Source organism: Flavobacterium sp. RHBU_24, assembly GCF_046613695.1.
In the GTDB taxonomy this organism is placed as follows: domain Bacteria; phylum Bacteroidota; class Bacteroidia; order Flavobacteriales; family Flavobacteriaceae; genus Flavobacterium.
Genome location: NZ_JBKJHD010000002.1, coordinates 1 through 57,671, shown reverse-complemented (window position 1 = coordinate 57,671; position 57,671 = coordinate 1). Strand labels below are relative to the sequence as shown.

Here is a 57,671-nt window from a genome sequence, read left to right as displayed (position 1 = left end):
CCCGATGCCGATGAAAGATTTATTGCAGGAGAAATAATCCAGTCATTTTCTGTATCAGCATTTGGGTAATAGTCCCCTGATAAAGGAAACGTGGTGTATCTAAGAACCTGCTCTGTGCCTGCTTCTCCATTTCGCCAATTGGCTCCCTGTACCCAGTTGTTGCCATTGTTGTTTAAATCGTGGAAAGTCCATCCCTCAAGATCTGCTGCCGAATCAAAACTATTTACCCAAACAGGATACTGTGCGTTGCTTACGCCGGAAACTAATATAATTAAAAGTAAAATAATTTTTTTCATGATAGTAAAATATAAAAGAAACCAGGTGGTAGCTTGCTGCCACCTGGTTTCAGGTTAAAATTAATTGTACGTTAGAAAGAGTAATTGGTCCAGGTCCCTTTGAAATCACCACAGTTTCTTGGAGTAACATTCCACGGTGTAGACGTTACATTAAAGAACGGCTGTGTCATACCCCACGCAGTTGCAGGAGAAGTAGTAGAAGTAGCGGTTACACCCGAAATAGTAAGGGCCGCTGTAGTACTGCCAATTTTTGAAGCAGTGGCAAACGTAAATCCATGCGCGCTTACATTTGTAAAGCTAAGGTCGGCAGGATTAACGGCGGCACCACTTACGGTTTCATTCAATATACCAACAGTATATCCTGTAGTTATCGCATCGTTTAGCGTTAGTTTTCCATTTCTCCTTACATGGATTGCATTTTCATACAAAGCACCTTGAGCACTGTTTCTGGCTCCTACAATAGTCAGGTTATTAATTACAGGGTTTGTTATAGGTGTAACCGTAGATCCTGTTGAATTGTTGTCCAGTTCAATTCCGTTAGAATCAGGGTTTCCACCGCTTTGGCTGTGTGTAGAGTTAAAATCTGCCAAGGCCAGGGCACAGGTAATGGTACCAACATAACCATTATCGAAGTCAAAATTATCGTCATCTGCTGCAAACGACACTAAATTGCTTGCATTTACTGTACCACCGAAGAATTCGAAAGAATCGTCTTTGCCGTAAGACACCTGGATGTGGTTTAACACAGTACCAGAGCCTACGCCACCGAGTGTTAGTCCATTAATTTCATTACCTGAATTAGGAGCCAAAAGGTCATACCCTGCAAACTCGATACGCACATAGGTAAGCGACCCTCCATTGTGTGCAGCATTCGCACCTCCATAGGTGTAGAGAGCACCCGAAAGGCCTTCTATGGTAGTGGTAGTAGGCTGATTGGTAGGAGCGTCTCCTAAAATAACAATACCTCCAAAATCTCCGGGAGCAGCTGTAGTAGCAGCATTACAGTCTAAAAGCTTATAGCTGGTAAATACTACCGGAGCCGTAGCTGTTCCGTTGGCATTCAGCGTGCCCCCTTTTTGTACTACCAATACCCCGGTAGCTGTGTTGTCAGTTCTTGGTTTGGCTTTAATATAGGTTCCTGCATCAATAGTAAGCGTGATGCCGCTTTGTACGTTTACAATACCATCAATTTCCCAAATTGTACCTGCTGTCCAATGGTTATTAGTTGCATTAATGTTCCCGGAAACCGTTTGCACGGGTTTAGAACACTGACTTGCATAGTCAGCAGAAGCTGATTGCATACTAAACGAAGACACATTAGAGTCAGTCTCATTCTCACTACAGGCCGTAAGCGATAGTGCTGCCAAAGCCACAAAAATTAAATTTTTCATAATGAACTTATTTAGAATTATAATCCGGCAATGATATGTTTATACCGGATCGTTTTAGTATTTAAAGGATATCCGCCTCAATATCCCGTGATTTTGTTATGTTTTTTACACTTAGCATTGCCGGAGGCACGGCCCTGCAAAGCGACTCAACCTCTCCCGTTACCAGCCTGAGTCTCTCTGGTAAGGTTTCCGTTTTTTATACTGTGTCCGTGGTATTATCAATGGTGCACTTCATCAATAAACTCTGGATTCACAGCCTTTCAGGATGCGGCAAAACCTGTATAATGTTACAATTACACCCTTAATAAAAACCTGCGCTTTAGTATAGAACTTCGCTGCCTTTTGTTTACTCGTTATTCCTTACGAACACGCTATATTTTACACGCATCTAAAAACTATAAATCATATTCAAACTAAATGTTCTGCCGCTATAGGCACGAAATAATATCTTATCTATACTTTTATCATATTTATCTGTGGCTCCGGGCATAAGGCTTAAATTTTCTCTTATTGTCTCAAATTCATTGCCTGCTCCTCTGAAAACCGAATACGAGTTATAGTTGTTATAATATTCCTTTACCCTGTCAAACAGATTTCTTGCATTGAGCTTTATTTCGAAATTTTTGTTTTTCAAAAATTTACAAGACAGCTGCATATCTGCCACCGCATATGGGCGCTGAATCTCTTCACCATTATAGTCATAGCCCACTGTAATGTATTGATCGCCTTTGGCATTGTATAAAAAATTAGCCCCAAAACGATTTCCGTCATACATTAATCCTAAGTTATATGCCCAGGGCGTTTGCCCATACAGCGGCCGCTCTACATTGTAGGTTTCGGCATTTGCTCCGGTGTTGTAGAGATTTTTAAAAGAAATTACTTTGGTGTCGTTAAACGTAAAATTTCCGCTTATAAACAAGTGCTCTAAAAAAGAGTCTTTTATAATGAACCCGAAATTTTTCCTTATCTCTACTTCAAAACCTGTAAGTTTTGCATTTTTAGAATTTCCATTGTAGAGAAACAAATTTCCTTCGTTAGAAAGATGTCCCTCCCTCTCTATCGGTCGGTCAATATCTTTATAATACAATCCCGCAGAAATAATTTCGCCAGGGCCCGAAAACCATTCAAATTTGAAATCGTAATTATTAATTACCGAAGAAGTCATTTCTGTATTATAAATAAGCCCATTGGCTATTGGGTCAAAATAGGGCAAGCCGGTCCTTTCATTAAACTGGGGGCGAATTACTGTCCTGCCATATGCCAGCCTTATGTTAGTGTTGCTGGTGGGGCTATAAGTAAAGTTGGCAGATGGCATAAATTGCCAAGGCTTATCATCTATAGCCTCCCTGTTAACATTTCTCGGATCGGCAAGGTCTATCTGCTGGGAAATAAGGTCGTATTTAAAATATTCTGCCCGAATGCCCCAAACCAGCCTTAGTTTATCATTCCAGCGGTTATCAAACATTAGGTACGGGGCGTGCTGGGTAACCCTGCCTTCGTATTTTTCATTTTTATAAAGGGCATTAGTTTGCCAGCCAATACCCCCGGGCACATAATGAGAACCATCGAACCAACTGGAAAGGGCACCCTCCATTATCAGGAAATTCCTTTCATTACTGGGTACATCCCTGTTTTCATCTACGCGGAGGAAAAATTTTTGCTGCTGGTTGGTATTGTTTTTTATTGCACCGGCATAGCCCAGCTTGATGCTGTTTTTAAAATTTCCTGCATCCATGCCCCATTTAAACGAAGTACCGTAGTTGTAATCAGTTTCCCTGTTTTCGATATAGCCTCTTGAAAAGTTATTCCCTGAATTATATACCTGGTGGTATGCCAAAATTTCGTTACCAATAAAATTATAAAAGGTTTGATGCTGTGTATAATCTTTGGTGTCTGCCGCTATGCCCGTTCTTGCTGCAAACCAGTTGAATTCTGTAGTTCCTATTTTATGATTCCCTTCCACTTTGTTTTGTAATAAAATTTGGTAAATAGGATAATCAGTATTGTCCGTATAGGGTTTATCTAAAGATTGCAATTGGGCAGGGTCGTTATTAGGAATAATCCCGTAGTAAAAATAGTTATAAGAGCTCTCTGCTCCGCTGGGCTGCCCGGTTATGTACTCGTTCCAACCGGTAACCCTTGTAAGGGTATTGTCATAAATGTGGGTATAAGAGTTACGCAGGGAAATCCTGTTTCTACCTAATTGTAAACCAAAATTTAGCATCCCTGCCATGGTAGCATTATAGGTGTAGGACGCCCCCTTGTTCTTGAAATTAAAAAAATCAACCGGAGCGAGCCCTTGTTGCTGTTCTTCTGAGATTTGTCCTGTAGTATCGAGCCAGTTGCCTCTGCCTGTATGATCTATATCCAGTTTGGTTTGTTCGTTTCTCGAAGTTATTGCCCCTACAAAGCCCCATTTATTATTGTTTTTAAGTTCGAATTTTTTTCCAAAAGCCAACTGAAAACTCGAACCCGGGTTTGCCTTAGTGCTGTAAGTGGTAAAATTATCGTTAGTAAACTGTTTAGATTGTTCAAAAAACAAAGGGTTATTCCAATCCATCGATTCCAGTCCTTTCGGAAAATCTCTTGTACCGTCATCAAACCCAAAATAGTCGTTCTTACCTCTTTGCCGCGTCAGGAATTGTTTAGAAGTAGACAGGTCGTTATAAGATGACCCCCAATTGAAAGAAAAAAATTCTTTTTCAGGAATATCCTTTGTCCTTATTTCTACATAACCTCCGGCAAAACTCGCATTCATATCTGGTGTAACTGTTTTGCTTACAATTACACTTTCTACCATTGCCGTAGGAATAATGTCAAAAGAAAAATTATTATTATAGGCTTCTGTACTTGGCAGGTTGATTCCATCCATCACTGCCTGGTTCCATCGTTCACCCATTGAACGTACCACTACATATTTATTGTCTACTGTTGTAATACCTGTTATTCTTTTTAGAGTTGCCCCTACATCGCTATCCGGTGTTTTGGCAATTTGCTCGGCAGAGATACCATCGCTCATTTGTGCTGCTTTTTTTTGCTGTTGCAATAATCCATCTGCCGTAGATGTTGCCTTTTTGTAGGACTGGGTAATTACCACTTCTTCCAAGGCGTTAACATCTTCTTTAAGGACAATGTTTAATATAGTTTCCTCCACGGCGTTTACGACCACCCCCGTTATTTTTTTTGTCTGGAAGGATATTAAGATGGCTTCAGTAGTATAGCTTCCGGGATCTATGCTGAGAGAATAGTTACCATAATTGTCAGCAACGGTTGTTGTACCTGTTTCAACAACCCTGATTGTGGCACCGGGTAAGGAAAGGCCGCTCTCATCAATTACCTTTCCTGTTATCTTTCCCGGCTTTTTAGTATTTTGTTTTTTGTTTACCGCAATATTATTTTCTGTCCTCCGGAAATCTAAGTTGGTTTGCGACCTTAGCACTTTTAAGACTTCATCTATAGAAACATTTTCTTTTTTTATGGTAATAGCAGGGCCACTGAGGTCTAAGCCTTCAGGATACACAAAACGATAAGGCGTGCGCGACTCAAGGTTTTTAATAATCTCAGCGGGCGAAGCATTTTTAAAGTCTACCGATACAGTACCGGATTGTGCAAATAGACCGCCAATAGTAAAGAAGAAAAGCAAAGCCCATAGTGTCTTGGGAAATCGCCTTAAATGGACATGGTTCATAATTGAATATTTGTATCTGTTATTTTTATTTGCTCTTGTAATTATTTGTAAATTTGATAATTATGATTTTTTTTTATTTATTCAAAAGGTAATAAACCCCCATCTCACGTCTTTAGGACGAAAGTCATACATTATATTAATTTGATTATTTACCTGCTTATTGTAAAGGAGTTTCCATCGGTGCTGGTTATATTCAACCCAAGGGCAAAAGCAACAGTCTGCATCATCTCTGTAACACCCTGGCGCGTATCCAGTGTTCCTTTTATCTTTAGGTGCCTCAGTTCTTCTTTAGTATACACCACTTTCATGTTATGTTCTGTTTGTATCTTGTTAATTACTGCCTCCAGCGTTAACCCATCAATATCAATCAGTGCTTTTTTCCATTCGGGCTCTGTTGCAATGCCAACCGTTTTTTGTAGTTTCCGGTTATCCATCGGTACTATTGCTGCATCACCTTTTTTTAGCATAACTGTATTGCCCGAAGCCTGTACTTTTACCAGGCCACTACGCACGCTTACCTCAATGGCTTTACCGGCATAGGCATCAATGTTAAATGATGTCCCCAATACAGTTGTCCTGACTGCACCCGATGTTATAATGAACGGTTTATCAGGATCTTTAGCTACCTCAAAGAAAGCTTCACCTGATAAAGTTACTTCACGCGTGTCGCCGGCAAATTCACTGGGATAGGAAATCTCTGTATTTTGGTTTACCCATATACGGCTACCGTCAGGCAGTCGCAAAAGACGGATGTCATGCGGATAGGTATTGGTTACAATCGCCTTTGCCGCCGCAACGGGCTGCATTAAAAATAAGTAGCCCCCAAAGAGTAACAGTATGGCAACTGATGCTGCAACAATCCAGCGGTAGCTACGTCTACGGCGCTTTTGGAGCGTTGCCATCTGGATGTTTTCCCACATCCTGTCTTTTGCACCCTGAGGCAGTATCCCTTTTTCAGGTATTGCGTTCCACTCGTCCTGAACATCGTTTAAATTCATAGCGTATCGTTTTATAGATGGGAGCCATTACTTCACAGTTGTTTGTGTCCTCCGTATACATATAGCTTCGCAGAAAGAAAAAAATCCCTGCCGAAAACGAGTATTAATGATTTCTTAACGGGAATAAAGGATGGAATAAAGGGTGCTTTAGAAATATACCCAGTATTTACAGGTAGTATTGCCAGACGAATGATTTTAAAAAGAACTACATATTTTTGTCCTTTTTAAAAAATGTTAATTTAATGTAAAACAGGTAGCTGATTTGCTCTATTTTATAGACTTAATATATTGTAAATCATTTGTCTACAAATTTAACAATGATTGCAAACCACATAAGGCAGTGTTGCTCCGCAACATTTTCCTTTAAAAACTGTAATGTTTTTGATATTTGTTTGGCAACTGCACTTTGGGTCATGTTCATCTCATCAGCTATTTCTTTATAGCTGTGTTGTTCGAACTTGTGGAGGGTAAAAATCTTGCGCCGCCTTTCGGGAATCTGTTCAAGAAGTGTATTAATACGTTCCAGCTTCAGTGCGATTTCCTCGTCCCATTGCTCTGCAATAACATCTTGATCTTCCCTGAGCTCCCCGTCAGGTAGCAACGGAAAGCCATCCTGAGCTTTATACCAATTGAAAATTTCCTGCCTCGAGCTTTTAAACAGTACCGCATCAAGCGGTGTTTCGGGATGGATTGTGTGCCGGAACTTCCAAAGGTGTATAAAAACATTTTGTACTATATCTTCTGTGTCTGCGGGCTGCTTTGCATAGCTGTTTACAAAAACGTAAACTTTAAAGTGATACTTCTCATAGATTTCTCTGAAACACGAATCCTCTCCATCGCGTAATCTACTTATTAAATTAGTGTCCATACTGCAATTTTAAATTGGTGAAAGGCTTGGTAAAAGTAGTCAAAATGGACTCCGCCCATTTTTGATGTGTGTGATTTAATGATTTTTTAATATTATTATTTTAAAATACTTATTAGTTTATTGTATTTTATATTATAATATAAATATCATACACGCTAAAAGTTAATAAAAATGAGAAATATTTTATTTTTAGCTTTTCTTTTAAGCTAATGCCTAAAAGTCATTGATTAAAGAAATTCAAACACTTTAATTGTAAGTGTGCAATTCTTACTAAATTATATCCCGTCTCTTTCAGTGCAGCATTCAAGAAGAAGGTTATTCCGAAACTGCTCTCTAACATAAATTCAACGTTTTAAAAATTGATAAATATCGAATTATAGCGCTTTAAAAATCAAGTCGTTAAGCATATTTACCACTTGATAATCAAAAACTTAAATCTATTTTTGCGGATTTTTTTTTGAATTTAAAATTGCCACAGATTTGCCACAAAAAACTTTGTGGATTTTTGAAAATTTTGATGGTGCGGGGGTGAAAATAAAAAAACCTGCAACTTCTTAAAGTACAGGTTTTCTGTGATTTAAGTAACTTTATCCGTAAATAAAGCCTTGTAGTGGTGGGCTGCCAGGGGTCACAGTCGAACACATTGTGCATATTTGACTTTTTTTAATAGTAATTAAAATTTATAAATAAATGATTTATAATGATTTAATACAACTTCAATTGTGATTTTATTTTTATCAGGGAGATGTTTCAATTAGATTAATATTACTATTTTTTGTAATTACCCTTAAAAACTTATCGAAAACTATCGTTAAATGAAGGTGTCAGGGATGTGTCGAACACTTTTAAAATTGTTATCTCTTAAATTATTCAAATGTCATAGCCCTTAGTTTATTTCTGTATTCTTCAGGGTATCAGATTTTGAAATAAACCATGGTATTTACCATCCTTTAGAACGGGTAGATACGCCTTTGCGCTTTATTCAAATTTAAACATGACCTTTACATACTATCATATTGTTGACCGATTTCTGATAGCAGGCTCATCAGGTCTCTACCTGAGAATTATGATTACTAAATATAAGTTCCCTTGCATCGTTAAAATAAATGGTAGAATTTTTTATAAACTTTAAAACTGTAATTATGAAGACCATTAAATTCACACCTACACAGATTGCCAGGATTCTGAAAGAATTTGACTAAGCCATCGCCGCATAAAATACTACGCAAAATATAAGCTATTTCGGCGCAATTAATAGCAATTGCTGCATTGTTACAAACAAACTACCGGTAATGCAAAGCTATCTGTCCTATTTGCCCTAAAATTTTAAATGAATCTTTAAATGAAAGTTTAGATCCGTCTACATGTACCCAGCGGTTTAACGGTTTTTCACAAAGCATGGCCTGCGCTTCTTTATTACCGTATGTTTTTTTCATCCTCATAAATATCTCTACGTCAAACAACCACCTTGTAATAAATTTTTTATGGAATGTTTGTATAACCACATCTTTGGTCATAATTTTTGCGCCACATTGTGTATCCCTAAATTCCATACCCAATGTTTTTCTAATATATAGATTAATACCTTTGCTGATAATTTTTCGTGCACCATCTTTAGCAATATCAGCCCCCATGCGTACAATGCGCGAACCACTCACTACTTTATAATTTGAATGTGATATGGTTGTAACAAGGTCTGTAAAATCATCAAAATTTGTGGAGAGATCAGCATCTAAAAATCCTATATAATCAAATTGTGCCTGTTTAGCCAAATGTAACATACCAAGCCTAACGGCCTCAGCTTTACCTCCATTTTTTTCACAATTGTATATACTTATGTGCTCTTCATTTCCTTTACTAAGTTCCTGTAACACGCCAAGTGTATTATCTTTACTTCCATCGTTAACAAAACAAAGATGATAGCCAAGATTAGTATGTACAAAACTTTTAAATTCATCACTCAGCAGGCGCGACTCTTCATTATAACAAGGTATAACAATTCCTACACAGGTTTTTTCAAATACCCAAAGAAACGTCAATACTACTAACCTTCAGTCATTTTTCCCTACAACGGGTATGTACGGTACCGAAACGGCTTATGAGTCGAGCCCGGCCGACCTCATAGGTATTACAAATGCAGAGCAGGTATTTTCGGTAGATTATTATGAAGGTACAACCCGTATTGCTGCGGGACTGGCAACCGTTACCACCGGAAGCGTGTATGACCACAGCAAAATGATTTGCGACAGGCTTAATGGTTCATCTCTTGAAGATGTGCGCACAGTGACCCTGCAAGGCCACGAAATTATAATGGTAAAACTTAAAAGGGCTAATGGCATTACAGAGTATGCACTTACTTTTAGTGTAGAACAAACCGAAACGTCAAATTTACTACATAGTTACTGGAATATAGCACAATATCCTGTAGGAAACTATGTTAACTTTCAGGTGTGGGGTGCTACAATGGGCCAGGTGAGCAGCGTTGTAAACTATACACTAGACCGGTTGAACCAGCAAGCAAGTGTAACCAGCGATGTTATAGAAAACAGGATACCATCGGTATTTGTGAGGAAAGGATCGTACAAAAACGGAGAACTATTGTTGCAAATGATTAATAAATCTTCATCTACAACATTAAACTTTGACGGAAATAAAAGACAAACAGAACTTAGCGAAACAGAAAACCTCGTACAAACGGTAAGCCTTGATGGTAACTACAACCAGGACTTAACTGTAGATACAAACGGTATATTTGATATTGGGTTCTCTGTTGTGGCAAATAATTCTCCAAGAGTAGATGGCCTTTACCTTGCAGATGGCCCGTGGGGTGTAGATTATAATGCTGATGAGACAACCATAAATAATTTTAATATAGAAGCATATACTCCTCAGGCGGCAGTAACCGGCGTATACCCTATAGAGAGAAATGCGGCACTTACAGGAGAAGTAAAAGGCACAGTAAACCTTTTCAGGAACTTGTTGCCTGGTGAACTTACCCTTGACGTTTCTGGATATGAAGCACTTAACTTTGACCTTGTGAGCAGCCATCCTGTAGAAGTAGTAATGATAACGGAAGGCCTTACCGAATGGGCCAACCGCCTTAAATTTGAACTGCCCGCACAGCAAAGCCCCGATGCAAAAAGTATATCGCTTAATGATTTTGTAAACGCTAACGGTGAGAGCTTTAATGGCCAGCTTATAAAAGGTTTTGTATTCTCAATTATTGGTAACTACAGCACTTTTGAGCCATTTAGCATTAATGTTTCTAACATGAAACTAGGCAACTATAGTTTAGGTGTTAAAGATGTAACAACTACCACTTCAGGTAAATTTTATAACTATCCAAATCCGTTTTACAACAGTACTACACTTTTATTACCAGCACCTTCAGATAAAATTAGTGTACAGGTACTGGACCTTACGGGAAGAAAGATTATTAGCAGAGAAGTAAACACCGAAAATGGAATTGAAGTAAAACTTGATAACCTAAACCTTCCCTCTGGTACCTACATAATAAGAGCCGTTACTAATGATAATAAAATATATCAATCTAAATGTATTGTTAAGTAACAACAGACGTTTTACAATCTTTGATAGCTACTAAGCCGTTATCTTCCAGAATCAAACACACAATCTAAATTCAAATAGTTTTATGGTTGTAAGTAGTGATTAAAGCAAGTTATTATGTAATATAAATAGGATTCGATAGTCTTATATTCATTTATAATTCAGAAGATCTTAAATAGGCACAATGCGTTTAACTGCGATACCTGAGTGGATAAATTAATTGCATTGACCCCGCTCCACCAATTTTAATGACACTGCTAATTATTTGTAGACCAATAGAAATGGTGATCAATTCTAAATCGGCGAAAAGGGTTAATCAAGTTGGATAGACCGGGCATAATGAGCAACCTGCAACGGGTAAAAAGTAAGCCGTGTAAATCAAGTGTTTACAATCGGGTCATTCTTGGTGTAAAAGTTACTGTTTATTTCCTTTTTTTCTCATCGATTCACCTTGTATATTAATCCGATGTGCAGTGTGTACTAATCGGTTCGGTGCAGGAGGATAAAAATAAAAAAACCTGTAACTTCTTAAAGTGCAGGTTTTCATTGTTTTAATGTACTTTATAATGATATAAAGCTGAATTGTGGTGGGCGATGAGGGGTTCGAACTATGTGCTCAAAACCCGTGTAAACGCTGTTTTCTTTCTTTTTAAAATCAAAACTGCCACTATTCTGCACCAGTTTTGATTTTTTTGGTACCGCTCTGCCTTTTGAGACAAATTTGGTATCCAGTGGAGCCGGAGGGATTTTCACTTTTTGCGATTCTGGCGTTTTAAGCGTGTTTTTTGCAAGTTTTTCAAAATACTGCCACTATTCTGCCACAAATATCCCTGTATATTTAAAAGCTTCCTGCTGGAAGCATCTTAACTTAAGAACGGTGTAATCCGGTTGATTACTATTGCAAAAGTAATAAAAATGTAAATCCATAAATGCAAAACGTTTTATTATATCATGAAGAATTAGCATTAGTGTCTTACATGGATATCTTATTTAATAATCTCGGTTTCCATAAATGAAAGATTTTCTCCTAATTTAGAATCAAGTAAGATATCGAGGTGCGATTTTTTAAGCACTAATATACAAATTTTTACCAAAAAAATTTTATAATGAAATAAAGATTATATTTGGTATACAAACCAGGTATTGCAAGTTGGACCACCATTGGAATTCCAATATGCTTTATCAATTTATCACATTTTAAACTTATCGTCATGTCAAAAATTAAAATTGTTGACATTAGCCAACAAACTATCCCAACATTTAAAGTTGAAAAAGACGAGTACATCGTTTTTCGAAATTTAGACAATCTGATCCATCAGATCAATTCTGTTGAAGGCGAATTCTTTTTCGACATCGGGCTCTTACATCCAGGTGAAGTTTCCAGCCCTATATTATTTTATAAAGAAAGCGGCCCAGATGGCTTTTCTTATGGATGTGGTTTACATCCGGATATGGAAGGCAAAATTTATGTTGGAGCTCCGATTCCCGCACCTCCAATCCCACACCCACATGACCCCGGACATGCTGGTCATCATCCTGGCCATCCCGAACCAGGTCATGAGCAACTAAAACATTTTCATGGATTTGTGACCGGGGGAAGTACAGGAGAACAGATATTTATGACCCATACACCGATTTTTGCTGATGAACGTCATCATTTTCAAATTATTCTGCAAGGGAGATTTGCAGAGAAAACACATATAGACGCATACAATCAGGTTAGGCTGGAATACGGACAAGGCTTATTTCAAACCTTTTTTGATCATCTTGCATTGATAGATATTAGAGATGGCAAGTTAACGGAATTGACCACGGACGTTAACCGAGGAGCAAGAAAGTATCCTGGCGGTAAACCAGTTAATATCCAGGAACTGAATAATGCTAAGATAATAATAACCAAAGTTTTGCATTTCCGCACATTTGACCCCGATATGGATTATCCGGAGCACCTTCGTTATCTCATGTATGGCAATGAAAAAGATGTATTTATCGACCATTTCATTTCCCGTGCACCTAATTTTCATTCGGTAGCAAGATTAGCTACCACACCATCTATATGGAAAAAAGAATATTACGAATCCGTGCTGCCTTTTGAGATAACTTCAAAACGGATGATCGATGTTTCTCCAAAGCAGATCAAAAGGGCAGCATTTGTCGACAATAGATTTCACTTGCTTTGGGGAGCACCCAGCAACTCTGCCACCCCTTCAGATCCGCTTGGGCCGTTAAATGAGGGTGCCACGAAAACGTTCCCTATAAAATTAGATTCCGGAGAGGCCGCTGAGATCGAAATAAGTCACCTGCTGCACTTTGATGCTATCCGGCTACTGAACGAAGGTTTAGGCTATTAATTTCTACTACGATGATTGAGAGACAAAAAACTATGCGTTCGCTCGAAGACCAAGTGAACGAAATATTTCAACGACTGGCAAAAAAAGGATGGGAAGAACTTATGGCATGTCACGGAATCGTAATGTTAGGTGATGACATGAGGTCGGAACTGTTGCGAGAGGCTAATATAGATTGGTCACAACCTGGTTTTGAAGATTTTTCGCGCGATGGAAAGCGAGCTATAGAACCTTGCAGACCAGCTCAAAGTGCACTCTTTCACGCCGTAGCTTCACCTCAGGTGACTTCTTATCGAAATAAGAATGGCATAGAGGTTAAGTTATCTGCCTTTCCGACGTTTGAAGAAATTTGTGTCATTGAAAATTATGTTTATGGTATTGATCCTCCTTCGTTGCAAGAATTACGGGTCAAGGCAAAAAATTTTCCATTGGCAGTAACTGTTTTTGCTTCGGAATATCGTCCGGCGCTTACAACAGTTCATCAAAAACATGCTGATAAATGTTTTTCGAGGGTCGGGATCAGCAGGGTCGGCAATTCTCAAGCTCATTATTTAGATGAAGCCAGAGGATATCTGCCATTCGATGACGATGATATTTATAAAACCCGTGTTTTGCCGACCTATTATTCCGCCTATATAGCGGTAAAAGTTCTTGGCGATGCTAGTAATTTTGGTCCGATGCGGATTAAGGAAAAGACAGATAAGGAAAAGGGCGACAACAATAGAGAATTTTGGGTTCCCTTGCATAAATTGTTTTCGGGTAAAGAGTGTATCAGGCACGTCGATCTCCAAGTGAAACTTTCCGCGACGCATATAAATGAAAAGATCCGCAAGGCGCATCTTGCCTTGGCAGGACTTGGCTATGATACAGGTTGGCACGAACCACACATTAGTGATGAACCTTTTGTAATAAAAAAGGGGATCGCAGAACTTGAATTATTCGAGAATGGAGGTGAAGGTTTGTTAATGCCTGTCGTTCATCAAAGTTTAGTTGAGGAAGCGATTTATGACAACAAGATCCTTACTTATATAACGCCAGCGGGCAAAAAACCTTTTCGCTCGTCCGTTAACATTGAGCCGAAATCGACTGGTGCGCGGTACGCACCAGAATATGTTCATGCAAGGCATCAATTGATTGATAGTAAAATTATTGATCTGAACGATGCTCCCAAGGTTGCAGAACGAGTTCAACAGGGTAATTACAAGGCTGTACATTATGTGGATTATACGGGTGACGGCTGTATTGAAGTAGAATGCCCGGCGTTGGCATTTTATTTGCCTGAAGTCAAACCTGGTTATTCGATGGTCTCCGCAGTCGATTTTTTTCCGTTGGTTAAGCAATATGATCTCGTTAATTGGTGGACGCAAGCTGTGCCCCAAAAGCTCATCGATAATATATGGCCTGAGAATCCCGGATTGCCCTTATCTCTTGCTGATTCCAGGTATCCTGCCAATCTTTCGCTTACAACCACTAAACTGGATATTACCGATGAAAATTCGCCAAAGAAGATCTTTGACTTGAGTGACGACACGATAAGCACAGTTATAGGCTCTTTTAACTCCTGCGCAGGTGAATTGACCAAGATCGAGCCTTTAAAAACTATACGAATGTCGACTTTGCCTGATGGTGCTTCAGGAATTTATGCTCCAGGTTGGGATGTTAGTATCGACAGAACAGAAGAAATCGATAAGAATGATGATGGTGTGAACTTTAGCTCCGGGACCACCTATTTTAATAATTACGGTCTTGGTAGTCCGTTTCCGGAGGATGCTATGCTATGTGCTGCGTTAAGTTCTTTCTGGCCTGCAGCCGCACCTGACATAACACGCAGTTTCGCTCCCGGAAATTATGCTTCAGCCACCCCACTACCGGATGATATTTTAGGAATGGAAGGAGGTAATTCGTGGAATGGTATTCCTGCCCCGAAAATTATTGGAGAAGGTACCGCAGAATTTTTGAATATTGAATATGGCGACTTCATCGGCCCGGCAAAAGAGAATAAATTCGACTATTCAAAGATTACTAGAATCACTCTCGAAGAATACACCGCATCGACTTTAGTGATGGCTAGAGTTTACGGCGCATTAGATGCACTTACCACAGCACAGAAAAAGATCTGGACCGTGTTTTCGTTTAAACGCAGCAAATTGTCCGACACGGAAAGGCAGAGTGCTGAATTGTCGGCAGGTATTTCTTTAAGTTCGGATTATACTTACCGATTTGAGATGTTCAAACATACAGGTGTTATTCAAAATCCCAATAATTTTAGGACAAAGCTAGTCCACTTTGATAAAATTGAGGTTCTTTACGCCGATCCGCAAACTGTTTTAAGAAAGTCAGAAAGTGGCTGGAAACCATATCGATACTGATGTTGTAATTGTTGGAGCGGGGCCTTCCGGATCTGCCGCTGCGATATGGTGCCTTCGTCAGGGGCTATCGGTAGTAGTATTGGAAAAAACCCCTTTCCCACGCGATAGACCAGGTGAAACTTTACATCCTGGGATCGAGGTCGTTTTTCGAACTTTGGGCGTATTTGACGATATTGTGAAATTAACAGAAACTCGACATGAAGGTATAAACATCAGAGCGGGTAATAAATTTCTTTTTGTTCCATACGGAAGCGACCAAAGAGGTACTTGGCTTGGCTTCCAGGTGAAGCGAAGTGACCTTGATAACTGCCTTTTGTCAAAGGCGGTTGAATTAGGAGCAGTACTTCGTCAACCAGCAAAAAGCCAAAATGTAATATGCATTGACGGCAAGGTATCTGGCGTCGTCACTGATAATGGTATAATAAAATCAAAATTTATTATCGACGCGACCGGGAATTCTCAATGGTTGCGAAAACAATTGGGTCTTACAGTAAATCAATGCTCTCAGAAACTATTAGCCAGATACGGTTATACTAGCGAACCTGTGTATGGAGAAGACGTACCTGTTTTATCTTTTAATGAAAACGGTTGGCGATGGGATGCCAAAATTTCCGAAAAACTGTTCCAATGGACTCAATTGGAAGTTGATCATAAGCCTTTCGCTAAATACGAGGATAAATTCAAGGGAGCTGATGTTACTTGGCGTATTGTAAGAGAATGTGCAGGAGCAGGATATTTTCTGACAGGCGAAGCTGCTGCAATTCTTGACCCCGGTGGTTCAAAAGGTGTTTTACGCGCCATCTATTCGGGAGTAATGGCTGCTGACAGCATTGCTAAGATTGTATTATCAGGTCAAAACGAAAAAGGCCTTTGTCTCGGTTATCAAAACTGGATGAGAGATTGGTTTTTCAGGGATTGTGATGAGTTAAATAAACTTTATTTAGAAAATGGACACAACGTATCCTATGAAAAGCTATAATCAAAACTCAGTGTTGTAATTAACAACTAAAATAATTTCTAAGAAATATGATTCAGCTTAAAAACAAATCATGAGAACGCTTACAACTGTTTGTTTTAATGCGCGTCTCATAGTAGGAGATTCTGATCAAAGAAAATCACATGATTCGCCGAGATTTAATCCTTTTGAAATTTTCTCATTACTTTCTCTAATAATTCATCATTAGTATCGTTTGAAGTAATGAATATGTCATACAACTTTCTAAGTGACTCTATTTCTTGTTCAACTATGTGATTATCTATTTGCAAAAATTCATTGAAAGAAACTTTATCGTCTATTTCTTTTGTGCGATCTATATATCGCTTATACCTCAAATTTACGTTCTCATCGACATACATGAAAATTGCCTTAGAACTTATATCTTTTAGTATATTGTAAATTACTTGATGTCGAATACCTTCAATTATAATCACGTCGTTTATATTGCCAGCGTGAACGAGAACGTTATCTACAAAGTTCTCAGGATCATTTTTGACCAGCTGCTCTCCCAAATCTTGAAGAGAATTTCGATCTGTTGGTAATTCATTAGCAGTGCTATAACTAAATAAATAGCTACCAAACGATACAATTTGTATATCGTAATCTTTGGCTAGTTTCTTTGCCAGAAATGATTTACCGGAACAAATCCGGCCAGAGAGTCCAATAAGATTATTTATTTTTTTCATCAAATAGCGTATTTTGTAATCCTCTTCTAATAACCACCCAACCTGTACGGTCAGATTTATTTATCTTAAACTCTTCAAATATTTTAAGGTTGTCAATGGTGATTAGTGAAAGAAATTTTGATTGCGATTTAAGATTCAAGAATTCGGGATCAGAGTTCCAACAGAGTTTTTTACCAAATTCTGAGTTAACCATTTCATAAGTTTTTTGCTTAAGATTCGTAAAGTAATGTACAGCTCCTACCTCAAAAATAGCACATAACCCAGCAGAAGACTTTTTTACAAACACTATATCCCCTGGTAACACTCTTCTGAAAGGAGCCACATTGTTAATTGACAATCGAGATTCAATTGTTTTAATCCCTGTCAAAACAAAGTTTAAAAATGGTTCATTGAAAATCGCCAGATGTAAGTTAACTTCTTGGCATTGAATTTTATGCAAATACACTTTGAACTCGTTCTTTTGTGAACCATCAACTATTTCTTCAAAATCTTTAATTAACTTGTCTTTCCATCTCATAATATATCCAGTCCAAATATTCTTGAAACTCATTTTGCTCTAAATCCACAATCATTTCTATAAATTTGAAAACGAGTTCTTGATTGTCTGTAAGAGGCTCCCCGCTCTTTAATCGATCAATAGTTGTAATTATTTCGTTATTTCCTGTACATTTAAAAATTCTATTTCCTGAGGTCCATAAATTTGCTTCTTTTCTAATAGGATCTCTAGAACTTACAGTAGGCAAAATATCACCTTTTACTAATGTAGTGAAGGAAAAATTTTCACTCTTCGCTTCTTCTTTTAGAATACGGAATCTTGTTCCTTTATACTCTCGTTCAATCCACAATGATTCTTCTCTCTTGTCCTGTGGCCTCATAGATTTTACATGCTCTGTTTTTCTGAAAATTGCTAAGTCACCCTTTCTCCAAAATGGTAAAATGTCGGTAATCCCAGCAGTCCTTAGCGCATTATATTCAAAAAAAGGCATTGTATATTGCAAATGTTGAGGGTCGAGTGATTCTATACAAAGTCCTAGATCTTTACAATAAGAAAACCACTGTAATCGCTCTTCTGTGATGTTTGGTCTAGTATTGATCGGCGGTAAACTTATAGCGACTATTCCACCAAGTTCAACGGCATTCGCCGCAACCCACATAAAACTAAAAAAATGCGGAGTATACCATGGAGGATCCATTACAACGCAAAAGTGTCCAGATACTAAAGTTGGGGGAATCGTAAATATATCGTGCTCAATTATTTGAAATCTCTTTAAATCAGTATTTATACTATTTAAGCCCAAAATAATTGGCTTGTTTCTTTCCACAAGTCTTACCCGGTAAGGTATATCTTTTTTTACGGCTGTCGCGAAAAGAGTTGGCATACCCAAAAACAATATTTTCTCAGATGGCCTAACTAATTCAGTAATTCTCCTTATTAATCTATTAAGGCTAAATGATGAGTTTCGCCATTCAAAATCTAAGGGGTGAGGATTTTGTAAAAATTCAAAATACCCCATATATTTTTGGAGTAAAAGATTTGTCTCTCTCGGAAATAATGCAAGTGTCTGATCAACTTCAACCTCCTTTATGCACCACATGCCATTTTGGTATACTAAATCACCATCACTCTCCATCTTATGCAAATATCTCATTGTTTCTACAGGGTCGAGTCCATCTATTCCTTTACTGATAAATTCAAAAGATCTGGGTTGATTGCAGATTCTTAGTAGCACATTCCTTATATACAGAGTCATTTTATCGATTTTTTATATCATAAATAGGCATGTTGAGCTTTTCTGTAGAGAAACGTTTTGACATTTCTATTTTCCAAGTTTCTATAGCGATCTGCTGACCTTTTATCAAGTCCGCTTTATCGACATTATTACGAGATTGTGATGGTGTGAATTCAAATACCTTTAACGGAACAATTTTTAAAGGTATATCTTCGTGAATAGCCTGTAGCTTGTCTAAGAAATTAGAAACTGCATATTTAAAATCAGTGTTTGATGGCGCGGTTAATGTAATATATCCATAAAGGTCAATATTGGTATTCCAAAGTCTTTTAAATAGGTCAAACTGCTCAGAGAATAACTTTGGATCTGCTAGAGTATTTAACATAAATGAGTGTTCATCTATACCTTTAAAGCAGCAAACCCTCGCATACATTTTGTAGGAATTAATTAAATCAATTTGTTTCTGAGATAAGTATCTCCAAAAATAATCGTTACTTAAATTGTCATCTGACCAAAGGAAAATATCATTTTCAAGTCCCCGCGCTATAATCGCTTCCATCATCCAAGGAACCCATTCAGGAGTTAGGTCAGGCTGACCGCCAGACAGATCAATCATAAGAGGTCGATTATTTTCTGCGAGATAAAGATCTAATAGTTCGTCGCAAGAGAGAAACTTGGAAAACCTACTATCGCCATTAAGTAGTTTAAAGTCAACGAAACAGTACCAACATCTCCAGTTGCACACAGAATTCTGAAAAACCTGAGCTCTTATTTCTGTTAGACTTCGCAAATTTAGATATTTACGCGCAGGCTCGATCGGTAGCGGGTTTTCCGGCCAGTCTCCTCCTGGTTTCAATTTAAAATGCCTTACACGACCAAAACCAGCGCAGTTGGCTGGTTCGGTCAAGTCTTTTTCTTGTAGAGATCCTTTATAATTGGTTATTAAGATCTTCTTTTCATTAAGGTCGATTGCCTTAGTACGCAACTTCGCAGAAAATTCATCAGTGTCGATAGTGTTCATCTAAAATGCTATAAATTGTATTTTCCTCTACCGGGTGTTCTGTTAAATGAGGAACTCGTAAATCAATATATTTTAAAACAAGATCGGTACAAAAATTCAACTGTTCATCGCTGAGTGGGACTTCTAAATCAATGTTATGCCAAGCCTTCAGACATTTACGACAGCAAGTCGCAGTAGCATGCTGTGCATAATTCACTATCTCATCTTTACCCATTGGTGTTTGACGCCCATCCATAAAACTATTGAATTTCCCGATTCGTTGACGAAGAAGTTTATGTGCACGTTCCTTTGTCCCTGTTCTTCCACGCCTAAATGCTTCGACAATTGCATCGTCTTCTATAGGCGTGTGCCAAAACAAATGCCTAATAATTTCGGACTTCATTTCTTGAAAGACAAATTCGCTATCATTTACATCGTTTAGATGAACACGATCCCAATCGATAAGCTCCACTCCGCACTCCTTGCAAGCTCGTTCAGTGCCAAATTTCCGAAGACTAGTTTTTTCTTTACTATAGCAATGAAAACCTTCGCCGCATTTGGTTGCTCCGCAAGTTATATCATCTATGGTTAAATCTTCGACGCGCACATCATCGGGGATCATTCGAGTAAATTTCTTCCTTTTATTCATGTTAATACATTTAAATATTTCTTAAAGCTGATTCCAGCATATTCTTATCAATTGGATTTAAATTATCGATTGCAATCCTTTCTCGTAAAATCTCACTTGCAATTGCAAATGGAGAGGGTGAGGTTATTTGAAAGTTATTAGCAGTTCCCCACCAATTCTTTCCACCCATCTGTAATCTAAAAGCAAGATAATTTGCAATAAACTCAGCTTTAATACCTTCCTCCTTTGCAGTTGCAATAACTGCATTTTTTAAAAGATCTATTTTATAATCTGCTTTTGAAAGTGCAATCTTGGCAATTTCTTCCGACCGGCTCCCAAAAATGAAATGATTAGCAAATGTATTAGCTTCTCGTTCCTCTAGAGACGCATTATTGGAAAATGGATTAACCTCTTCAATCTCTATAACAGAGGTGTTAGGCACATCTAAATGGGCAAAAACATGGTATAACTCATGAAGAAGATCAAATATCCATCTTGCATGAGACTCGTTCTTTTGCTTTAGAACAACAACGTGTTTGTCCTTAATGTTCCAAGACGCGCCGTGGAATACTCCCTGATCATTTAACGGAATCACACAAATGCCTAAATCCCATGCAAAAGATAATAAATTTTTCAAAGTCAATTCCGAATAGGATCTATAAAAATCTGACTTAAACTCTTTTAAATCTCCTGGATATTCAACTTGCGGCGTTGAATTTTCCGCCTTTCTAACTATATTGGCTATATAATAAGCATAATGAGAATAGGCGCGAATTTGACTTATATTGCCCTTTGACGGAGTTTTAAATAGAGCTAGCTTAAAAGGTAGATTGCTTAAAGGAAGATCATCTTCTTTCCATATTTCATCACTTCTCCATCCAAAAACTTGTGAAAGATACGCCGATATTTCACTCTGAATTAAGTCTGGTAAATTTTCCTTTTTATTTCGTATGGAATCAATAATTTCTACCGGAATAATCTTACGTACAAGGTTTGAATCTATACCGATTTTTGCTAGCTTTTTAAGGATAAATTCAAAGGAAACAATATTTTGTAGTTTCGCTTCAAAAAGTTCCTCATTAGCCAAATCTTTCAATGTATACCCCATTGCAGCAAGTATTTTTCTTAAGGTCCCAAATCCAACATCAGTGTGTCCTTTTTCAATTCTGGTAATCGTCTGTGGCGTAACACCCGCCATCTCAGCCAACTGATTGCTTTTTATGTGTTTCCTTTCCCTCAGTGTTTTTAAACGTTCACCTGTTAGCTTAGCATTGTCTTCTGCCTGTTTAGCCATTTCCCTGGCAAAAGATTTATCAGTTAGAGTGCGTACTTTGTCCCAAGGAATGAGATATTCAAAACCACCGTTGAAATTGATTGAAATGTCAAAGTCCGAGTTATGAATTTCCTGAATTTTATCTACATTAATATCGACAGGCAGCAATGTGCTTACGGGCAGCTCAATTTTATCGCTATTAGCAAAAGTAACTTGAATCTGTCCATTAGCTATTGTAGCAGTTTCAATCTGCTGATAACTTATATCATCCCAATTATTTTTCATTTTCTTCATCTTTGTGTTTAGGTGGATTAAATTGATCGAATTTGTCACATAATTCATCAAGCTGATCGAGTATCGCTTCCTTTTCTTTTTTTGAAAGTGCGGGCCCAGTCATCACTTTTAGGCTCGGAATTGCAACTCTGCTTTCTGACCCATCTGATCTCCGCAAATGGCAATGTGGAGGCGGATGATCATTATCGTATATCAATATCCGTAAACTCATGTTTTAAAATTTGCTAGTAAAAATATGCATAAATATTAAGATAGCAAAAAAAATGAACATGTATGTTAATTTTATTGATTTTTTTTAAGTACGGTTTCAATTAACGCATCATTTTTCGCAAAGATAGGCGGAGATCTATCTATACTTTGTGATTTTGAAACGGGCATCAAAAATTCTGTACCTTTATTTCATTGCCTAACTTTATATTAATTTCTACATTATAAAAATATTGATTGATGACAATACTAATCTAACCTTACATCATTAATATTATGTAACACCGATTTTGCCAATTCGTGCTTGCAGTTTCTATTGTTATATGAAGGTATTAGGTGGAATCAAGTACGGGTGCGGTGTCAATAAGTGGCATCCCTATGTTAGAATTGGCGACTATCAATGCTAAAATTATAAGTGCATAGAAAATCTTGCGAAAGCCATTTACACATATAAAGAAGTTATAAGTGGCATTTTTTCGTCCTTAGAAACTGCCACTATTCTGCCACAAAAAAATTGAGCGCTTTTGAAAGATTTGTGAATGTCTGTAACCTTAAACTATTAAAAAACACTAATTATCAATGGTTTAGCCCTTTTGCAGATTAAGATAAGAGCAATTTTTAGAAAAGATGGATTCGAACCATCGTGCCCTGTACGGCATTATTAAAATGCTGAAAATCAATGAATTAATATGTTTCAAATTGCATAAAAAAACCGAACTTTAGGTTCGGTTTTCTCTTAGTGGAGCCGGAGGGATTTGAACTTTCTTTGATTCTGGCATTCTGAGCATGTTTTTTGCATGCTTTTTAAAACACTGCCACTAAAACTGCCACTAATCAATCCCTGTATTTTTAAAAGCTTCCTGCAGGAAGCTGACTTGTCTAAGAACGAAATATGTCCGGTTTATTACTAATGTAAATATAAGCATAAAATATGTCCATGCCTACTCATATATCTAAAGATGTAGCGTTCAAGACTGACTACAGCTATTTGGTTTCAGAGTTACGATTGAAAAACCTTTCGGTTTCCTCCCTATATTTTTTAACATCTTCGGGATTTGCATATGTTATGCTAACGGCACTGCCTTTTTCCCAATCTGATGTACCAAAGCCGTACATGCTCGATAAGGAGTAAGGTCGATATGTACCCTTAAGCAGTGCAATTATGTCAAATGCAAACTCCGAAAAGTGAGTTTCCGAATGTAATAGCCTTGCTCTTAAATAGAGATCATTCACCTTTTTGCATTTCGAACTAGACCAGAAAAGCAATGAACTATTATTGGGATCTACCTCCTCACGCAGATACTCAAACGATATTTTACCGCTGGAATATTGTTCATGCAATTCGGGACGCAGGATATAACCGCCATAAAAGCCCCTTAAATCCGAACCATCAAGCAGGGCATCCAGTGCTCCAAAATCCCTTTCATTTTCCTTATGTAGTTCGAAAAAAACTGTGGCACAAAAGAAATTCTCGGGCAGGTAAAATCTGTAGTCGTGGACTGAAGGTTTTCTGAAGCCCATCAAAGGCCGTAATTTTCCCAATTGGTTGACCGCCTGTTTAACACTTTTTTTATTGAATACCGCCTTAACTTCGATCACGCCACAAACATATTCCACAGGGATTGCCATCGATCTTCCCTGTGAAGAAGAATCAGGATTTCCTTCGACCCAAAGAACAGGGGATTCCAACTGGTCATAAATGATCACATCATAATGGACAAAATCCTCTGAATTTGGAACCCCCTGAGAAATTATAAATCCCGGGGTAACGCCGTATCTTTTTGGCAAAAAATCACTAAGCCACTTTCGGAACTCCGCCTCAGCAACATTTCCGTGCCCGGTCTGTACAGGTCTTTTACTGCTGTGCACGCGGGCTCTGTCATACGCCGCAAGCATTTCATCCCTTCCGGTTAGAAACTGTTTCCATCCCTGATTGGGAATCTGTATGTGTAGTGTAGGTTGACCGTTTGCCATAGCATTAAAATTGTAATAACTAATGTACAAAATCTAAAGTAACCTGATATGATAATCAAATAGTAATGAGCAAAAAAAACGAACTCTTAGTTTCGCTTCCAATTTCGTGACCCGGAGAGAGTTGACTTTTTTCAAATGTGGCGTTCTGCTCGTATTTTTAGGGTATCCCGGTACTTTTTTAAAAGTTCCAGCTGCAACTAAACTTGTTTATAAGAACAACTGTAATCCACTGGATTACAGTTGTACAAATTTTAATATAATTATATTTTCAAATAAAAGTGAGGTGTCAATCTTTCAAATACAGATTTTTGAAATAGGTTTATTTTCTGTATCTGCTTCTTCCTCTAGTCAATTTCGAAACAAACCACAAACCTAAAATGATTAAAGCCCCCACAAGCCACCCTGTTATATCACCATCTGATTTTTGTTTTTTCAGTTCTTCTTTTCTTGGATGCAAGAATAATTTCCTTGTAGCTTTTATCAACACCAGTTCTTTAAGGTGCTCGTAATTGTACAATCTTCTTTTTTCAGTGGAAATGTCGATTTCAAGTACCTTTTCCCCATTTTCAAGGTATGTATCAAGCGTTGTATCGTCAATTCTATGAGAAAAAAACACCTCAACTATCAACGAGGATTCTAAATTACTAAGATATGCGTCAGGTCGTTTTCCATGTCTGGGTGTTTCTATATCACAATATGTGTAGGACATGCTATTACCCGATTCGATGCAGATACTACCTGATTCTTTTAAAATCTGTTTGGCCATGATATGAAAAAGACTTTCGAGTGCCCCTGTGCAATTACTGTTGGCAGAGTGCCTGAAATGTTGTTGCCTGTTCAGTAACTTGGGATGAACAGCTTGTAAATCCGCGCCACAAGCATTGCAAACACAATTGCAATTTTTACCATTGGGTACCATACCTGCATCATAAAATTTACCAGTCACTTTATGTTTGCCAAAGGGGATTTTTAGCATTTGGAATTGATATTATGTAATTAAAAATTCTTTATTTTTAGATAATTCAAAATTTAAGAATATAGAGATTTGTTACTGTAATGACTCAGTTCAATAGGGTTAACGACCACCTAAGAAGTCTCGTTTGCGCTCCCAAAGTGCATGTTTTCTGCAATAATCAATTTCCTTGTTAATAAATATTTTATGTTCTAAAAATCTTATATGAGGTTTCATTTCCTCAACAATGCTTTTAATCCTGGTCCAGATACCTTCTTCTATTTCGCCGAGGATTGAATTGCCACTTCGAATAATAATTCCCTGATCTGTCCATCTGATTTTTTTAAATAAATCTATATCTTGGTTATGCCCGAGGAACTTTATAAATAACTGCTTAAAATTATCATGGAACTTATTCTGAATAATCTTGAAGCAAGCTCTCATTTTTTCCTCATCACAATTATAAAGACTAATATAGTGTTCAAAAAATAACAGCTTTTTGTTTGTAGCAACTTCGGGATTCCCAGCACTTTCAATTAAATGATCCAATACACGCTGGCCTTTGAAAAAAAAAGAATGGTGCGTGATAAACTTATCAAAGATAACGGTAACATATTTTATGTATTCTGGCATGTGCCAAAGACTCAATAATTCGTTATGATCGTTCTGGTCATCGGGGAAATAATTGACGATTGAATCTAAATACCTACTTAAAAAGGCTGGTCTTATTTTAAGAATAAATGTTAGCTCATCGCCTTCATAATCATAGTTGCTATTAGAAAGGTAGACATAAAGACCTTCAGCTATTATGATTGAATTAAACAGCTTAAACTCTTTTGAAATAAAATCATCCTTTACGCGGAAGCTAAAAGATTTCGTCTTTGCCCTTTCCAGCATGAGGGGTAAAGCGTCGTTCAAAAAATCGGTATCAATTGTGCAATATTCAGCGATGTTTTCAAAAGCTAAATAGAAATTACCTGATAAAGTAGCTAACAATTCTTTATAATCCAGACAACGCTTTTTAGTAATATTTTCTTGGTGTAATGCATTGAAAAAGTCTAATCTAACATATTGGTAGTTTATAAAGTCTTTAGCAAAAAGTACAGTCTCAACTTTATTGAGAAGATTACTTCCAATTTGCTGGATGCTGTTAAAAAAAGTATCAAATCTTACTATTCGAAAAAAATAGGGCTTCACAACAATTTCCTCAAAAAGCTCAAGAAACATTTGTTCATTATGAAGCATATTGCTAAATAGTATTTGGGCAGCATCGTTATTATTGTACGGTTGCCAAATATTGTGCATTACACAATCCCCAATCAAGTCAAGAACAGGCAGATAAGATGCAGCATTTTTGTAATTAAATGTGGACAGAATTTCTTTTGCCTTTAAAGTTTTGAATCTCTCACGGAAATCACTATGGCTTTCTGTTTCAAGCTTTACTATATTATGGTTTCCCCAGATATCAAAATCCAATATTTTGAACCATCTATATTTTTCGGTATTGACCTTATTGAGGTATTGGCCATAAACACCATTACTCTTTTTCCTTTTAGTCAGGTCTGTAATTATTTTATTTATCGTGTAGGCATCTATAAAAATTTCCGAATCAAAATGTTGATTGAAAATTGCTTCCATATGCTTCCAGTCTGAGGCTCTAAGCGATTGATGGTCATTTTGTAAAAGGCCATTCTTTATACTGTCCAAGGTATATAAAGACAGTAATCGGTAATTATTAAATACTGTATTAAAGGTTTGCCAATAAAGAGACCTGATGAACCTTACTTTCTTAATAAGCTTGTAGGAAACGGAGCCCACACTTGCTCCACGATAATTTATATGATGAAAAAAAGTGGTTTTCAAAAAGTGCGGCGCAAGCCGCAGAAAAATATATGTATAAATTGGAATGCCTGTTTGAACCCTTATAGTGAGTTCATGAGAAAAGACGCGTTCTTTTTCAAATGCTGATACTTCATCATCAACTGAAAAGGCAATGTAGCCGGATACAAATTCGACAAATTTTTCAGCTACTTCCTGTTTGCGCTCTATGTAGTCAAACATGAGCTGAACTGAAAGCTCAAAATAAACATCAAACTCTTTAAGGAATTCTGTTAAGAGGTCAAAAAAGGAATCATGGTGGTACCTCTCAATCGTTTTATCGCCCTCGAAAACAAATGTTTTTTGATGAGCGTTGCTGTTTGCGACCTTATTTAGTAATTGCAGCGGAAGCTCTTTGGTCATAGAGGCTATCTTTCTGTATATATAGCTTAAGGTTTCATCAGGAAGGTAGGAATAGAAGACTTGAAAGAAATCAAATAACGATGTGTCTTGCTCAACTATACTATTATATTTCTTTTTGATATGAGGAAGTAACATGGTTTCAAAATCACCTCTCCCGAAAGTGGTTTTTCCTTCAATGGCGGTAAATTTAATTCTGCTGCTATGTGATGGATAGAACTGATCCAGTATAACATCATAAGAAAGCAATCCGTCGGCAAGGTAAACCTTATAAAAAAGATATCCTTCCAAAATCTGGTCGGTAAATTTGACCGTGGTCTTGTCAGAGAAGACATCTACAATCTCATAGCTTTCCAGTTCATATATTTTTGTCCAAAAATCCTTTTCATCAATATTAAAAGCTGTAAAAATATTCTCAGTATCCGTTTGGTTGTCCCGGTCTATAGCCCTGAAAAATGAAAGTATGCCCAAGATCTTCAGGTACTCTGCGTTTTGCAGCAAGGGGTTGTCGCCCGAAACCGTTTTAAAGTACTCGTTATAAATACCCGTTACATTGTCTAGTATTTCAATTGGTTTATCTTTGGACGCTACAGATGCCATAACAGCCAACCGCGCATTTCCCTTGGCAAGCTGTATTATTTTTTTTTGATAAGCTATGTCCTTAATATCAAAGGGTTCACTGGAAATAATCGTAAGAATTTCATGTTCGTTAAAATCGGACAGATTGAACGTACTGTTGCTGTAATTTTTTATAAAAGGATCTACTTGTTTGTAAACATACTCCCTGACGGTCAATATGATCTTCAGATGAACCTCTCGCTCGGCATACCATGTAAATACTTCTCGTAGCAAATGGATGCTTTTATTCACATCGTCAATAAATATCAGGGCATTTTTTTCTGTTGATAGCTGTTTTCTAAGGTCATTAATGACTGGTAAGTCTTTATTGCTGATGCAGAAACAATTATAATTGCTATGTTCTTCACTAAACTGCCTTGTCACTTCAATAGCTAATTTTGATTTCCCGACACCCGATTTCCCATTGATTACTGTAATCATATTGGCCTCTATAAGTGCCTTAATTTCATTTATCTCATTTTGGCGGTGGTGAAAGGGATTTGATAGTGGCGTAGCCATGCCGCTCTTTTCATATTCGGTTATAAATTGCGATAGCGGGAGGATTTGGTAGGTGCCAATCTCAACATTCAGGTAATCCTTTGCTAAATAAGGGTAAAGTTTATATATGTTATGAGCAATTGTAGTTAAATTATATAGCCTCAAGGGGACACCATAGTTATCAGTAATAGCTTTTAATTTCTTTTCAGTTGCCTCGTTTAGGTTACTATTGAAAAATAGCACAACATGTTCAATATCTTCAACCGGAATTATAGTTTTTTGTGGATCAAAACACGCTTCTAGGTCAGCAACAAGTTTTTTATAAAAATCACTTTTCTTGGGGTTGTTCTCCTGAGTTGTATACTGAATGAAAATGTAGCGGCCATTTTTAAGTTTAATCCTGGTATCAGGGGTTCCCTTCGTTGATTTTTGTTTTCCTTCTGCCTGCCCCACCGGAATAATACTATCATATTCATTTCCACAATCAAAAAAAAGGTAGTGGTCTCCCAACCTATGAAAAGCAGCGTCATTCATGGCTTTTAAATTCATCTCAATAATTTCGATAGTCATAGGTTACGGGCTGGGCAATAATTAGTTAATATTGGCGATTGAAATTAGTAGGGTGATAAAAGACTTTATTTCCGAAACTATTTATAATATGGCGTATTGAAGATTAAAGATAGGGAAAACGTGCTAAAATAATTAGTTAACCTGCAATTGATTTAAAACAATTTGCTTTATTTATTGGCCGGAATTTCCTTAAACGTCAGCTTATAACAGTTACCAGATGGCCCTGCCTGGAACACTGGAATCCTGCGTGAATTACAGATAGCAATAATTTCTGATTTACGCTCCGGTGCCATGCGGTAACCGAGAAAAACTTTGGACTGGCAATCCATTCGGTAGTTTTGTTTTGGAAATGTACCCCCAATATTAAAGATAAAACGCCATTCCTTCTCGTAAGACCATTCTGTTGACTTTGTTGAGCCTGAAATAATCGCATAAAGCGGATTAAAGCCATCACTCCCAATAAGGTTTTGCATTAGGTGTGCTGTTACATCGTATCTATGCCCCTGGTAAATTATGGGATATAGCAGCCTCCTGCGTATATCATCATCGGGCCAAAGCGAAGTATTGTATTCTACACAAAAACCTGTGTGATAATCTGCATAATGGCTCCACATCAGTAGCTGTTCGTGGGATTCGCAAAACGAGCATACTTTCATTTGCTCCTGCATAAAATCAATTTTCCATTGTTGTACATCTGCATATTGATCCTCAATAACCTGTCTCATAACGGATTTAAAGACACTGATTTGTTCTTTACTACGGCCTTCATTTCCCAAAGCGTAGTCAATCAGGAATTCCAACGGATCTGATGCTTCCCGTGCCGTCATCACTACATCTTGGGGAACAGGATATTTTGTAGCGAAATCAGCAACGATGTCGAATTCAGCCTTGCCATTAATCGGGGCTTGAAGTTTGGAAAAATCTATGTACTCGGCAAATTCAAAGGGGTCGTTGTATTCTGACGGGGTGTTTAACCACACCGTATCAGTGGCCAGGTTCTTTATAGCATAATCGGTTGCAGGCCTGTATTTATAAAGTTTAGGCGGCAGGTTTTTGTTTTTCAGTTGCATTGCTTCTTCAACCCGAAGATCCTGCGGGTTGACACAATCTAAAAATTTTATATAGTTTTTTATCCAGTCCAATTGTCGAGGTTATAATGATTACTTATAGGCCGTCAAAATTATTAGTACCGCTCATTACTATTTAGAAGTTCATAAGCTATTTGCAGTAGTGGGATTTGCGTAGTATTCATACCCTTTAACCTATCCAGCAATTCTTCGTAAGTATTATTGATACACCATTTCTTTACCAGTACAATTGTGATGGCCAGGGCAGCAGGTTCAAAGGGCAAGATGGGACCCTGAACATTTCTCCAGCGATACTCGTCCGTTTGGTAAAGGCTTATCAATTCCCCAAGCCGTCCAATCAAATTGGAAAAATGATTGATAGACTTGCCGTTACTGGTAAAATGAGTTGAGTCAACCTCGTTCATTGCCTCAATAACGACCTGATAAGGGATGTTTAGATGCGGAACCCGGCCCGTAAGAGGAAAATTCATCTCTGAATTTTGACCGAGATATAAAGCAAACCCGGAATCGGGATCAGCGTCGTATTGCTGTAACAGCCTGTAAAAAAAATCTTCATCGTCGAAATCTTCCCGACTTTTAGATTTAGAAAAACGATCACCTGTTGCGCCTTGGGCACATATTTCGCACAAGCGCCATAGAGGCGATTGTATTTGAAAAAAACTATCGGCAGATAACGCAAATAATCTTTTCGCCTTTTGCGGGTCTAAAAGGGATTGGTATAGCGCACTGATCAGCCATGAGCTTGCTACAAATGTTATGTTTTTATCGCTATCCACTTTACTCAGTGCACGGGCATACCCTTCGTATGCTTGAGCTACATTTACGGCATCTTCCCTGTTTATATTTAATGCTTCAGTGAAATCACTCATGAAATTACTTCTTGTATGTTAGACAACTTCTCAGGAGCCTGATAGGCCGGATTCGTATAAGTAAAATGGGGTACAGGCAAGATACCCCTGCGTTGGGCCAATTTAACATCGGCACCGTTATAGCCTTCTACCTTTTGTATTTGTACCGATGGGATTATAATTTTTGCCATAATTTCTCCCTGCCTGTAATAGGGCTGGTAATCCTGGTACACATAAAGGTTCCTTATTTCCTCGGAAAATTGCTCCATCTCTACAGCAACCTTTCCAACCGTCATCAGATAGGCATAAAAAATATAGCCGCTGGATTTATTGTTGTCTGTGGCAAAATTCAGGGCCGTCATGAATGGCGGAAAAACAAGGTTTCTTTTTGTGCTGAAATCGCGTTCCACGGCTCCTGAAGTAGTAGATATAAAAGGTGAAACCTCGCCAAATTTCCCGGTATGCAAACTATGGAGCGGGTTGCCCGGTGGTACCGGCCTGTGATACTGATTTAAATGCAATTTTAAATTATTCATATTCAGGTGCAGTTTTGTTCCTTCAGGCGTTATTGTTCCCGCCTTTCGCCACCAGTTGCTCGTTATACCTCTGTCAACGATGTTTTTTGCCTGATTATCGTCTAACCCGTTTATTCCCTTTAATACTTTTTGGAAAACCATACTTATACTATTTAAGATTAATTATTTAGCGCTTTCTCTTTTTGCGTTTAGGCTTCTTGGCTGTAATAGCAGGCCCGGCTTTACGTTTTTTTAAAGCCCTGATACGATTTTCGATGCGTTTTTCCTCCTCCTTACCGGCGGAATCAGCTGTAAGGGCAACCGCCATCACTTCAGGCAATAGCGCTTCATATGATTTTATGATCCTGTTACAAACGGCCGCACTAATGTTATCTGTCATTTGCATCGCCTTAGCATTTTTTGCGGCGATATAAATACGGTGGAGCAATCGATATTTTTTTTCCTCAAGCGCATTGTTAAAAAAACTTTCAAATAATTTGGGTAGCCAAAGCAGGTTAAGGTGCAGCGCCTGCGTTATAGGCTCTACAATCCCAATATTGGTCTGCATAACCTCGCCGATACGGCCCAATTCAAATGTTGGAATGCCTTCATGAAAAAAAGTACTATCGGCCTTCCTTACAATATAACTTTTATCAGCAATCTCACCAATCAGGTGAAGCCTCAAATTATGCGGGTTATCACCTTCTCCCGAAATGCCGGTACATAACAAGTGGGCCAATATTAAATGTGGAAAACCGTTGCCCATAAATTTGGACTCTACACCTTCCTCCATTTTGATTCTGAAAGTGCCGAGTTTTTGTATATACATTTCGATTTCCTTAGCTGAAGTCGATATTTCAACCATTGGCTCATCATTCATTAGCTTACTGGCAATTTCGGAAAACAAATCGATGTCGCCATTTTCCCCTACATCAAGGATGAACCTACAGGCTACCAGTTCCCCATAGGGTAAAAATTCGCAATCCTGTATAAAGGCACTATAAGCCCCTTCAAAATCTGTTTTAAACCACGAAAGATATTTACTGTTTAAATTGGAAATGGCATACCCGGCAATCAGTTCCGGAAGCTTGGTAACCAATACCCATTGGAAGCCTGGTACAGACCTGCGCTCAAGGTAGCCGGCATAAATAAGACGGTTTATCTTTTTCTGATCTAAATGATTCAGCGCAATTTCCTCGGGAATTATTCCCAGGCTTCTTGCCATAAGTTTAAGGCGGCCATCCTGCACCGTCGTTATGCTTTCCATAAAAGCGGTAATAAGCTTAAGAAAGTCAGCAACAGATTCCCGATCCAGTTGCATAGTGTTCCGGAACACTTCGAGAAATTCCACTCCTGGAACTGATTTTAACAGCCCGTAATGATTTTCAGGTCTGTCATTCATTTGTTCGCTAATCAGAAGCCTCCAGATACGGGGTAAACGATAAATGTCTGTATAGGCGGAACCCCATGCGTAGGTCAGGAAGTACTTATCGTACATAAGTTCATTGGCAGCATAAAACTCACTGGTAGAAAACTGGCCCAGTTCGACTTCGAAAAAATCATTCCCGATGATCGTGTTAAGTACGCGGTCGCTATTTCTTCTAAGCAACTGGTAATTGGATTGGTCAGCACAAATGATAATTCTGTTGCCGTCCATTTTGAAAAGATCCAATAACTCGGAAATATCGGCCATCATTACCGGGTCAATGTTGTAGCGGACGTGATCGAAGATGATTGTGATTTTCTTTTCGGTATCCGTATCAAAATGAAGGAGTAACCACTCCTTGAGTTTTATTTCATCAATTGGGAAACGCAGCAGGCTATGGATATTATTTGTCAGTTTTCTGAAAATCGAATAATGAAAATCGATACAGTTTATATACAAAACAGCCTCCTGGTTCTTTACGGAATGCTGGTAAAACTGGTATAAAAGATTGGTCTTTCCTGCATAGGCATCGCCGGTAAGTATACAAACTGGTGCTTCTTAACCGCCGCGTCCAAGGTGCCCAATATTTCCCTCGGAACACAGAAGCCCTCTACGATAGGTTTGGATACATCACCTGCAGGACCAATTAATTGCCTGAATGTTGCATCCGATATTGAATTCAGGAGATCGAAAAGTAACCGCTGGTCATTTTCGATTAATGTCAGTATTGAGTCCTTGTATGCGTTCTTAGAAAGTATCGCAGCCTGATGTAGCCTTTTCAAAAAAAAATCATTGTCCATGTCCTCACTTTCAATGCGCTCCTTAGAATACGTATCGTACACGTTAAAATCAGAGCCATTGGTAATAATGGTAACAGGGGTAATTGGATCAGTTAAACGCGCGTAAGATATTCCCTGGTCGCGGTCATCGTCAGTTAATTTTAGATGCGGTCTTTTTAGTTCCAACATAATTATCGGATTTCCGCCAATAATTATCAAGATATCATAGATTCCCATTTTAGCACGGTCACCACTGAGTTTTCCATCGACCAGCACGTTATGGTGGCCAAATTTGATTGAGAACGATTTTTGGCTTGATATAGCGCTTGGTTGGAATGTAGGTAGTATCAGCCTTAATGCACTGGCAAGATGTTGTTCAAATTCGGTTTCATTCATTATGGCTGGTGTTAACAAATTCATATTTACACGAAAGTTATGAATCTGAAGGTGATTAAAGTTTGGTTTTGCTAATTTAATATTTTGGTTAACATACGCCAGAATATTCTAAGGGCATATTGCGGGATTTTTTAACTTGCGTGCTTTAAAAACTAATACTTTAAGTAAAAAATGTCCCTTGATAAAATCATAGAATTAAATTCCGCCAATTTTGACCGGTGGGATGAGCAATTGGATGAACATTATGAGCTGCAATATAATCCGGGAAATTTCGATAGTGATGAAAGTGAAAGTATTTTTTTCCAAACAAATGGATTGCTTATGGCAATAGCCAGCAATTTTTTTTCTTTCGGGAAATTTAAAGACCAATGGGATACTTCTAAATGCCATATAAATTTCATGGGGCAAAACTTGCTGCTGAAATCCGAAAAGATGAATATCACTTTCGATTGGGGATTGGACAGAAATGAGTTTTACATGGATGCATATATTATGTATCCTGAGAATATAAGGTACATGACGGATGATTTTTGGGGATTATTACTGGAGTTGAAAACCCTTGGAACTTTTGAATATACTGGGTCGGGATATTTAAGCACCGAAGAACGTCTGTATTTCGAGAACAAAACGAGTACTGTATTTCAAATGGTCAGGAATTTTATGTTGTACCAGGTAGAGAAAATGCAGGGAACAAATTATCAGCAACCTCCTTCAATGGACATTGGGCGATTTGTCCTGAGATGGCACGCGCACACTGAGTGGAGAGAATTACTGGAGAAAACTTGTAAAGCGTTTAAGTTGCTATATATCATTAATTATCAGCTTTGGAAAATCTCTGACCTTGCTAGAAAGAAGTCAGAAAAAAGAAAAGAATAACTATATAATCTAAGCATATCATTTGCTGCAAAAATAAAACCGCCGATTTTCAAGTGAAAATCGGCGGTTTAGGCAATCAGGGGGCATGGCAGCAGTCATGCGCCGCATTTGAGCGGCGTACTGCCAAAGGTTTTCAGGTTCAGGAAAAATCCCCTTGTATCGGTCAGGCCTTCCCTGAATAGTTTCCATAGCAGCGATGCCGCCATATTGGCAAGGGTGGAATTAATAAACAAGTCCTGTTTTTCAAGGGCTTCGGCAAGGGAACAACTTGGCTCGTTGGTATCGTCCTGCTGCTCTAATTGTTCTTTAAATTCTTTAGTCACGTAAGGCAGCTCAGCGACAGGCTCAAAACGTTCGGAGCTTGGCTGTTTGATATATCCAATTGTAGCCAGTACGGCTTGCCCTGTATTTTTACCATTCCCCAAATCAAGCCAATAAAGCGGCTTGTTGCGCTGCAACCTTCCGTCAACTGCCATGTACTCTAAGGCTTCCGCAATATCAAAACGCGCGGCGGCGGTATCGACACAGGAAATATAAATATTCGCCATGCCTTGTTCAGGCAACTGTTTTATAGTATTGCTTGTAAAAGGCTTGGTAACCGCTTTCCAGTCCGTACCGAAAAAACGGTTGATGCGGTTAATGAGCGCAACGGATTTATGCATCCCTACCTCGCAGTCGGCAAATAGCTGCCTGCCCTGGTTGGCGGTGGTTACGGAATCATTGTCGTATAGATTCAGTTGCAAGCCTGTATGCCCTAAAGCGATAAGGCTGTGGTTCATCCGTGCCAGTGCGGTCAGCATCTGGCTGCCTGTTCCTCCCGCACCGATAAGATTTACCGTTACGGGGTTAGTTGGGTTTATCAGGTAATTATCTGCGAAGTGCATGGCTGTTTTCATTTTAATAAGTTTTTTAGGGTGTAACCATTTGCTAAAAGCGATGTAACAGGGAATTGCTTTTTCGTGCCGACAAGGCTTTGCCATAGCTGCACCACGTTACCTTTCACAGGGCTTTTTTGCATGGTCAGGTGGCTGAAATAGCTGTTGAAAAAATACTGCTGCCATTGGTGCATAAATTCTTCCAATAGGCAGTCGTGGGAAATAGTAACCTTTACCGTACCCATACATACTTTGCCGTCATTGGAAGTATTAAAAAACGGGGCATGGCAGAGCGGGGTTTGCAAGTCAAGATGGGTATCATCTTCCAACGCATATACCCATAACCCATTTTTAGTTGCCCGCCATAACAATGGTGGTATGGAAGCTATGCCGCACGGAATATCAAGGCTGTCCACAAAGAACAATTCTACCCTTTGCATCGGCGTATGCCATACCGCATAGCCCTGCTGAGAGGGGTTGATGTACACCACATTTTTAGGCAGTAAGCCCGAAGGCTTTAAAAAATTCCGTTGCAGTTCTTCCGAAGTGTCCAGTGCCTTGGCAAGTGCAGTGCTTTCCCGTATGCTCAGCGGGTGCGCATTAATGGGAAAGCCGTTTTCGTCCATATCATAGCTTTCCACATAGGTTTGTTTTTCTCTGCCGTTAGCCTCGTATACCACGAGTGCCTTTACAGGGCGAAATAATGTTCCGAGAGTTTTGGTTATATCGTTCATGGCGTATTATTAAAAAGGAAACAAATATTCTCTATGAGGGCAAACAACCTGTATTCAAATTCAAGGGTTTTGCCATCGGGCATGTACTGGTTATCATAGTGCTTGGTTAGGGTCGGCATTTCCATCCTCCCGCATTCGTTAAACTCATCATTTAGCATCTGTTCGATTTGGCTGTACACTTCGCCCTCGGTTTCGGCAACAAAGGAAATGTACTGCTCCGCCCTGATAATTTCATCGTCGTATTCATCGTCCCCGATGGTTATTTTCGTGTGGCGGAACACGGATTCATTTAGTTGCTCATTGAGCAGGGCAAAGGCTTCTTTCGCCGTTTTAATGCATTCAAATTCGTATTCGCTCTTTGGATCATAGCTGTCAATCCGCTGCTGAAACTCATTAAGGTGCATCGTGCGGTAGAGTTCAGCATGGATTATATCCCCGTACTTTTCAGCGTCATCTAGTTCCGCTGCATTGCTGTACTCGTTTTCCTCGTCTATATTTTCTTCCTCGCAGTCCTTTAAAAACTCGTACTGGTAATACAGGGCAGTACCCTCATCACGGTAATATGGAACCCCCGCGCTTTTGTACAGGTAAGTACAAACCGACAACAGCAATTCCGCCGTGCTTTGCTGCCGCTTATCCTGAAGCATCTTATAAAGCGGCACCACAGGGATGTAGTACAAGGTAGTGCCGGGGTTAAAAGTTTCCGTGGTACTGAGGCATACTTGTCCGTTATCATATTTTTGTACGGACAGGGAAATATCCCTGCCTGTTCTTTGTAATTGCGTTTTTGTGCTTTCCAATGCCAATAGCACATTGTAGGGATAGGGCTTGCCTGAAACATCCACAGGGTTCAGGCGGTACTCTTTTTGCAGTTTTTCGAGGGATGCGAAAAAATCCTGTTCCGCTCCGCACATCTTTGCTGCTGTACCGTGTTTGTATAAGGGCAGAAAACTATGCCTTAAAAACCATTGGCAAAAGGCTGAGTGGGGCGGATTGCGCCCTGTTCGCCTTTACTTCGTTTGCATCGTGCAGCCTGTTCAGGCTGCTTGCGAATGCGCCTAATTGCTGGTGCAGTTCCCATTGTCTTTTAGTTTTAAGGGTTGCTATTGCGCTACTATTACTTTGCGTTTTCATAACCTTATCCTTTCGTGCCAATTTGGGCAATGAACTCAAATTGTACAGCATCGTCCTTAATGACAGGCCCCTGAATGGTAGCGGTGGTCAGTATCGGGTAGGTCTGTGCGTAAAAGTTCAGCACTGCCTCGGGGCTGAAGCTTGGCGAGGGGTCGGCAAGCTGTATGTCCTGCCCTTTGTCCTTAAAGGCAAATACCCGTTCTAATTGCGTGGTGATTAACATGGCTATTCGGTTTTAGGTTCGTTAAATAAATCGGGGGCGAACTGTGCAGATAGTGAAGCCTTGCGTTTTTGCAGGAATTCCGCTGCTTCGGGGTAGTCCTGCGCATTGGGTACTTTCATCCATGCCTCCTTAAACTTGCCCTCGGCTTCGAGTTCGTCCACCTTTTTCAGGGCATCGTCGTATTTTTTCTGCTTGTCGGTTTTCTCCTTGCCTTCCTTTTCGGTTTTATCCTTTTCCATTTTCGAGGCAAGTTTTGCTTTTTCCTGCCCTTTAAGGTAGGCTTCCATGTTGGTAAACAGGGCTGCGGTCTGCTGCACGGGTTGGGTTATGGCTTCAAAAAAGCCCCCGTCAAGGTCTGCGGTTGTACCTCTTAAGAGTATTGGCGGCACTTTTTTTCGGGCATCATCGCCAACTTTGTCGTTATAGAACAGTACCGATACAATCCACGTATCCGCATTTTCATTGGTAATATTAATTGACCATCCGCCCTCTACCTGTAGGGCTGCAATGGATTTAAAAAAGTTCGTTTCCATAATCATTTTTGTTAGTGTCCTGTAAGAAATAAAAGGATGGCAGCTAGTATCAGTAGTGTTGCCAGTATCATTAAAACCCGTTCAAAAACGGTAGTAAAAAGTGCTTTGCCGTAGCTACTATAGTGCTGTAAGCCGCCCCAACCACGGCGGTAAAACCTGCGCCTGTTTACCCACAGGCGTATTGCTATAGCTATTCCCAAAAGGATAAGGGCTTTAGGGTGTGCTGTTATAAAGGCTGTTAGTGTTTCCATGATAATTTATTTAATGGGTTAAAAGAGCAGTTCCACAGCAAGGAAAAATTTACGGTTTTCGAGTTGGCGTGTCTTGGCGTATTCCGTTAGGCAATGCACACTGAATATGGCTTGGTAGCCGTCAAATAACTGGTCGGTAAACAGCCGCCTGTTTTTGGGCATTTTACTTCCGTATTGGGCTATGGCTTTTTTTGCCTGTGCTGCAAGCTGTTTCCAAAAGTCAAACCCGAAAAGACCGTCCTGCCATTTTTGTCGGTTTTCTTCTTCGTTCTCGGTAATCGCAGTGCAGATACCTTTCATGGTTTCCAAAAAGGCGGGTACCTCGTCAGGGAACCAACTGTGTAATATCCCTGCTTTTTCCACATTCGTTAATTGCTTTAATGTTTTCATGGCGTATAGTATATTATGGGACAGGCAAGGTTGCCTGTCCCTGTTATCCTGTATCAGTTCATTAGTAAAATTCCGCTGCCTTCTTTAGCAAAGCTGCTGCACAGCTCAAAGGCTTTTTGCGCCTTGCCCTGCGCCGTACCGCCCATGACGATGCTTTGCAGCTTGGCTTCGCTGTCCTTGTAATTGCGCACGTTTTGGTAGTAACCTGTCACTGCATTATACGCCCCGTACAATGTACCCCGTGTGGTGTCCATCTGCTGCGTATCGCTCATCATGGCATAGCCAAAGGCATCATCAACGGTATTTTTGAATACGGTGGATAGTTCATCCTCCGCACCTTTTTTCAATAGGTCATAAGTTTCCTTATTAGGGCAAAGGACAAGCTGTATCAGCTTTTTAACCTCATTGTCGGTAATCCGAACGGTAGCCCACTCATTAAAAATACCCTCCAGTTGCTCACTCATGATGTTCGCCAGCCCCATGACCTTGTGGGCATCCTCAAGGCGTTGTTTCGCCCCTGCGGTATGCTTGATGCGCACTACATTGCTCATGTTGCGCAATGCGGCATTAACGGTGTTTTGGCAAACCACCCTGATGGGGGTAAACGCTGCGGTAATGCTGCCTGAGCCATCGTGGGAGGTGGTCAGGAAAATGTATTTTTCGGTTACGTCCTCGCCCTTACCCACACGGATATAGCCGGGCAGTTTGGCTGTTATGAAAATGCGCTCCCCATTGCCTAAAGCCCCTGCTGTCTCGTACAGGATGCCCTCGCCACCGCCTACTATGGCATCAAAAAAGGCAAAGGCATCTTTGTTTTGTACAATGTGGTAGTCTTTGCCCACCACGCCGAGTACAGCATTGCTATCGGTGCGTATGTTGGCGAAATAGTTTGGAACGGGAGTGTCAGTACCCTCTATAAGTTCCCCTGCGTTCCCTACGGTCATTGCCCTGCTTTGGGTAAAGAGCGGCGATTTGATTACCTCATAATCAAGCCCTGCATGTTTAATTGCCTCTTCGCTTGTCGGGTAATCGGTTACGATTTGCCCTAAGCCGTGCCATGCTTTTTGCTGTACGCTAAAAAAGCTGTATTTACCTGTATGCTCGTTGAAATTAAGATTGTGTCCCATGATATTTTGATTTAAGAATTAAAAGATTGAATGATTAGCAGTTTAGAATGGCAGGTCGTCGTTGTCCTGCGCCGCTTGCCCTGATTGCTGCACCACGCCAGCTTTTGCCGCTGCGGGTACTTCATCCTGTTTTTTGGCGAAAGCCAGTATTTTGAGGTTGTCCACGTGAAAGGTGAGGCTGCCCACTGCATTACCGTCCGAGTTATTGTACACGTTCATCCCGATACGCCCTGCTACCTGCACAATAGCACCTTTTTTAACCCAAGCGGCTGTTTTGGTACTGAGCCAGTAGGCACAATTGATGTAGGTTGTTATTTCCTTTACTTCATCGCTACCCTTTGGTTTGTAGCGGTCGTTGATGGCGATTGAGAAATTGACCACCTCGCTGCCTGTAGACTGAACCTTGTTTACTACGGCATCTGCTGTTACACGTCCTGTGATTTCCATGACTAAAAATTTTAAGTGTTTACTAATGCTTCAATTTCCTTTTTAAGCCGTCTGCCTCCCTCAAAACACATGTTTTTCAAAAGAAAAAACGGAAAAAAAGAAAGCCAGCTAATTAGGCGGGGGCAGCCGGAAACCAAAAGGAAACGGAATAATTGGAGGGGACCCTTTAGGGGAGGAAACCGTTTATGCCGTAGTCTTTTGGTTTCAGGGAGGCTGGTCTTGCCATAACTTAGCTGCCTTTTTAGCCGTTTCGCCTTGAAAAACTACAAGCCAAAAATTCCTTTAGTAAACCTTTCAGCAGATGCAAAAAAAATCCGGCAGGTGCCGGATCATAAAAAATGTAGTGTGTTAAATTTCAGTGTAAAGGCAATATCGCATCAGCGATTGCAGCGGATATCCTTTTCCGGTAAGAAAAGATTGCAGCGGAAAGCGCGGCCGAAGGGATGTCAAAAGTTAATTAGCTATTAAATTCAATGACATTTAAACATTATAAGTATCTTTTCTAAATATAAATGTTACTCGTAAATTTCAGATATCACAATATCACCTATTGCTTGAGTTCCCTCATCAAAAGTTATTTTTTTGCCGAGCAGTAAATTGTTTCCAAGAAAGTTATTGTCTAAAAAAACGACATAAGCCTGTCCGCTTTCTCCAATATCAAGGGATTCTTTTCCAATAAATGTTATCAGACCTGATTTTTTTGACTGTGCATCAAAATTAAACAATGGTCTGTAACCTGACTTCAACGGGAGCGTCCTGCCGGTATCCTTATAGCTTTGTATTTTGACTTTTATTTTTAACATAATTAAGGTACAATTGGGCTATTAGTAATAGAGTGAAAGTAGATATACTTTCTACTATATAATATAAATCCATATAACTTGTTTTATACGTTCTGTCAACTGCTAATTCGACACATTACCATTTCCCTCCGTATCTTCCCCTAAGATCCGTTTTTGTTCACTATACAGAGATTTCGCAGCAGATGACCAAGTATATATCAAACCATCTTCCCACTCTAAACCTTTTACCAGACTTAGACCTACATCTTTTACTAAATAAGAATAACCTGCAGAAGTAATTTGCATTGCCTCGTCAAAAGTTTGTATTTCGTTTGCTTTTGGATAACTTAAATGTTTGGTCTCAATTTCAGGGTAATATTTATTAAGGTATAGTGCGAAATTCAATTTCTTGTCCATGAAATCCCCTTTTAAGATAAATAAGTTTACCAAATCAACAGATTTATTATTGATGTCGTTAGGCTCATAATGAATATTAATGGTTTGATTCAAGGAAATATTCTTGTATCTTATTTCTACAATATTTTTGACAACGTATTCAGTAGCTATACGTTCTTCGATATCTTTATAACCTAAGTCTGTTAAAAATGAAAAATGTGTTTTCACTGCATTTAAGAAGGATAAGACCCTTGGTCTTGTTTCTTCGGTTATTTTATTTAGGTCCATACATAACTGCTTTTTCCATTTGATAAAAAGTACTTTCAACCGCCCTGCCGTCATTACCGATATCGATAACAGCTTTTCCACTATTTTTAACACCTTGAATCCATACCTGATTCTCTTGAAATAACGTTGTTCCTTTAGCAACTTCATCACTGACTCTTGTACCGTTGCTAATTAAAGAGTTCCATTGGCTCAATGCGGTTTCTGATGCTTCGAATGTTTCTACGCCCTCAAAGCCAGCAGTTCGTAATGTATTTGCGACTTGATGTACTCCCGACATTCCTTCGCCAATTACAACAGTTCCTTCTACAGTCTCAGCCGCTGCCGCTGCTCCTCCCATCCCATAAAAACTGATAGCAAAAAATGCTGGCTTTGCTACATATTTGGTAGCTGTTTGAGCATTACCTAAATTATCATGGTTTTGAACCGCATCTTTAACTTTAGCTAATTCTGCGGCCTTGGCCTCGTTTTGCCTTAACTGTGCAGGCGTAAACCCTTGCGAAATTGTCGCTGGTTTAGTGATAGTCGGTACTGGCTTAGGTTTATCTGTGGCAAGTGGAGCCGGTTTTATCACTGTTCTTGCTATTACATCGTTCGTGATACTAGGCTTTTCCGTTAAATTTAAGTCACTCCTGCTTTCAAGCCCTTCAATTTCATTTGCATGAACTGGTTGGTTTGATGAAAATTGATAAGGGGTTTCATAAGCATACTTTTCAGCTAATGGGTCTATACTCATGAACCTGCCAAGAGCATAATCGTAGTTCCTATATTTAAAGCTATCCCAGCCTAACCCTAGTTCGTCTTGGCGTTCCTGTCCTTGATACTTATAGTTGTTTACCAGCTTGCTATTGTTCAGCGGTGGGTACAGGACAATCTCACCTTCTATTTCCTCGTATTCCAGGTAATCCATGTTATAGTTGAGGTGTTTAAGGCCAAAAGGGTAATAATGGTTCTCCTCTTTAATAACAACAGATGTAACGCCTTTTGCTGTTTGAACGCCGTAATTTAGCCTTACATTGCCCAGGTGATCTTTATACTGGTAAACATAGTTGTAATTATTAACACCGCTTACAACTGTATTATCTACATAACCTTCAGCAGTTGGGAAAAACTGCAACACACCGCCTTTGTACTGGAAGCCTCCACTAAGATAATCTACATATATCGTTGTTGTAGTTCCGGATATCACCTCGGTTACGGTCTTCTTCAGCTTCCTTCCGGCGGCATCATAAAGGTATACAATTTTGTTACCACCGCCAAAATTTATCTCCACCGGCAGGTTCAGGTGGTTGTATTTTATTGGATTTGTAGTCGTGATACCTTTGTTAAGGTCTGTCAGCATATTACCGTTTGTATCATAGGTGTAATCATCAAGAGAAATGTCAATATCTCTAAAGCCTTGTGGGCTGTTACTTTCATCATATACTTTTGTGAGCTGGTTGCTGCCTACAGGATAAGTATAGGTTAAAAGGTCAATCTGTACCGGTGTATTGAGGTCATCAACCGCACCGTTTCGTGATATACCCGTGATATTACCGTTAGCATCATATCGTATATTCTCGTTGTAGCTTCGGGTATATTTGGAAGTTGCATTTGGTTTTTGGTAATAAGCGTTAGTAAGCCTGTTGAGGTTATCATACCTATAGCTGTATTTCCTCAACACGTTATCGCCTTTGGTACGCCAAAAAGTTTCACTAATGTTACCGTTATAAAGCCCTGGTACTACCTCTACACCACCAGTAACATCGGTAGGGTTATTGTAAGTAATGTGGAAACCAAAAAGTTTAGAGCCCAAACCAAATAAGGAATTAAGGGGGTCATTTATATCAGTAAGCCAGCCCCGGATATTGTATTTATAATCAATCGTTTGCATTGGTATAGTATTGAACCCGGATGTGTAGCTGCCGACGGCTTTATTGGTGAGCTGCCCCAATTTATTGTATGTATTGCTGGAAAGGGTTTGGGTCGCTAAGTTGTTTATCCTGTGGGTATGGCTAAGCAGCCTGTCCTGGGCGGTATAGGTAAAATTCTCTTCAACCTTAACATCGGGGGTGCTGCCCGTCAAACGCTTGTGAAAAGTTGTTGTTTTAAGTGGCGAGCCGTCAAAATCAAGCTTTGTATCTACCTGGGTATAACCACCCAGGTAATTTGCTGTCCTTGTGCTTACTGCACGGCTTCGGTTATCATATAAGGTGTAGCTTACCTCAGATTTTACATTCGAGGCATCCATAACCCGCACCCATGAACCCGTGGGCATCCCCTTAACCTGGGTACGGATATTCTGGCCTTCGATAGGGTCAAAATTTGTGGGAGCACCTGGCCAAGTATAATCATCGTAATAATTTACTGTAAGCAGCCTGAACCCTGGGGGCAGCGAAAGGTTGTTATAGCCTACAGCTACGCCGTCCATTGTCCCACTTCCCCGAACTGCCATTAGTACAGTAGTTATTGTTGCCTGTACCGATGCCCTTGTACCGGCTGAAACCGTACTTTGATACCACCCTGTTATGGCGGGCCTTCCTAACCCGTCATAGATTGTCATCATCCAGCCCACATCCGTATTAGGTGAAGTCATGTAACCGCCAAAAGGTGTCAGGGAGGGTCCGGTACGGACAGGCCTGTCTAAAGGGTCGTACACTATAAATTCCCATTGCTTGCCGGGCAGCTTTTTCTCAGCCAGCCTGTTCCGTTTATCATATTTATATTGATACCCTAGGGTATTTAAATACGTTGTTGTGCCGTTTGCTAATGGCGGGAGCACATAGGTTAGGTTTCCAAACTGGTCATATACGTAATAGGTATCGTAGGCTGAACCGTTGTAATTCCTTTTTAATACAACCTGGCCTTCCTTGTTTTTATATTCTTCGGTGGTGTTGGCAGTGCCTGAAATCCAGTTTTCATTCTTAGTAACGGTTTTATACAACTGCCCGGCGGGATATGCTGCCGCACTGTTAAATGTAAGAGTACCAAAGATATTGTTACCATCCAGTGCCGCCGTAACACTCAACTTTTTCACATCATTAACACTGCCATCAGATGTATTTGTCTGATACGCAACTTTTACAGTATGGTCGTTATTATTATAAACATCCGCGTTACCTATCCATGCATTACCCGGGGCAGCCTGTTTCAGCACACGATTTAAGGGCGACGGCTCAAAGAATTTTTGTGAGTAGGGGTTGCCGGTTATTTGATCAACATTAGCGGTATTATTATAATACGTATTTGTAGTCGTTAGGGCTGCGCCATCAAAAGCCAAATTAGTGCTAGTAGCTGCAAACGGCAGGTAGTCTTTTGATTGCCTGCCAAAGCTATCATATTCTATATGGGTAATAATATCAGTGCCGGTAGCACTCATCTTGCCTGATACCTGCTGTATTGGCCTGCCAAGCCCGTCATAATAAACAACACTTACATTTGCGGCTGCTTCATTGCTGGATGTAGCAGGGTCTTTATAAGTTAGGGTCTTAATGTAATTCTGTGTCGTTGTTTGCCCTGCTGCCATTATTGGCAGGAGTAGGAAAATATATAATAAGTTCTTCATGGTCAGGCTGGTTATTGAGGCTTGTAATTATAATAATTCTCTGAAATGTAGTTGCCGTCCTTATCCTTGACTAATATTAAGCGGCCTGAATTGTCGTAAGTGTATGTAAACTTATCCCCTTTAGGGTCGGTAACAGTACTTACCCCGAATAATGGCTTGAAAGAATAGGTGGAAACCATTGCATTAGCCAAAAGGGATGAGGTGCGTAATGGATTTAGCGTGTTATTAAGTACGGTCTCAGAAGGGTAAGAACTGCTAAAACTGTTTATCGCACTCGCGCCCCCCAACACGCTTAGAACCGTGCTGTATTCGGCATTTGTTATTTCAGCTACAGGATACCTGTTATTATAACTGTATATATAGCAGATAGGTGTACCACCTGCCTTTTTAATTGATGTAGGGTTTCCAAAGGCATCATAAGCCAGGAAATTTATTCTGTCTTCCAACGTACCGGCGCTCCCTTTTTGCTGCTGGATAAATTCAGGCTCAATGATATTGCTGCCCCAATTTCTATATGTGGCTTTCGTTGTTGAAAGCAGGCTACCGGCTCGGTAGGTACTTTCCTCTAAAACGGTATTTAACCTGTTTTTTGTAATCATAGTTGCATAAGGTACCGTAGACGGGAAATTATGGGGGTATTTATAAGATGTCAATAATACGTCTCCACCGCTTGAGGTCGTTGTTTTTTGGTTCACGCCAAGGTTTTGCTGGTAATAGGTGTAGTCGGTAGAAGTAATTACCGGGTTTGAGGGATCGGCAGGGTCGAATGTAAACGTCACGGTATTTGATAATAAAGAGGCCTGCTGGATTGCCTTGGAAGGTTTCACTATAATAGAATAAATATAGTCATATTGAGTTAAAGGGGTATATGGTATCGGTGTCCTTTTAAAGTCAACTGTGCGCGTTACTTTCATCCCGGTATTATATTCAGTCGCAAACTGATCTGAGTAGTTGTATTCCTCTTTGTACACTTCCTGATAGCCTGCCCCGTTTTTTCTATATACCGTTTTCAAATGCATTTTAGGTGTATAATTCCCTTTGTCTTCAAAATTTGGGTGGTAATACCTTATTCCGTCGGCCGGAAGTTGAATTAACGGATTTTCATAAATATATACTGTTTTACCCGCATTTGAGGAAGGGGTGCCATCAAACTCCGTTACTTCGGTATACATCAGGGTAAGGCCGGGGGCTATATCCATCGGCAGGAAAGGGCTTGACGATACAATGTACCTGTTGTATACTTGGTCGCACCAATCTTCGCTACCTAACTCAGTCACACGCTCCTGGCAACGGAGCATATACTTAAAGTATTCCTCATCTACGGCTCGCACTTCCGGTGTCCCATATTGATATGTCTTTACGTTGGCGATTTGATTACCATCCGTATAATTTGTAATGCTCCCTACCCTGAAGCCGCCAACATAGCCGCCAATATTAGCGCTAGGGTTACCCATCACCCTGTAGGGATATAAATGGGTGTGGTAAGCCCGCTCAAAAACGTATTCGGTCCTGCCCCCGGTAGGGTATTTTATTGCTTTAAGCATACATGCCCGTGAATAAGTGCCGGAATCCGCGTCGCGGTTTGCACCAAAATACTGCTTGTCGAGGGCATCAGTTATGAAATCTTTTGGTACAAGTCCGTTTGAAGCAATTCCATTATAATAACCCCATAAATCCTCACTAAAGCCGGCAAGAGGATTTTTATAATGATAGTCAGGCAAGGCCAGGCTCTCGTAAGTAAAGCTGTATTGTTGGTTTTGGGTAACACCCGGCGCGCTTACAATTATTTTTTCCAGCCCGAGCCTTTTGTTTGCAGCGGTCGTGCCAAAGTAGAATTCATCAAAGTCAATTACTTTTAGCGGTGTGGAGGAACTAACGGGGGTTACTGTGATTTTAGATATCCGCTTCAATCCTGTAAAATCTTCGCGGCTGGCATACGTAAAAGTTACAGTTGCGGTAGCGCTTGTAATGGACGCCAAAACCGGCGTACCGAAATTCGGGGTCATTCCCGCCCCGGATGATGTTACAGTCAGTATATCCCCATTACAAGGGAAATTGCCGTCGTAAGTTTTAGCACTCATCCATGTACTGTATTCACTGGGTACTGTGTAATTGGCTGGCTGGCTGGTATAATTAAAAGTAATTACATCCGTACCATCGGCTGATGCCATCTGTTTTAAAAGCCATTCGGAACGGTCAGTAGCTGATGCTGCTAAATAATATTCAAATGTGTATACCGTTCCGTTATCATCAGTAATTTTGAAGCTGTCGAGTTTCTTCGTGGGGTACACCCCGCTTACAAACTTTTCAATCTTGTAGGGGCGGTATGGTAAGGTTACGATGTTTGCCTCATTAGGGTAGTCGTATGTAAATATGCCTGAGGTACCATTTGGCAACTTATAAAAGTAACGGTCGCTCATTAAGTCCTCATAATTGTTGCTATTATTAAAATAAATTTCAAAATTTTCTAAATTTTCAAAGCAGACACATGAATAGCTCCAGTCCTCCGCATTGTATAAGTCATAAAATAGTTCTTCCGCAGTGGCATAGCTCCTAATACCTGTCCTTCTTTCATCTCTTATGTCATTAACGGACCTGGTAACAATTCCGCCTGCATTCAACGCCCAACCCAAGCCGACTTCGGATGCTACATCGTTAACCTTGATACCCGAGGCATGGTAAGAAATCGAAATCGGTACGCTTAATTTTCTGCCTTCCAGGGTATAAAGTGGGATGGAAATATTAGGCACCCCCGTACTGTAGTCTACCGGGATTTCCCCATAGCGCATAAACGTTTGTGCAGTAGGTGACGCGGGGATAACTTTTGGCATATTGGTTGAAATGGCATTCTGTGCATATAAAAAATGCGTAAGCAAGATTGCAAGTGCTGCTATTATTTTTTTCATCTGTTGGTTGGTATGGTTAATTTCTATTCCTCATTACTTTCACCGAGTCCGTGCCCTTGTCGGTTTTCACCTCCACGATGTAGATGCCTTCAGGGTACGCACTCACATCAAGCGGAATGGTACGGCTGTTTACCTCAAAACTTTGCAGCATCCTGCCCGAGAGGTCAAAAAGGGTGGCTGTGCCGCTTGTAAAATCGAAGCCCACAATAATGTTGGTAAACTCACCGGCAGGGTTGGGTATGGCTTCAAGCAGTGTGCGCTTTTCTTCTTTTTTCTTTTTGTGGTTGTCTTTTAGCTTTACTACCCAAAAGTCGTTGCTGCCCTTGGCGCTGTTCTTGTCGCGGGATATCGCACCTTTGCTGGTGCCTGCAAGTATGTAGCCACCATCGCGAGTTTCCACCAGTTTCTTAAGCAGGTCTTCGCCGTTGCTGCCAATAGCCTGTTTCCATAGTTCTTCGCCTTCAGCAGATATCTTTATGGCGATATAGTCGTTAATGTCTTTTTTGTCTTTTTTGTTGCCCTGTCCGATAACCTCGCTTTGGGCATAACCGCCTATCAGTAACGTGCCGTCATTGTTTTCTACTAATGAAGTAAGCACATCCACATTGCCGGTGTTGTAGGTTTCCTGCCAAAGGATACTGCCTTTTTTATCAAGTTTAAGTACCCAAAAGTCAGCGCCTTTTTTATTGGTTTTTGATTTGTTGCCTGAGGTGGCTGAGGCTGAGCTGCCCCCGAGTAGGTAGTTTCCATCTTTTGACTGGGCAATGCAGTACAAATGGTCGTCTTCTTCACCGCCGTACATCTTTTCCCATTCGGTAGCGCCATTTTTATCTACCTTTACTACCCAGTAATCTCCGGCACCGTAGTTATCCAAAGATTTGTCAATCGACGCTGGAGAGTTGGAGTACCCACCCATGATATATCCGCCGTCCTGGGTTTGTACGATGCTTTCCAGCACATCGTTATACTGTCCGCCTATGGTGCGCTGCCATGCTACTTTGCCTTTGTTATCGAGCTTTATTACCCAGTAATCCAAACCGCCACGGCAAGCTTCTGATTTTCCGTAAGGGTCGTCCTGGCCTTTCATTACCTTAAGGCTTTGGGGAGATGCTGAAGAGCCTCCTATTATGTAGCCTCCATCGGTAGTCTGACTAATGGACTTAACCAAATCCTGGCCGGGGCCGCCTATAGTCTTTTGCCATTCTTCGCCACCTTTGGCATTAAGCTTTACAATCCAGATATCTTCTTTGCCTAATGCGGCATCAATTTTATTAAAGCCTTTATTGGATTCTGATGTACCGGCGAGGATAAAGCCGCCATCATTGGTATTGCGGATGCTGTATAGGAAGTCAGGCCCTGAACCGCCAAGGTTCTTCTGCCATTCGGCTTCGCCCTTCTCATTCATTTTCCATACCCAGTAATCAAGGTCGCCTACATTGCCTTCTTCCTTGTTGCCGCCCTTAACCGATAGCGAAGCCCCAGCAAGGATAAAGCCATAGTCGGCAGTTGGTTGTGCATCCAATAAATATTCAGCTTGCTTGCCGCCGTAGGAGCGTTCCCAAAGGATGTCCTGGGCATACATATTCCCACCGCACAGCATGGCCAAAGCGGTTGCCTTGAGTAATGGTATCTTCATAAAAGTTGGTTTTTTAAGCGCTCCTGTACAGCCTCGCCACTGGGGGTGGCTACCTATTTTAAAGGCTGTAAATAAGGGCTTGATTCTTTGGCGAAAGATATGCCACCTGCTTAAAATAAAAATACCCATTAGTGGGTATTTTACATGGAGTTATGAACAAAAACCGATTGTTCCAAAAACCGGATAAAATTCATATTTACGCAATGACAATCCACAAATAACTTGTGATTTTTTGTTTTTAACTTATTTCACTGAGAATTATTTAAGTTCGCCAATTTATTATACCGCAGCGTTAGGTAGCGTTGTTAATAATTATAAAAATAAAATCATCGAATTCAATTAAAATCACTACCTAATGATGTAGTGATTTTTCCTTTTAAAAGAATTTCCTTTCTTCTTTTTTAATATATGGAAGAAGAAGTAATTGAAATTATCATCTTGGAACTTGACTACTACCTGATAGAACGGGTCAGGGAGTTAAGGATCAGGCATACCCCATATTTATCACAGCTAAAACTTGCACAGGAACTGGAGTTTCCGGAAAGCTATGTTAGTAAAGTAGAAAATATGAAAATCCGGTACAAATACAATGTAAGGGCTTTAAATAAAATAGCTAATTTTTTCAATTTAAAATCATACGCTGAACTTTTCCCCAGGCGCATCGTTCCTAATGACCTGGTAAAAATGAAGTTGAAAAAACTGCCTATAAAGAATGGCAAACTTAAAGTCAACGATGATGGTACTATTGATAAGGCTTATGCAATACTATCCTTAGTACCGTTGACTGAAAAAGAATTGTCGCTTTGGTACGCCGACCAACTGCCTTACCTAACTATCATAGAGTAGATAATCGTATTTTTATTTACATTTCTTAATCACCAAGTGTGCCTTGCCCGGATCATTGAGTAAACGTTCCAGTTCAAAACGGGTAATGTCGTCAATATCCTGTTTTATTTGCAGGTAATTTCGTTGTACCATTGTGTTATCTATTTTCCGGATAGTTTCAATATCGGTATAGTCTTCCTGCTCCTTTTTCAGGGCTTCATGGTCGTTCTGTATTTCGCAATGGAAAGCTTTCAATTCGATTTTATTGTCGGGGTCATCGGCCACCATACCCACAAACTCACCCGAACTGAGGGCCGATATTTTGGACGGCGGTATGGCAGATTCCAACTGCTTCGAGCGGCTGATGGAGGTATCCCCGCTGTTAATGGAAAGGCTTTCCCTGTCCTGCATGATCTTGCCGAAACGTTCTGATAATTGCTTGGCGGTATCGCCGGTTACCTGCCCGGCAACAATGTTGCCGGTAATGTTCATAATCACATCGGCCTGCTCGCGCCCATAATCCTTGCGGAGCTGGCTGAAATCCTGGATACCCAGACAGGTAGAAACCTTGTTGCTCCTTGCAGTAGCAATGAGGCTGTCCATATTGTTCAGGTAGATGGTAGGGAACTCATCAAATATGAGGCTGCTTTTTAGCTTTCCTTTTTTGTTTACCTGCTTTACAAGGCGCGTAACATATAAGGATAATACAGCACCATATATCTGTATCTTCTGCGGGTTGTTGCCCATACAAACAATCTTGGGTTCATCGGGGTTATTGATGTCCAATGTAAAGTCATTGCCGGAAAGTACGTAATAGAGTTGCGGCGATGAAAGCCTTGCCATTGCTACCTTTGCGGAGGCTATTTGACCCTCCAATTGCTCCATGACATCTGAAAGGTAGGCATTGACAAAAGGGTTGATGAGTACTTCAATTTCTTTCTCCGTGCGAAGTAAGGTAAAGAGGCTATCGTAGTCTGCCTGCATCAGCTCAATAACATGTGGCAGCGTGCAAAATTCACCGTCCTTATATTTTTTCAGGTACCATATTACTGCGGTCAAAAAGTTAATGGGCGATTCGACGAAAAAGTCGCCTTGTTTCTTGATCCACTCGCGGTTAAGGCCCATCAATATAGTGCGCGCTGATTCTGCCGCATCGGTAATATCGGTCATCGCCGACGGCTCCAAAGGGTTGCAGCGGTGGGTACGCGAGAGGTCATCAAAATTTATGACATAAAAAGCCGGTGCCTTTTTGTACTTGTCCTTATTATTCAGCCAGGTGTTATAGGCGATTTTAGAGAGGTCATCGAATTTAAAATCATATACGAACATAGTAAAGCCTTTGCGGATGTGCTGTGTAATAATATGGCGTATAACAAAATACGACTTGCCGGAACCGGGAGTCCCCAATACCATGACCGCACGGAACGGGTTAATAATATTGATCCAGCTTTTACGCACCTTATCCTTTAAATAGTAGCGCGCCGGGAGGTTGATGGAATACTCGTTTTCCAGCAGGCGTTCTTCCTGTGGAAAGGTCTCGTTTTCCTTGTTGAAAATATCCTTATTATTCAGCCTGTTTTTGATTATGCGGGAAAGCAGCGTGCCACCGGTCAGCACCAGCAGGTAACCAATCCCGGTAATGCCCATGTAAATCAGGGCGAGGTAGCTTACCTCAAGGGACAGCTTTAGCGCCAGGTAGCTGGCAAAGTATAAGAGCAGGCCGGTAATGGCATACGCGGATGCCGTTTTATGGCTCAGCTTTTCGTCTTTGCGGCCTTTGGCACCCAATAGGGAGATGCCTAAAAAGCCTAAAGCAATCAGTTTTGATTTAAAGAAATTCGAAAGCATACCCGTATTATAGACATTGCCTAAAAGCCGGTCAGTAAAAGTACTGCTAAGCCCCCATAGGTGGAATGCAGCGTAACAAAAATAATAGCAGTGGATCACTAAGATCACAATACTTATCAGGCGCGTCATATCCAGTATTTTCCTAAGCGCCTGTTCGTTTTCCCCGGTTTGCATGGCCATAGCTTCTAATTTTATAAGTTGTTGTTATTGCGTTTATTTTTTCTTTTTTTCTTCCTGCCTTTAAGCTCTCGTGGCATGTAATCCGATGCCTGCTCCGGTTGCATCAGGGTATCAAGGATATTAGCTGCATCCTGCACATGGGAAGTGCTTTTGGTTTCTGCCGCTGTAGTAAACGGAGGTGGCTGTAACCCCTTTCTAACCGGTGCTGCATGGCCCGCCAGATGCTGCCCCGTTTTTACAGCAACTGTACAGCGTTCCTGGATGGCTTTGGCGCTGTACTGCTTTCCAAGCGCACTGCCGTTAAAGACGCATTTGGTCGTATGGTCCACATAGGTGATACCATAGATAAGGCCGCTGTCATTTTGCCGTAAGGCCACATGGATACCCTGCTTTTCCAGTGCTTTTACCAAATCCTGTAAGCTTATTTTAGCGCCCACAAGGGCCATGTCTACGGCGTTCTTTACCCTGCTTTTATGGGGCATCCGTTTTACATCATTGCCGGTAAACTTTGATTCCAAATTTTTCAGGGTCGGCTTGTTGTAGAACGCGCTGGCCTTGATCGGTACGCCGATGGGTTTTCCATGCGCATCCAGGATGTGGTAGGCCAACCCACCGGTTTTATATATCCTTGATCCCTCTGTGCCACGGTCGGCCTGTACGTTGTACTGGCGCAACACGGCATTCAGTTCCGCAAGGCTGGTATATTTATAGTCCGGTACAATATTTTCCAAAACTACCTGTAGCGCTTTTTTCGATTCGGTGCGCCCGTAATTAACCTTTCCCAACGGTATCGGCTGAAGCCCGGTTGCCATGCTGTTCTTTTGTCCTTCGGCAGCCACAAGGCCAAATGTTTTTTCTACTTCCTTACGGGCCGGTTCTGATTTATGTATGCCGATATGGTGCAGGCTGATGCGCTTACTCTCCGCTGTTATATTGGTAGTAACCAGGTGCAGGTGCGGGTGCCCGGCATCGTGGTGCTGGTAGGCCAAAAAAGGCTGGTTGCCAAAGCCCAGTTTTTCCATATAAGACTCTGCGATACGCATAAGTTTTTCTTTCGGTAATTCACTCTCGGATGGGTCGAAATTGAGTGAAATATGGACGCTGTTTACCGCCACATCCGGCCGCAGTTCCATCTGCCTGATGAGCCTGTTCAAACGCATGTTCACCGTTGTTTTTTCAGGGTCAAAGGGATAGTTTCCCGCGCCGATTATCTCCGCTTTGCCTTCCTTTACCTTATTCTCATTATAGTTGAAAACGCGGTGTATCGAGCGGCCCGTTTTCACTACTGCAACCATGATTCGGATAGTTTTTGGAGATGCTCTTTTATGCTGTCTATCTTATTGTAAAGGGTGCGCTTTTCCACCTCAAAAGCCATGAGCCAATTCCTGAATTCCGGGAGCTGGTGCAGGGTGTGCAGGCGCTTTACCGCCTGGTTAAAGTTGTTGCCAATAGCGTTGAGTTCCTGCCGCAACCTGCCCATCTCCGCCAAATAATCGTCCTTCGAGCCATTACGGTACACGGTAACCACAGGCTTGTCAAACACGCAATACCTGAGGTAGTCGCTTAAGCTCGCACAAGTGGAGGCCCTGCTTTTCCGCTCAATTTTTTTGTATTCTTCGGGGCTTACCCGGAAGATGATACGCTTTGTCCTGTTTGAATCTTCATTTTCCATCACATCATTATTACTCACGTTTCAAACTCATTTTATCATTTCATCAAACCCCGCCCCCGAGTTCCGAGGACAGGGCGGCAAGATATCCGGTGTATGACACCGGTTCATCTTGCCGTTTGCTGGAACGGACAAACTCCCTTAGCTTTCAGGAAAGCTTAAAAGCTGCTTTTAATAGTTAAAGCTAACGTTAGCCCATTTCAGCTTTTCGGAAGGTTTGGAGGTTTTTCTTTAATAAAGTTGTATGCTAAAATTGCAGCTCTGGAATGTTTAGGGGCATTCACCAACCATTCATTAAGGTCGGTATAACCTTCATATAGTTTGCTTTCATCATAGTAGTGGTTGCCCCAGGAAAGGGTAAGCTGTGTAGCTGCCTTACCGGCAGCATCGTTATCAAGGAATAACCGGACGTTTTTATAGGTGTCTAAAATGGCATGTGTGCTTTCAAGCAAAGCCAGTGAATTCAGGATGATAAAATCATTTTCTTTAAAGCGCCCTTCGCCGGTAATTACCATGAAGGAAAGGAAGTCGAAAAAGCCCTCAAAAACTACTACAGAATTACTTCCATTTTTGATGCAGGTAATACCTTTGGGGGAGCTGCTGAGTTTTTGAAAAGCATTGCGGATTTCATAACCACCAAGGTCGTTTTTAAAGCCGATGCCGTACCATGTTTTGCCCGCTAGTTCGTAGCGGACTTCCCGGCAAAATCTATTGGCAATTTCTGCGTTGATACAGCGCACTTCCAGGTAACTAAGTAAGGCTGTTGAAGAGAGGAAAAACTCTCCTAAAATTTTTATCTGCGTTGCCATTTCCGAAGCGATTTTAAAGGCCCGCTCAGGTTGCTGTTGAAGGGAAAGATTACCACCTAATTTTTGGAGCGCTTCCGACACGTTGCACTCCCAAAAGAGTACAGCAAAATCCACGAGGTTACCGCCCTTGCCGATGCCGTGGTCGTACCAGCGGTTAAGCCTCAGGTTGACCTTAAAGGAAGGCGTTTTCTCACCTCTTAAAGGTGAGTGGTACCAGTAGTCATTATTGTGAATTTTTGCCGGTTCAATACCCATCCCGGACAGGCAATTTACTATGTCCATTTCTTTGGCCTGCGCAATTGTAAGCCTCTTTTCCCTGAATTCCATAACCGCACATTTACTCTTTCACATTCAGTTTATTAAAGCAAAAGTAAATCGGTGGTATGGATTTTACCCATCGTAGTCGAATTTCGACCAGGATGTGTATTGGTACAGCGGCTACTTTTGTTGTAAAGATTGTTTAACTAAAAACGTGTGAAAATGGCAACAACAAATGTGGCGGCACAGGTATTTGATACCATAATGAGTATCCCTGGCATGAATGAGGTGGTAAAGATTGATCTAAAAATCTCCCGTAAGAATGTATTACTGCTTAACGGTATTATTGAACGTGGGCTCGCCGACAAGGGAGGAGATAGCGATGGCATCTTGGCAAACGTACCGGATTCTGATTTACAAGAGCTAAAGGCGGTAGCGGACGAAACCCTGCAAAAAGCAGGCCTGGTGGACCTGAATGAGAAGCTCCGAACCTTGGGAAGTGTAAAGTAATCTCATTGAGCCGTCACAATAATGGCGGCTCATTTTATGTAAATCTACCTGTTAAGAAAAAACAGGTAAAAGTATCAGCAAAATGTCTTTTCCAAAGTCTTACTTTCCCTCTCTGAAATAAGCTAATCCATTTATCGACAATACAGCAAATTCAACTGATTTTGTATGCTAATTAGTGTACAAAAAATATTGGGATTTATATTGCAGTTGAATATAGCGTATCGGTTACTGAAAATACTTACGACAGTATTGCCAACCTATAGAGGGTTAAATTAAAATTTATACAATGGCAACAACAAGGTATCTGCATAGAAAAATGCGCGTCCTCATTGCTGTGGCCGGGGCGCTTTACATTGTGCTCTATGGCAGGCTGGCCGAGATGAAAACCGCTCTTGTATCTTTCCGCTTCTATACGGCATTGTTAGTAAGCTTTATAGTTGCCTTATTAATCTTAGAACTGATCCAGTTCATGTGGGTAAAGCTGGATGATTATTATCAAGGAAACCGGCTTAAATACATCCGGGCTGCCATCCAGGTGATAAGTGGCATTACGCTATCCCTAATAGTAGACTTTCTTTGTTTTGCTGTTTACTTTGGATTATTTGGAGAGAATATCCTGACGATAGGCTTTCTGAGCGATGACTTCATATATGTATTCTATCTTTTGGCAGGATTAAACCTTTGTTACCTTTTGTTATCATTTACCCGCAACCCGGTTGAAAACTCAGCTGCTAAAATTGAGCCACCAAACCTTGCACAGCTTACGGGCCAGCATATGCCGGAAGCAAGTATTAATCAGCTGTTGGTTATTGACCATAAAGGCTTGCACATCCACCTGGAACATCGTGATATCCTTTATTGCTACCGTTTCTCCCGGAAAAGTAAGATTGTAACCAATGGAAAAGGAAATTATACTAGCAATGCAGCCATATCTAATATTGCCGAACAGCTACATGCTTCAGGTTTTCTTCAAACTAACCGTGGCTTTATTATAAACCTAGCCACTATAAAAGGATATATAAAGGGGATCAAAAGAGATACTTTACAACTGGTCATCAAGAGGGACTTCAAAATATTTTTTGCAGGGCTGGCAACAGACCAACTCTTTGTTACTAAAGAATATAAAGAAGCATTCAAACGGGCTTTTGATATCCTACAGGAAGAAACCTGAACAGCTTGTAAGAAACTACT

The 57,671-nt window shown here is 40.2% G+C and carries 47 protein-coding genes and 1 pseudogene (1 of these 48 running past the window's edge); 8 read left to right on the top strand and 40 right to left on the bottom strand.

Annotated features, from left to right (window positions below; translation table 11 throughout):
• The 6 genes and pseudogenes from ACLI09_RS02720 to ACLI09_RS02695 form a co-directional block, all read right to left on the bottom strand.
• Window positions 1-296, bottom strand: partial view of a T9SS type A sorting domain-containing protein gene (locus tag ACLI09_RS02720; protein WP_411418054.1) — the beginning only. Its footprint begins 580 nt before the window's first position; 296 of the gene's 876 nt are visible here — the first part of the coding sequence; its start codon is at window positions 294-296; its stop codon lies off the left edge, out of view.
• A gap of 71 nt (window positions 297-367) precedes the next feature.
• Window positions 368-1,687 (bottom strand): hypothetical protein, encoded by a 1,320-nt coding sequence (locus ACLI09_RS02715; protein ID WP_411418053.1) that lies wholly within the window; start codon window positions 1,685-1,687, stop codon window positions 368-370.
• Between the two features lie 388 nt (window positions 1,688-2,075).
• A complete protein-coding gene (locus ACLI09_RS02710) occupies window positions 2,076-5,375 on the bottom strand; it encodes a TonB-dependent receptor domain-containing protein (RefSeq protein ID WP_411418052.1) in 3,300 nt (1,099 codons plus the stop codon).
• A 149-nt stretch (window positions 5,376-5,524) separates the two neighbouring features.
• Window positions 5,525-6,373 carry a FecR family protein gene (locus ACLI09_RS02705; RefSeq protein ID WP_411418051.1) on the bottom strand — a complete coding sequence of 283 codons (849 nt, stop codon included), beginning with the start codon at window positions 6,371-6,373 and terminating at the stop codon, window positions 5,525-5,527.
• Window positions 6,374-6,668: 295 nt separating this feature from the next.
• Entirely contained in the window at window positions 6,669-7,241 is a 573-nt protein-coding gene (locus ACLI09_RS02700) for an RNA polymerase sigma factor (RefSeq protein WP_411418050.1), read from the bottom strand.
• A gap of 1,283 nt (window positions 7,242-8,524) precedes the next feature.
• Window positions 8,525-9,259 (bottom strand): annotated as a pseudogene (locus ACLI09_RS02695) (dolichyl-phosphate beta-glucosyltransferase); the annotation flags it as partial.
• Between the two features lie 58 nt (window positions 9,260-9,317).
• On the opposite strand from ACLI09_RS02695, the gene ACLI09_RS02690 reads away from it, so the two are divergent.
• From ACLI09_RS02690 to ACLI09_RS02675, 4 genes are all read left to right on the top strand, one after another.
• Window positions 9,318-10,811 carry a T9SS type A sorting domain-containing protein gene (locus ACLI09_RS02690; RefSeq protein WP_411418049.1) on the top strand — a complete coding sequence of 498 codons (1,494 nt, stop codon included), beginning with the start codon at window positions 9,318-9,320 and terminating at the stop codon, window positions 10,809-10,811.
• A 1,208-nt stretch (window positions 10,812-12,019) separates the two neighbouring features.
• Window positions 12,020-13,159, top strand: coding sequence for a hypothetical protein (locus tag ACLI09_RS02685; RefSeq protein WP_411418048.1), 1,140 nt, complete (start codon window positions 12,020-12,022; stop codon window positions 13,157-13,159).
• Between the two features lie 32 nt (window positions 13,160-13,191).
• Entirely contained in the window at window positions 13,192-15,525 is a 2,334-nt protein-coding gene (locus ACLI09_RS02680) for a hypothetical protein (RefSeq protein ID WP_411418047.1), read from the top strand.
• Window positions 15,500-16,504, top strand: a complete 1,005-nt coding sequence (locus ACLI09_RS02675) for an NAD(P)/FAD-dependent oxidoreductase (protein WP_411418046.1) — start codon at window positions 15,500-15,502, stop codon at window positions 16,502-16,504. Before ACLI09_RS02680 ends, ACLI09_RS02675 begins: the two co-directional genes overlap by 26 nt.
• A 155-nt stretch (window positions 16,505-16,659) precedes the next feature.
• Here ACLI09_RS02675 and ACLI09_RS02670 read toward each other — a convergent pair whose 3' ends face one another.
• The 15 genes from ACLI09_RS02670 to ACLI09_RS02600 form a co-directional block, all read right to left on the bottom strand.
• Complete coding sequence (locus ACLI09_RS02670) at window positions 16,660-17,208, bottom strand: AAA family ATPase (protein ID WP_411418045.1); 549 nt, start codon at window positions 17,206-17,208, stop codon at window positions 16,660-16,662.
• Window positions 17,192-17,725, bottom strand: coding sequence for a hypothetical protein (locus ACLI09_RS02665; RefSeq protein ID WP_411418044.1), 534 nt, complete (start codon window positions 17,723-17,725; stop codon window positions 17,192-17,194). The genes ACLI09_RS02670 and ACLI09_RS02665 overlap by 17 nt, the downstream gene beginning before the upstream one ends.
• Window positions 17,700-18,959 carry a hypothetical protein gene (locus ACLI09_RS02660; protein ID WP_411418043.1) on the bottom strand — a complete coding sequence of 420 codons (1,260 nt, stop codon included), beginning with the start codon at window positions 18,957-18,959 and terminating at the stop codon, window positions 17,700-17,702. The genes ACLI09_RS02665 and ACLI09_RS02660 overlap by 26 nt, the downstream gene beginning before the upstream one ends.
• Before the next feature lies 1 nt (window position 18,960).
• Window positions 18,961-19,959 carry a hypothetical protein gene (locus ACLI09_RS02655; protein ID WP_411418042.1) on the bottom strand — a complete coding sequence of 333 codons (999 nt, stop codon included), beginning with the start codon at window positions 19,957-19,959 and terminating at the stop codon, window positions 18,961-18,963.
• Window positions 19,940-20,587 carry a DUF4186 family protein gene (locus ACLI09_RS02650; protein WP_411418041.1) on the bottom strand — a complete coding sequence of 216 codons (648 nt, stop codon included), beginning with the start codon at window positions 20,585-20,587 and terminating at the stop codon, window positions 19,940-19,942. The genes ACLI09_RS02655 and ACLI09_RS02650 overlap by 20 nt, the downstream gene beginning before the upstream one ends.
• Before the next feature lie 10 nt (window positions 20,588-20,597).
• Complete coding sequence (locus tag ACLI09_RS02645; protein WP_411418040.1) at window positions 20,598-22,133, bottom strand: XRE family transcriptional regulator; 1,536 nt, start codon at window positions 22,131-22,133, stop codon at window positions 20,598-20,600.
• Window positions 22,114-22,344, bottom strand: a complete 231-nt coding sequence (locus ACLI09_RS02640) for a DUF4160 domain-containing protein (RefSeq protein WP_411418039.1) — start codon at window positions 22,342-22,344, stop codon at window positions 22,114-22,116. Before ACLI09_RS02640 ends, ACLI09_RS02645 begins: the two co-directional genes overlap by 20 nt.
• 980 nt (window positions 22,345-23,324) lie before the next feature.
• Entirely contained in the window at window positions 23,325-24,314 is a 990-nt protein-coding gene (locus tag ACLI09_RS02635; protein WP_411418038.1) for a DUF6602 domain-containing protein, read from the bottom strand.
• Between the two features lie 319 nt (window positions 24,315-24,633).
• On the bottom strand, window positions 24,634-25,290 hold the full coding sequence (locus ACLI09_RS02630) for a hypothetical protein (RefSeq protein ID WP_411418037.1): 657 nt from the start codon (window positions 25,288-25,290) through the stop codon (window positions 24,634-24,636).
• A gap of 99 nt (window positions 25,291-25,389) precedes the next feature.
• Complete coding sequence (locus ACLI09_RS02625) at window positions 25,390-29,190, bottom strand: hypothetical protein (RefSeq protein ID WP_411418036.1); 3,801 nt, start codon at window positions 29,188-29,190, stop codon at window positions 25,390-25,392.
• Window positions 29,191-29,357: 167 nt separating this feature from the next.
• Window positions 29,358-30,332, bottom strand: coding sequence for a DUF2971 domain-containing protein (locus tag ACLI09_RS02620; protein ID WP_411418035.1), 975 nt, complete (start codon window positions 30,330-30,332; stop codon window positions 29,358-29,360).
• Window positions 30,333-30,373: 41 nt separating this feature from the next.
• Window positions 30,374-31,147: a hypothetical protein gene (locus ACLI09_RS02615; RefSeq protein ID WP_411418034.1), complete on the bottom strand. Its 774-nt coding sequence runs from the start codon at window positions 31,145-31,147 to the stop codon at window positions 30,374-30,376.
• A complete protein-coding gene (locus ACLI09_RS02610) occupies window positions 31,144-31,803 on the bottom strand; it encodes a hypothetical protein (RefSeq protein ID WP_411418033.1) in 660 nt (219 codons plus the stop codon). Before ACLI09_RS02610 ends, ACLI09_RS02615 begins: the two co-directional genes overlap by 4 nt.
• A 25-nt stretch (window positions 31,804-31,828) precedes the next feature.
• Window positions 31,829-33,526 (bottom strand): hypothetical protein, encoded by a 1,698-nt coding sequence (locus ACLI09_RS02605; protein ID WP_411418032.1) that lies wholly within the window; start codon window positions 33,524-33,526, stop codon window positions 31,829-31,831.
• Between the two features lie 17 nt (window positions 33,527-33,543).
• Window positions 33,544-34,242, bottom strand: coding sequence for a type I restriction endonuclease (locus ACLI09_RS02600; RefSeq protein WP_411418031.1), 699 nt, complete (start codon window positions 34,240-34,242; stop codon window positions 33,544-33,546).
• 171 nt (window positions 34,243-34,413) lie between these two features.
• Here ACLI09_RS02600 and ACLI09_RS02595 point away from each other — a divergent pair, with 171 nt between their 5' ends.
• Window positions 34,414-35,118, top strand: coding sequence for a hypothetical protein (locus tag ACLI09_RS02595; protein WP_411418030.1), 705 nt, complete (start codon window positions 34,414-34,416; stop codon window positions 35,116-35,118).
• 95 nt (window positions 35,119-35,213) lie between these two features.
• Here the strand turns inward: ACLI09_RS02595 and ACLI09_RS02590 are convergent, their stop codons facing one another.
• The 15 genes from ACLI09_RS02590 to ACLI09_RS02520 all read right to left on the bottom strand — a co-directional run bounded on the left by ACLI09_RS02590 (window position 35,214) and on the right by ACLI09_RS02520 (window position 50,381).
• Window positions 35,214-36,014: a PRTRC system ThiF family protein gene (locus ACLI09_RS02590; RefSeq protein WP_411418029.1), complete on the bottom strand. Its 801-nt coding sequence runs from the start codon at window positions 36,012-36,014 to the stop codon at window positions 35,214-35,216.
• Entirely contained in the window at window positions 36,011-36,727 is a 717-nt protein-coding gene (locus ACLI09_RS02585; RefSeq protein ID WP_411418028.1) for a PRTRC system protein B, read from the bottom strand. The genes ACLI09_RS02590 and ACLI09_RS02585 overlap by 4 nt, the downstream gene beginning before the upstream one ends.
• A complete protein-coding gene (locus ACLI09_RS02580; protein ID WP_411418027.1) occupies window positions 36,724-37,641 on the bottom strand; it encodes a hypothetical protein in 918 nt (305 codons plus the stop codon). Before ACLI09_RS02580 ends, ACLI09_RS02585 begins: the two co-directional genes overlap by 4 nt.
• A 37-nt stretch (window positions 37,642-37,678) precedes the next feature.
• Window positions 37,679-37,861: a hypothetical protein gene (locus ACLI09_RS02575; protein ID WP_411418026.1), complete on the bottom strand. Its 183-nt coding sequence runs from the start codon at window positions 37,859-37,861 to the stop codon at window positions 37,679-37,681.
• Between the two features lie 4 nt (window positions 37,862-37,865).
• On the bottom strand, window positions 37,866-38,084 hold the full coding sequence (locus ACLI09_RS02570) for a PRTRC system protein C (RefSeq protein WP_411418025.1): 219 nt from the start codon (window positions 38,082-38,084) through the stop codon (window positions 37,866-37,868).
• Window positions 38,085-38,086: 2 nt separating this feature from the next.
• Window positions 38,087-38,617 (bottom strand): prtrc system protein e, encoded by a 531-nt coding sequence (locus ACLI09_RS02565; RefSeq protein ID WP_411418024.1) that lies wholly within the window; start codon window positions 38,615-38,617, stop codon window positions 38,087-38,089.
• A gap of 11 nt (window positions 38,618-38,628) precedes the next feature.
• Window positions 38,629-38,868, bottom strand: coding sequence for a hypothetical protein (locus tag ACLI09_RS02560; protein WP_411418023.1), 240 nt, complete (start codon window positions 38,866-38,868; stop codon window positions 38,629-38,631).
• Between the two features lie 18 nt (window positions 38,869-38,886).
• Complete coding sequence (locus ACLI09_RS02555) at window positions 38,887-39,258, bottom strand: hypothetical protein (RefSeq protein ID WP_411418022.1); 372 nt, start codon at window positions 39,256-39,258, stop codon at window positions 38,887-38,889.
• Between the two features lie 53 nt (window positions 39,259-39,311).
• Window positions 39,312-40,385, bottom strand: a complete 1,074-nt coding sequence (locus ACLI09_RS02550; RefSeq protein ID WP_411418021.1) for a DUF932 domain-containing protein — start codon at window positions 40,383-40,385, stop codon at window positions 39,312-39,314.
• A 42-nt stretch (window positions 40,386-40,427) separates the two neighbouring features.
• The gene (locus tag ACLI09_RS02545; RefSeq protein ID WP_411418020.1) at window positions 40,428-40,832 is read right to left on the bottom strand and encodes a single-stranded DNA-binding protein; all 405 of its coding nucleotides are present in this window, start codon (window positions 40,830-40,832) and stop codon (window positions 40,428-40,430) included.
• A gap of 515 nt (window positions 40,833-41,347) precedes the next feature.
• Entirely contained in the window at window positions 41,348-41,635 is a 288-nt protein-coding gene (locus ACLI09_RS02540) for a hypothetical protein (RefSeq protein ID WP_411418019.1), read from the bottom strand.
• Window positions 41,636-41,737: 102 nt separating this feature from the next.
• Window positions 41,738-42,298 (bottom strand): hypothetical protein, encoded by a 561-nt coding sequence (locus tag ACLI09_RS02535; protein ID WP_411418018.1) that lies wholly within the window; start codon window positions 42,296-42,298, stop codon window positions 41,738-41,740.
• Window positions 42,285-45,839 carry a DUF6443 domain-containing protein gene (locus ACLI09_RS02530; protein ID WP_411418017.1) on the bottom strand — a complete coding sequence of 1,185 codons (3,555 nt, stop codon included), beginning with the start codon at window positions 45,837-45,839 and terminating at the stop codon, window positions 42,285-42,287. Before ACLI09_RS02530 ends, ACLI09_RS02535 begins: the two co-directional genes overlap by 14 nt.
• Before the next feature lie 11 nt (window positions 45,840-45,850).
• Entirely contained in the window at window positions 45,851-48,745 is a 2,895-nt protein-coding gene (locus ACLI09_RS02525) for a hypothetical protein (protein WP_411418016.1), read from the bottom strand.
• 16 nt (window positions 48,746-48,761) lie between these two features.
• Window positions 48,762-50,381: a T9SS type A sorting domain-containing protein gene (locus ACLI09_RS02520; protein WP_411418015.1), complete on the bottom strand. Its 1,620-nt coding sequence runs from the start codon at window positions 50,379-50,381 to the stop codon at window positions 48,762-48,764.
• A 408-nt stretch (window positions 50,382-50,789) separates the two neighbouring features.
• On the opposite strand from ACLI09_RS02520, the gene ACLI09_RS02515 reads away from it, so the two are divergent.
• Window positions 50,790-51,227 carry a helix-turn-helix domain-containing protein gene (locus tag ACLI09_RS02515; protein WP_411418014.1) on the top strand — a complete coding sequence of 146 codons (438 nt, stop codon included), beginning with the start codon at window positions 50,790-50,792 and terminating at the stop codon, window positions 51,225-51,227.
• A 12-nt stretch (window positions 51,228-51,239) separates the two neighbouring features.
• On the opposite strand, the gene mobC is transcribed toward ACLI09_RS02515, so the two are convergent.
• The 4 genes from mobC to ACLI09_RS02495 all read right to left on the bottom strand — a co-directional run bounded on the left by mobC (window position 51,240) and on the right by ACLI09_RS02495 (window position 56,039).
• Window positions 51,240-53,228 (bottom strand): conjugal transfer protein MobC, encoded by a 1,989-nt coding sequence (gene mobC, locus ACLI09_RS02510; RefSeq protein WP_411418391.1) that lies wholly within the window; start codon window positions 53,226-53,228, stop codon window positions 51,240-51,242.
• A gap of 17 nt (window positions 53,229-53,245) precedes the next feature.
• Window positions 53,246-54,529 (bottom strand): relaxase/mobilization nuclease domain-containing protein, encoded by a 1,284-nt coding sequence (locus ACLI09_RS02505; RefSeq protein WP_411418013.1) that lies wholly within the window; start codon window positions 54,527-54,529, stop codon window positions 53,246-53,248.
• Window positions 54,517-54,906 (bottom strand): plasmid mobilization protein, encoded by a 390-nt coding sequence (locus ACLI09_RS02500; RefSeq protein WP_411418012.1) that lies wholly within the window; start codon window positions 54,904-54,906, stop codon window positions 54,517-54,519. Before ACLI09_RS02500 ends, ACLI09_RS02505 begins: the two co-directional genes overlap by 13 nt.
• Before the next feature lie 197 nt (window positions 54,907-55,103).
• Complete coding sequence (locus ACLI09_RS02495; RefSeq protein WP_411418011.1) at window positions 55,104-56,039, bottom strand: toprim domain-containing protein; 936 nt, start codon at window positions 56,037-56,039, stop codon at window positions 55,104-55,106.
• Between the two features lie 153 nt (window positions 56,040-56,192).
• On the opposite strand from ACLI09_RS02495, the gene ACLI09_RS02490 reads away from it, so the two are divergent.
• Complete coding sequence (locus tag ACLI09_RS02490; protein ID WP_411418010.1) at window positions 56,193-56,480, top strand: hypothetical protein; 288 nt, start codon at window positions 56,193-56,195, stop codon at window positions 56,478-56,480.
• 286 nt (window positions 56,481-56,766) lie between these two features.
• A complete protein-coding gene (locus ACLI09_RS02485) occupies window positions 56,767-57,651 on the top strand; it encodes a LytTR family transcriptional regulator DNA-binding domain-containing protein (protein ID WP_411418009.1) in 885 nt (294 codons plus the stop codon).
• The last annotated feature ends 20 nt before the right edge of the window (window positions 57,652-57,671 follow it).

Coding starts and splice junctions, on each gene's coding strand:
- ACLI09_RS02590 (WP_411418029.1), bottom strand. CDS start 36,014: ATGAAAACAGCCATGCACTTCGCAGATAATTACCTGATAAACCCAACT.
- ACLI09_RS02645 (WP_411418040.1), bottom strand. CDS start 22,133: ATGAAGAAAATGAAAAATAATTGGGATGATATAAGTTATCAGCAGATT.
- ACLI09_RS02545 (WP_411418020.1), bottom strand. CDS start 40,832: ATGGAAATCACAGGACGTGTAACAGCAGATGCCGTAGTAAACAAGGTT.
- ACLI09_RS02665 (WP_411418044.1), bottom strand. CDS start 17,725: ATGAGATGGAAAGACAAGTTAATTAAAGATTTTGAAGAAATAGTTGAT.
- ACLI09_RS02560 (WP_411418023.1), bottom strand. CDS start 38,868: ATGGAAACACTAACAGCCTTTATAACAGCACACCCTAAAGCCCTTATC.
- ACLI09_RS02670 (WP_411418045.1), bottom strand. CDS start 17,208: ATGAAAAAAATAAATAATCTTATTGGACTCTCTGGCCGGATTTGTTCC.
- ACLI09_RS02575 (WP_411418026.1), bottom strand. CDS start 37,861: ATGAAAACGCAAAGTAATAGTAGCGCAATAGCAACCCTTAAAACTAAA.
- ACLI09_RS02585 (WP_411418028.1), bottom strand. CDS start 36,727: ATGAACGATATAACCAAAACTCTCGGAACATTATTTCGCCCTGTAAAG.
- ACLI09_RS02705 (WP_411418051.1), bottom strand. CDS start 6,373: ATGAATTTAAACGATGTTCAGGACGAGTGGAACGCAATACCTGAAAAA.
- ACLI09_RS02635 (WP_411418038.1), bottom strand. CDS start 24,314: ATGGCAAACGGTCAACCTACACTACACATACAGATTCCCAATCAGGGA.
- ACLI09_RS02640 (WP_411418039.1), bottom strand. CDS start 22,344: ATGAGTTTACGGATATTGATATACGATAATGATCATCCGCCTCCACAT.
- ACLI09_RS02690 (WP_411418049.1), top strand. CDS start 9,318: ATGTACGGTACCGAAACGGCTTATGAGTCGAGCCCGGCCGACCTCATA.
- ACLI09_RS02525 (WP_411418016.1), bottom strand. CDS start 48,745: ATGAAAAAAATAATAGCAGCACTTGCAATCTTGCTTACGCATTTTTTA.
- ACLI09_RS02680 (WP_411418047.1), top strand. CDS start 13,192: ATGCGTTCGCTCGAAGACCAAGTGAACGAAATATTTCAACGACTGGCA.
- ACLI09_RS02595 (WP_411418030.1), top strand. CDS start 34,414: ATGTCCCTTGATAAAATCATAGAATTAAATTCCGCCAATTTTGACCGG.
- mobC (WP_411418391.1), bottom strand. CDS start 53,228: ATGCAAACCGGGGAAAACGAACAGGCGCTTAGGAAAATACTGGATATG.
- ACLI09_RS02520 (WP_411418015.1), bottom strand. CDS start 50,381: ATGAAGATACCATTACTCAAGGCAACCGCTTTGGCCATGCTGTGCGGT.
- ACLI09_RS02555 (WP_411418022.1), bottom strand. CDS start 39,258: ATGAAAACATTAAAGCAATTAACGAATGTGGAAAAAGCAGGGATATTA.
- ACLI09_RS02700 (WP_411418050.1), bottom strand. CDS start 7,241: ATGGACACTAATTTAATAAGTAGATTACGCGATGGAGAGGATTCGTGT.
- ACLI09_RS02650 (WP_411418041.1), bottom strand. CDS start 20,587: ATGAATAAAAGGAAGAAATTTACTCGAATGATCCCCGATGATGTGCGC.
- ACLI09_RS02685 (WP_411418048.1), top strand. CDS start 12,020: ATGTCAAAAATTAAAATTGTTGACATTAGCCAACAAACTATCCCAACA.
- ACLI09_RS02570 (WP_411418025.1), bottom strand. CDS start 38,084: ATGTTAATCACCACGCAATTAGAACGGGTATTTGCCTTTAAGGACAAA.
- ACLI09_RS02530 (WP_411418017.1), bottom strand. CDS start 45,839: ATGAAGAACTTATTATATATTTTCCTACTCCTGCCAATAATGGCAGCA.
- ACLI09_RS02660 (WP_411418043.1), bottom strand. CDS start 18,959: ATGACTCTGTATATAAGGAATGTGCTACTAAGAATCTGCAATCAACCC.
- ACLI09_RS02630 (WP_411418037.1), bottom strand. CDS start 25,290: ATGCTAAAAATCCCCTTTGGCAAACATAAAGTGACTGGTAAATTTTAT.
- ACLI09_RS02500 (WP_411418012.1), bottom strand. CDS start 54,906: ATGGAAAATGAAGATTCAAACAGGACAAAGCGTATCATCTTCCGGGTA.
- ACLI09_RS02550 (WP_411418021.1), bottom strand. CDS start 40,385: ATGGGACACAATCTTAATTTCAACGAGCATACAGGTAAATACAGCTTT.
- ACLI09_RS02565 (WP_411418024.1), bottom strand. CDS start 38,617: ATGGAAACGAACTTTTTTAAATCCATTGCAGCCCTACAGGTAGAGGGC.
- ACLI09_RS02535 (WP_411418018.1), bottom strand. CDS start 42,298: ATGGACCTAAATAAAATAACCGAAGAAACAAGACCAAGGGTCTTATCC.
- ACLI09_RS02710 (WP_411418052.1), bottom strand. CDS start 5,375: ATGAACCATGTCCATTTAAGGCGATTTCCCAAGACACTATGGGCTTTG.
- ACLI09_RS02615 (WP_411418034.1), bottom strand. CDS start 31,147: ATGAGTGATTTCACTGAAGCATTAAATATAAACAGGGAAGATGCCGTA.
- ACLI09_RS02715 (WP_411418053.1), bottom strand. CDS start 1,687: ATGAAAAATTTAATTTTTGTGGCTTTGGCAGCACTATCGCTTACGGCC.
- ACLI09_RS02515 (WP_411418014.1), top strand. CDS start 50,790: ATGGAAGAAGAAGTAATTGAAATTATCATCTTGGAACTTGACTACTAC.
- ACLI09_RS02495 (WP_411418011.1), bottom strand. CDS start 56,039: ATGGAATTCAGGGAAAAGAGGCTTACAATTGCGCAGGCCAAAGAAATG.
- ACLI09_RS02655 (WP_411418042.1), bottom strand. CDS start 19,959: ATGAACACTATCGACACTGATGAATTTTCTGCGAAGTTGCGTACTAAG.
- ACLI09_RS02580 (WP_411418027.1), bottom strand. CDS start 37,641: ATGTGCGGAGCGGAACAGGATTTTTTCGCATCCCTCGAAAAACTGCAA.
- ACLI09_RS02505 (WP_411418013.1), bottom strand. CDS start 54,529: ATGGTTGCAGTAGTGAAAACGGGCCGCTCGATACACCGCGTTTTCAAC.
- ACLI09_RS02625 (WP_411418036.1), bottom strand. CDS start 29,190: ATGACTATCGAAATTATTGAGATGAATTTAAAAGCCATGAATGACGCT.
- ACLI09_RS02485 (WP_411418009.1), top strand. CDS start 56,767: ATGGCAACAACAAGGTATCTGCATAGAAAAATGCGCGTCCTCATTGCT.
- ACLI09_RS02610 (WP_411418033.1), bottom strand. CDS start 31,803: ATGGTTTTCCAAAAAGTATTAAAGGGAATAAACGGGTTAGACGATAAT.
- ACLI09_RS02540 (WP_411418019.1), bottom strand. CDS start 41,635: ATGTTAAAAATAAAAGTCAAAATACAAAGCTATAAGGATACCGGCAGG.
- ACLI09_RS02490 (WP_411418010.1), top strand. CDS start 56,193: ATGGCAACAACAAATGTGGCGGCACAGGTATTTGATACCATAATGAGT.
- ACLI09_RS02600 (WP_411418031.1), bottom strand. CDS start 34,242: ATGAATGAAACCGAATTTGAACAACATCTTGCCAGTGCATTAAGGCTG.